Origin of the sequence: Bradyrhizobium arachidis, from assembly GCF_024758505.1 — a bacterium.
In the GTDB taxonomy this organism is placed as follows: domain Bacteria; phylum Pseudomonadota; class Alphaproteobacteria; order Rhizobiales; family Xanthobacteraceae; genus Bradyrhizobium; species Bradyrhizobium manausense_C.
On sequence record NZ_CP077970.1, the window covers coordinates 6,593,917 to 6,650,554 of the forward strand.

Below are 56,638 nucleotides of genomic sequence, written 5' to 3' on the forward strand. Positions count from 1 at the left end.
GATACGGCAGAGCTGCACCAGATCCTCCGGCTTGAGCCAGATCGCGAGCCGGCGCTGGTCAAGCGGCTTTTCACCAAAATTACCGATGCGGAGGCACGTGACCTTCAGCCCGTGCTTGTCGGCATAGAGGGCGCCGACCGCCTCGCCGAACACCTTGCTGACGCCGTAGCGGCTATCGGGGCGCGCGGTGACGTCGGTGCCGATCTTGTGGTGGCGCGGATAGAAACCGACCGCGTGGTTGGACGAGGCGAAGATCACCCGCTTGACGCCCTTCTTGCGCGCCGCCTCGAACAGATTGTAGCCGCCGATGATGTTGGCTTGCAAAATGTCGTCCCAGGTGCCTTCGACCGAATAGCCGCCGAAATGCAAAATGCCGTCGACGCCCTCGCAGATGGCCTCGCACTGCGCGAGATCGGCAAGGTCGGCCGCCCTAAACTTTTCGTTCGCGCCGAGATCGGCGGGCGGCTTGATGTCAGAGAGCAGAAGATCCGGATAGATCGGCGGCAGCAGTTTCCGCAGGCTCGTGCCGATTCCCCCCGAAGCTCCCGTCATCAAAATACGCGGCATGTCTTTCCTCATTGGTAGCGAACGATTTGCGGTCACATGTCTCTAATGATAGCAGATTTGTCCAGAGGGAACGCAACAACGAGAACCGCACATGAACGATGCATCCTCCCACGCTCAAGGCTGGCGGCCGGCGACCTATTACCCCGATCCGGCGATAAGTGCACTCGATCCGCGATTTGAAAAATACTGGCTGAAACTTTCGGCTGTGGAACGGCTCGCCACCGGCCTGCGCTGGGCCGAGGGGCCGGTGTGGTTCGGCGACGGGCGGTATCTCTTGTGCAGCGACATCCCGAACCAGCGCATCATCAAATGGGAGGAGGAGACCGGCGCGGTCAGCGTGTTCCGAAAACCCTCCAATTTCGCCAACGGCAATACGCGAGACCGCCAAGGCCGGTTGATCACCTGCGAGCATGGCGGCCGGCGCGTGGTGCGCACCGAATATGATGGCGCGATCACGGTGCTGATGGATTCCTTCGGCGGCAAGCGGCTGAATTCGCCGAACGACGTGGTGGTGAAATCCGACGGCACGATCTGGTTCACCGATCCGACCTTCGGCCTGCTCGGCAATTACGAGGGCTACAAGGCGGAGCCGGAGATCGAGCCGAACGTTTACCGGCTCGATCCCGCGACCGGCAAGGCGAGCATCGTCGCCGAAGGTGTGCTCGGGCCGAACGGGCTGTGCTTCTCGCCGGACGAGAAAATCCTCTATGTCGTCGAATCCCGCGGCGTGCCGAACCGAAAAATCCTCGCCTATGACGTCTCGGCCGACGGCACGACGATATCAAACAAGCGCGTCTTCATCGATGCCGGTCCCGGCACACCTGACGGCATGCGCTGCGACATCGACGGCAATCTCTGGTGTGGCTGGGGCATGGGCGATCCCGAGCTGGACGGCATCGTGGTGTTCGCGCCCGACGGCGTCATGATCGGCCGCATCGCGCTGCCCGAGCGCTGCGCCAATCTCTGCTTCGGCGGGGTCAAGCGCAACCGCCTGTTCATGGCGGCGAGCCAGTCGATCTACGCGCTGTATGTGAACACGCAGGGCGCCCTTGGGGGATAGTTTCTCCGCTTGTCATTCCGGGGCGCGCCCTCTTCGGCGCGAGCCCGGAATCCATCGTGCGGCGAACTCGTGGACGAATGGATTCCGGGTTCGTCGCTTCGCGACGCCCCGGAATGACGAAGGATCAAACAGAAAACGCCGGAGCAGCTTCCCGCTCCGGCGTCATGTTTGTTCGGACGGTGAGGCTTACGCCGCGTTGAAGCCGGCGACGGCCTTCACCTCGAGATACTCCTCCATGCCGTACTTGCCCCATTCGCGGCCGTTACCGGACTGCTTGTAGCCGCCGAACGGCGCGGAGCGGTCGTTCGGCACGCCCTGGAGGTTGACGTTGCCGGCGCGGATCTGGCGCGCGACCTTCTTGGCGTTCTCCACCGTGTCGGCCGTGACGTAGCCCGCGAGACCGTACGGCGTGTCGTTGGCGATGCGCACGGCGTCGGCTTCGTCCTTGGCACCGATGATAGTCAGCACCGGTCCAAAAATTTCCTCGCGCGCGATCGTCATCTCGTTGGTGACGTCGGCGAAGATGGTCGGACGGACATAGAAGCCCTTGTTGACGCCCTCGGGCAGGCCAGGGCCGCCGGCAACGAGAGTGGCACCTTCGTCGATGCCCTTCTTGATCAGCGCCTGGATCTTGTCCCACTGAATGCGCGACACGACCGGGCCGATGGTGGTGCCTTCGCCGCGCGGATCGCCGGCCTTGGTCTTGTCGGCAACCGCCTTCGCGATCGCGGCCACTTCCTTCATCTTGGAGAGCGGCACGATCATGCGCGAGGGTGCGTTGCAGGACTGGCCCGAGTTGTTGAACATGTGCATCACGCCGCCGGTCACCGCCTTCTGCAGGTCGGCGCCTTCGAGGATGACGTTCGGCGACTTGCCGCCGAGCTCCTGGCTGACACGCTTCACGGTCGGTGCCGCGCGCTTGGCAACATCGACGCCAGCACGGGTCGAGCCGGTGAACGAGATCATGTCGATGTCGGGATGCTCGCTCATGGCGGCACCGACCTCGGGGCCGAGACCGTTGATGAGGTTGAACACGCCCTTCGGTACGCCAGCTTCATGGAGGATCTCTGCGAAGATCAGCGCAGAGGTCGGCGTGAACTCCGACGGCTTGAGGATCATGGTGCAGCCGGCGGCAAGCGCGGGCGCCACCTTGCAGGCGATCTGGTTGAGCGGCCAGTTCCAGGGCGTGATCATGCCGACGACGCCGACCGGCTCGCGCAGCACGGTCGCGGTGCCGATCTGCTCCTCGAAGTGATAGTTCTTGAGAACGTCGAGCGTCGACATAATGTGGCCGAGGCCGGCGCCGGCCTGGAGCTTCTCCGCCATCGGCAGCGGCGCGCCCATCTCGTCGGAGACGGCCGCGCCGATCTCCTTCATGCGGCCCTTGTAGATCTCGACGACCTTGGTGAGCAGCGCGATGCGCTCCTCGCGGCTGGTCTGGGAATAGGTCGCGAACGCGCGCTTGGCGGCGGCGACGGCCTTGTCAACGTCGGCCTTGGAGCCGAGCGCAATCTCGTACATCGCCTCTTCCGTCGCCGGATTGACGACCGATGTGGACTTCTTGACGGCGGGATCGACCCAGGCGCCGTCGATGTAGAATTGCATGCGATTGACCATCGTGAACCTCTTGTTTTGAAGCATTGGAGGGGCGTTTCGGCAGCTATCCTGACACGAAACCCCGGGCTGTAGAACCCGCCCCGATGCTTGACCTGCGTTGCGGCGGACGCGGCGGAATATGATCGCGCGCCGGGGAACTGGCAAGGCACTAACGCCGTCATTCCGGGGCGATGCGAAGCATCGAACCCGGAATCTCGAGATTCCGGGTTCGGTCCTGCGGACCGCCCCGGAATGACGTCACCCAGGTTACCTCAATCACACCGCCATCTTGCGATGCAGGACCGGCGCGCCCGTGGTGAGGCTTTCGGCCGCATCGATGATGGCGTTGGCATCTAAGCCATGGTGGCGGTAAAGGTCGCCAATCGTGCCGGTCTGGCCGAACTGCTCGACGCCGAGCGCCTCGACGCGATGACCGCGGACGCTGCCGAGCCAGCCGAGCGTGGCCGGATGGCCGTCGATCACCGTCACGATTCCGCAGTCACGGGTAAGCGGCGCCAGGAGCTTCTCGATATGGCTGAGATGCTGCACGCCACGACGGTCGCGCCGCAATTTCCGTGCGGCGGTCCATCCCGCATGCAGGCGGTCCGCCGAGGTGACCGCGAGCAGGCCGACGTCACGCCGGCTCTCGCCGATGAAGCCGGTCGCCTCGATCGCTTCGGGCGCCAATGCGCCGGTATAGGCGATCACGACTTCCGCATTGGGACCCGGCTCGCGCAGCCAATAGGCGCCGTCGGTGATTCCCTTTGCGAGCTCCGGTGTCATGATCCGCTGCACCTGGTCGATACTGCGCGTCGACAGCCGCAAATAGACCGAACCGCCCTCGCCCGCCTCGCGCTGCATGTGGTCAAAACCCCATCCCATGATCGTGGCGAGCTCGTCGACGAAGGCCGGTTCGAACGAGGCAAGCCCGTCCTGCGCCATGCCGATCAGCGGCGTCGCGATCGACTGATGTGCGCCACCCTCGGGCGCAAGTGTGATCCCGGAGGGCGTTGCCGCCACCATGAAGCGGGCGTCCTGGTAGCAGGCGTAGTTGAGGGCATCGAGGCCGCGCTCGATGAAGGGATCGTAGAGCGTGCCGACCGGCAAGAGCCGCTCGCCATTGATCTGATGCGACAGGCCGAGCGCCGACAGCATGATGAACAGGTTCATCTCGGCGATGCCGAGCTCGAGATGCTGGCCTCTTGGCGAGGCGTCCCAGTTGAAAGTCGAGGGAATTTTCTCACTGCGGAATAAGTCCGCCTTCTCGGCGCGCGCGAACAGGCCGCGGCGGTTCACCCACGGCCCGAGATTGGTCGAGACCGTGACGTCGGGCGACGTGGTGACGATGCGCTTGGCGAGCTCGCGCTCGCTGCGGGCGATCTCGTTGAGCACGAGGCCAAAGCCCTGCTGGGTCGACATCTGCGGCGACGGCTTGAAGGTGAGCTGCGACGGCACATCGACGACGGGCGCGCAGAGGCGACGACCATCCTGGTTGAAGGGTACGCGGGCGAGGAAGGCTTCGAGCTCGGCCGCATCCTGCTCGAGCCCTTCGAACTTATCCCATTCATACCCAGGACGGATGTTCTGGCTCTCGCGATATTTGTCCATCTGCGCGACCGTCATCAGGCCGGCATGATTGTCCTTGTGGCCCTGGAACGGCAGGCCGACACCCTTGATGGTGTAGGCGATAAAGCAGACCGGACGATCGTGATCGATCGACCCGAACGCCTCCAGCATGCTCGCCATGTCGTGGCCGCCGAGGTTTGACATCAGCGCCAAGAGCTCGTCGTCGCTGCGGCGGTCGATCAGCTTTGTGATCGGCCCCTGATCGCCGATCTCGTCATGCAGGTGTTTTCGGAACGCCGCGCCGCCCTGAAAACACAGCGCGGCGTAGAGCGCGTTCGGGCAATTGTCGATCCAGCGCTTCAGTGCCTCCCCGCCCGGCTCGGCAAAAGCCTCGCGCATCAGACGGCCGTATTTCACGATGACGACGTCCCAGCCAAAATTGCGGAACATGGTCTCAAATTTTTCCCAGAGCCCTTCGCGCACGACGGCGTCGAGCGACTGCCGGTTGTAGTCGACGACCCACCAGGTGTTGCGCAGGCCGTGCTTCCATCCCTCGGCGAGCGCCTCAAAGATGTTGCCCTCGTCCATCTCGGCATCGCCGACGAGCGCGATCATCCGGCCCTCGCGGCGGTCCTTCATCCAGCCATGCGATTTGACGTAATCCTGCACCAGCGAGGAGAACAGCGTCTGCGCAACGCCGAGGCCCACCGAGCCGGTCGAGAAATCGACGTCGTCGACGTCCTTGGTGCGCGAGGGATAGGACTGCGCGCCCTTGAAGCCGCGAAAATTCTCGAGCTTCTCGCGGGTCTGGCGGCCGAACAGATACTGGATGGCGTGGAACACCGGGCTCGCATGCGGCTTCACCGCGACGCGGTCCTCAGGCCGCAGCACATGGAAATACAGCGCCGACATGATGGTCGCCAGCGAAGCGGACGAGGCCTGGTGGCCGCCGACTTTCAGGCCGTCCTTATTCGGGCGGATGTGGTTGGCGTGGTGGATGGTCCAGGACGACAGCCACAAAGCTTTGCGGCTGAGCGCGGACAGCGTTTCGAGGCGGGCGGGATCGACGGGCATGGCAATGCTCCGGAGTAGTATGTCCGGATCATACCCCTGCGCCCGGCCTGAGAATTCTCAAATTTTCGCGCCATACCCGCCAGGATTGGGATATTTTTCCAATGAATTGCCAACTGACACAGGTTTCATTCCAATGCCCGAGCTCGATGCCATCGACCGAAAGATCCTCGCTTCTCTCCAGACCGACAGCCGAATGACCATGCAGGAACTCGCCGACAAGGTCGGGCTCTCGGTCTCGCCCTGCCATCGGCGCGTGAAGCTCCTGGAGGAGCGCGGCGTCATCACGCGCTACATCGCGACCGTCGACCAGAAGGCGCTGGGACTGCATGTCAGCGTCTTCATCTCGATCAAGCTGGCGCGGCAGAAGGAAGAGGACCTCAACCGCTTCGCGAAAGCGATCTCGAAATGGGACGAGGTGCTGGAATGCTATCTGATGACCGGCAACCGCGACTATCTGCTCCGCGTCGTCGCGGCCGACCTGTCGTCCTATGAGGCGTTCCTGAAGAACAAGCTGACGCGGCTCGACGGCATCGCCTCGATCGAGTCGAGCTTTGCGCTGAGCCAGGTGAAGTATTCGATCGCGCTGCCGGTGTGATGTCACCCGTCATTGCGAGGAGCGAAGCGACGAAGCAATCCAGACTATTTCCGCGGATGCATTTCTGGATTGCTTCGCTTCGCTCGCAATGACAGCTACTACTTCCACGGCTGCACGATGATCTTGGTGTGCGCCTCGGGATTGGCGAGATCGGCGAAGGCTTTGGCTACGCCGTCGATGCCGACGGTGGCGGTCACCATGGCGGCGGCATCGACCTCGCCTTCCGCAATCAGGCGCAGCGAGTACGCGAACTCTTCGGGCGTGTAGCCGAGCACGTACTGGACGTTGAGCTCCTTCATGATGCCGAGCATCGGCTCGCTCTTGTCGCTTTCCATGCAGACGCCGACCACGACGATCTTCGCATCGCGCGGAGCGCTCTCGAACACCTGCTGGAGCAGGCCAGGCACGCCGACGCATTCGAAAATCAGCGCCGGCTTCAGCGCCGGCAGCATGGCCTGGAACGGCGGCCGCGCCGCCTTCTCGGCTTCCGACATCTGCGCATGCTCGGCCCAGGTCGCATAAGGCTGCGATACTTTGGGGTCGATGACGATATCGGCGCCGAGCTTTGCGGCCAGCGCGCGCCGCGCCGGTGAATAGTCGGCGGCGACGATCGGGTGCAGCCCCTTGATCCTCAGTGCTGCGATCACGGCAAGGCCTACGGGACCGCAGCCGATGACCAGCGGCACCTCTTTGCCTGACATGTTGGCCTTGGCCACGGCATGAACGCCGACCGCGAGCGGCTCGGTCAGCGCGGCGTGCTCGGGGGCGAGGCCGTTCGGCACTTCCAGCAGCAGCGGCTCGCTCAGCAGCATCTGCTCGGCATAGCCGCCGACAAGGTCGTTTGAATAGCCGATGCCCAAAATGCCCTGTGGCGTCAGCAACGCCGGCAGCGAGCAGACATGGGTGCCTGGCTTCAGCTTGCATTCGGTGCCGGGACCGTAGTCGAGGATCTCGCAGCAGAACTCGTGACCGAACACGACGTCGCGCGAAAGATCCATCGGCGGACGGCCCATCTTTCTCGCCATCTCGACCATGCGAGGAGCGTGCTGGCGCGCATGGAGATCCGAGCCGCAGATGCCGCAGGCGAGCGTCCTGACCAGCACCTGGCCGGCGCCGGGCTCTGGCTCCGCAATGCGGTCGACGACAATCTCACCCTTCCTGAAAATCGCGGCGCGCATCCGGCTCCTCCCCTTTTTGTTGGAGCCGTTGATAGCACAAACCCGGTGAAGCGATATTGCGTCAGGCGTTCGGCGAACGCTCTTCGAGCACCAGGAGCTGGGCGCGGCGGATGCGCTCGCGATGAGCGATGTAAAGGCCGCTCGCGACAATGAAGGCGGCACCGATCACGGTCCAGATATCAGGCACTTCACCAAACAGGAAGAAGCCCAGAATGCTGACCCAGAGGAGCTGCGTGTAGGAGAACGGTGCCAGCACCGAGGCATCGCCGTAGCGATAGGCCAGCACGATGATCCATTGTCCGACGGTCGACGCGACGCCAATGAAGATGCCGAGCCCGATGGCGCTCCACGACGGCGTGACCCAGACGAACGGCACCATGATGGTCAGCAGCGTCACGCCTGTCAGCGCGGAATAAGCCATCGTGGTAAGGACGGCTTCCCGCCCGCTCATCATGCGCGTCAGGATCAGCGCAGCCGCCCAACAGAAAGCCGAGATGATCGGGAAGAACGCCGCGAGGTGAAACGCGCTCGTGCCCGGCCGCAGGATGATCCCCACGCCCATCAAACCGATCGCAGTCGCGATCCAGCGGCGCACGCCAACCTTCTCACTCAGGAACACGATCGACAGCGCAGTGACGAACAGCGGCGAGACGAAGCCGGTGGCGGAAGCTTCCGCAATGGGGAGGTAGCGCAGTCCAGTGATGAAGAACAGCGAGGAGCCGAGCAGCACCGCGCCGCGCATCAGCTGAAGGCCGAGCCGCTCGGTGCGCATCGCGTAGAACGGCGAGACCGGCAACATCACGGGCGTGAACATCAGCGCAAACGTCAGGAAGCGGATCCAGGTGATCTCGATCGACGGCAGCTCGGTCGAGAGATATTTTGCCGTGACGTCCGAGCAGCCGAGGAAGATCGTCGACAGCAGCACCAGCGCAATGCCTTTGAAGGGGTGATCGACGCGCGCAGGTGCGCGGCGAGCAGCCTGCTTCTTCTCGGGCATAGGTACGGAGACGCTGTCGAGCCTGAGGGCTGCGGCGGGAGGCGGGGTCACGGCTGGAACTCGGGTAGAAAAGTCGAATCGGGTGAGCCCATAAAAAACGACAATTGGGCTCGTTTCGCAACGCCCGAAAACAGGAAGCCGATATGCGCTGAGGTCCGCGCGCGTCAACCCTCCATTAATATTAATAAAGGCGGTTTTGCACTACAGCATCGGCAGGCCACGCGGCTTCGGACCGCGCGGAAACGCCGCATCGAGCGCCGCAATCTCGTCTTTCGTGAGTGTGATGTCGCCAGCGGCCGCATTTTCGGCGGCATGTTCCGCGCTTGAGGCCTTCGGGATCGCGAACACCGTAGTGGCACGGGTGAGGAAGTGCAGCGCGACCTGTCGCGGTGTCGCACCGTGTGCCTTGGCGATCTGTGCCAGCGCGGCACCGCCCTTGCTGCTAGCAGCGGGAAAATCGTCGTGACCGAACGGCGAATAGGCGACGACCGCGACGCCGTGCTTCTCGCACCACGGGATCACCGCATGCTCGATCGCGCGCTCCTTCAGATGATAGAGCACCTGATTGCAGGCGATCCTGCCTTTGCCCGCGACGTCGAGCATCTCGTCGAGGTCGTCGGCGTCGAAATTGGAGACGCCCCAGGATTTGATCTTGCCGGCCTTCACCAGTTCCTCAAACGCCGCCACGGTGTCCTCCAGCGCGTAGGATCCGCGCCAGTGCAAGAGATAGCAATCGAGCCGATCGGTCTTCAGCCGCTTCAGCGAACGCTCGCAGGCGGCGATGGTGCCGCGGCGCGAGGCGTTGCTCGGCAACACCTTCGAGACGAGGAACACTTCATCGCGGCGGCCGGCGATGGCGTCGGCAATGACGAGCTCGGCATCGCCATACATCTCGGCGGTGTCGACATGGCTCATGCCGAGATCGAGCCCGCGCTGAAGTGCGGCGATCGCGCGCTTGCGGTCGGCATGGTCGAGATACCAGGTGCCCTGCCCGATGACGGAAACATTTGCGCCGGTGCGGCCGAAGGGATTTGCTTTCATGGTTGATCCAACCCGTGACGGCTAATTCAGTTCACTGATGTCCGCACCGAGCACGCAATCGGAGCGCACGCCCTTGCAACGGAATCTTTCTGGCATGGCGGAGAAGATCGTCGTCTCGATCAGACGCGGCGGCGTTTCCAGGTACATCATGGTTATTATGCTTGTTGGCGACCGACAGCAGCATAGGGGACAATCTTGCGGCCGTCGATTGGGGGCACGCCAAGCGCCCCACCCTCCGCGTCGTCCTGGCGCAAGCAGGGACGACATCGGGGAGGTGTTTGCGTCTTAGCTCGCCGCGCCTGCGAAATTGGCTTCCTTCGCGGCCGCCACATCCGTCTGCGCAATCAGGCGCTTCAGCTCGGGAATGCACGAGCCGCAATTGGTGCCGGCCTTGAGTTTTGCGCCGATCTCGGCCGCAGTCTTCGCGCCCGCCGCAATGGTATCGCAGATCGTGGCACGGCCGACGCCAAAACAGGCGCAGACGACCGGGCCGGTCGAGGCTACACCCTCGGTGGACTTGCCTGACAGCAGCAGGCGGCGCTGCTCGTCGCTGACGACATCGGCGGCGAACATGGACTTGACCACTTCCCAGTCGCCGGCGTCATGCGCGGGTCCGACGAACAGGCAGGTGTCGATGCGATCGCCCACGAAGGACGCCGCGCGGTAGACGCCGCCGCCAAAATCGCGGTACTCCGCAAAGTCCTCACCGGCGATCGGGTCGAGCCAGGCCGGCCAGCGCGAGAGATCCGCGTTGTCGGCGAACAAATAGCCGAAGCCGCCGGAGACCGTGACACGGCTCCACCACAGGTGCGCCGGCAGCGCGAGTTGCTTGCGCGAGAGCACAAAGCCGCGGAACACATATTCGTACGGCGCGATCGACACCGGCGTTGCCTTGGATTCCGGCTGTCCGGAGAACGGATCGTTGAACGACTGCACCAGGGCGCCGACGCGGCCGTGCGAGGTGTTCATCTCGCTCCAGTGGATCGGCACGAACAGCGTGCCGCGCTGCGCGCGGTCGCTGACGACGACCTTGAGGATGCACTGGCCGTAATCGGTGGTGACGCGGGCAAAGCTGTCGTCGGTGACGCCGTATTTGCTGGCGTCATCAGGATGGATCTCGACGAAAGGTTCCGGCAGGTGCGCACCTAACCGCTGGCTGAGGCCGGTGCGCGTCATGGTGTGCCACTGGTCGCGAATGCGGCCGGTGTTCAGCCGTAGCGGCCGCGACGCCGTCGTCTCGCTCTTCAGCGCCGGCACCTCTGGCGCAATGAAGCGCCCCTTGCCGTCGGGCGTGAAGAAGCCGCCCTTCGCAAAGAAGCGGTCGCCAGGGGCCTGCCCCTCGCGCGCCGGCCATTGCAGTGGAACAAGCGCATCATAGGCATCGTCCGAGACGTCCTGCAGGGCGCCGATGTCGAAGTCGCGGTTGCCGTCGTTCTCGAAGGCAGAGAGCGCGGCATGCTCGCGAAAGATCTCGGCGGCCGATTTGTAATTGAAGCCGTCGCCGAAACCGAGCCGCTTGGCGACTTCGCCCATGATCCACCAGTCCGGCCGCGCCTCGCCCGGCGCCGGCAGGAACGAGCGCTGGCGCGAGATGCGGCGCTCGGAATTGGTCACCGTGCCCGACTTCTCGCCCCAGGCGAGTGCCGGCAACAGCACGTGTACGCCGGCATCGACGGTGTCGTTGGAGAGCACGTTCTCGGAGACCACGAACAGCTCGAGCTTCTTCATCGCTTCGCGCACGACATCGGCGTCGGGCAGCGACACCGCCGGGTTGGTGCCCATCACCCACAGCGCCTTGATCTCGCCGCGGTTGATCGCCTCGAACATCTGTACCGCCTTCAGCCCCTCATGCGTGGCGATGCGCGGCGCCTTCCAGAACCGGCGCACCCGATCGACCTCGGGTGGCGAGAACATCATGTGCGCGGCGAGCTGGTTTGCGAGCCCGCCGACTTCACGTCCGCCCATCGCGTTGGGCTGGCCGGTGAGCGAGAACGGCGAAGCCCCGAGCTTGCCCATGCGTCCCGTGGCGAGGTGGCAGTTGAGGATCGCGTTGACCTTGTCGGTGCCCTGCGCGGACTGGTTGACGCCCTGCGAGTACAGCGTGACCGTCCGCGCGGTGTCGCGGAACATCTGGAAGAAGGTCGCGACGTCCTGCTCGGAGAGGCCGGTGGCGAGCGCGGTCGCGGTGACGCTGCCGGCGATGCTGCGCGCACGCGCAAGCGCCGCGTCAAAGCCGGAGGTGTTCTTTTCGATATAGTCCTTGTCCAGCGCGCCGCTGTCGGCGAGGTGAACGAACAAGCCTGAGAAAAGCGCGGTGTCGGTGCCGGGCTTCACGCCCAGGAACAGGTCGATGTCGCTGGCCGTATCGGTACGGCGCGGATCGATGACGATGATGCGCGCACCGCGCTCCTCCTTGTTCCTGCGCATGCGCTGGAACAGGATCGGGTGGCACCAGGCGGCGTTCGAGCCGACCAGCACCAGGAGATCGGCCTGGTCGAGATCTTCGTAGCAGCCCGGCACGGTGTCGGCGCCGAAGGCGCGGCGGTGGCCGGCAACCGAGGACGCCATGCAGAGCCGCGAATTGGTGTCGACATTCGCCGTGCCGATAAAGCCCTTCATCAGCTTGTTGGCGACGTAATAGTCCTCGGTCAGGAGCTGGCCGGAAAGATAGAACGCGACCGCATCGGCACCGTCGCGTGCCACGATGTGTTGCATGCGATGGGCGACATGGTCTAGCGCATCGCTCCAGGCAACGCGCTCCAGAGTGCCCTTGCAGCGGATCATCGGATGCAGCAACCGGCCCTCGAGCCCGACGGTCTCGCCGAGCGCCGAACCCTTGGAGCAGAGCCGGCCGAAATTCGCCGGGTGCTCGGGATCGCCCGCGATCGCCGCGCCGCCGCTGCCGTCGGGCGTCGCCAGCACGCCGCAGCCGACGCCGCAATAAGGGCAGGTCGTCTTGGTGGTGCGAAGCGTCGGATCGATCGCAGTCATTCAGGCAAGTCCCATCAAGCGGCTTTCGGGGGAAGCGCGAGCGAGCGGCCGAACATCATGTCGGTCCGGATCGCTGCGATCTTTTCGCCGGCGCGGATCAGTTCGAGATACCAGAGGGCATCGACGGTATCGCCAATCAGCACAGCGCCGGTGAGCCGGCCGTCGGCGATGACGAGCTTCTTGTAGGTGCCGCGCCTGATATCGGAGAGCACGAGACTCTCGCTCCCATCACCGCCGATGAAATCGCCGGCGGAGAACACGCTGACGCCGGAGACCTTCAAATTGGTCGCGACCACGCTGCCCTGATAGGCGGCGGGGCGGCCGGCCAGATGCCGCGCCAGCACCCGTCCCTGCTCATAGGCCGGTTCGACCAGCCCGTAGCAGATGCCGCGGTGTTCGGCGCATTCGCCGAGCGCGAAAATATCAGGCGAGCTCGTCTGCATCACATCGTTGACGACGATGCCGCGGTTGACGGCAAGGCCCGCCTCCTGCGCCAGCGTCACGTTGGGCCGGATGCCTGCGGCGAAGATCACGGCGTCGGCCTCCAGCCGGCTACCGTCAGCGAGTTCCACGGCCTCGACATGGCCGTCGCCAAGGATACGCGTAGTCGACGCATTGAGGAGAATGTTGATGCCCTTGCGCTCGACCAGTGTCTTGAGCAACTCAGCCGCGGGACCGTCGAGCTGACGCTCCATCAGGCGATCCATCAGATGCACCAGCGTCACCGGCGCGCCGGCCTTGGCGAGGCCGTAGGCAGCCTCAAGGCCCAAGAGGCCGCCGCCGACCACGACCACGCGCTTCTTGGCTGCGGCCAGCGTCAGCAGCAAATCGACGTCGCGGGTGTCGCGAAACGTGTGCACTCCGGCGAGATCGTTGCCCGGAACGTTCAGCCGCAGCGCGTTCGAGCCGGTAGCGAGCACAAGCTTGGAGTATTCCATGCTCTCCTCGCCCGCGATCTTCAGCTCGCGGCGGCCGACATCGATCTCAGTCGCCCGGTAGCCGTAGCGAACCGTGACGCCGCGATCGCGCCACCAGTCCTGCGGCCGGAGCTCGATTTCGTGCGAGCCGGTTTCGCCGGCCAATACGGAGGAGAGCAACACACGGTTGTAGGCGAGCCGTGGCTCGTCGCCGATCACGGCGACCGCGTAGCGGCCGAGCGCCGTCTTGGCGAGCTCATCGACCAGGCGCGCGGCCGCCATACCGTTACCGACGATGACAAGCGGTTCGCTCATGGAAGTCCCCTGTTCTGCATTCCAAGTCCGGTTCCGTGGTGCTTCTCCCCGCGTACGGGGAGAAGCGAGATTCGTACCAATATTCAGACCCGCGCCTCGGCGAGGCTGCCTGCGGCTTCGCCCTGCGCGCTGCGGCGCAGATAGAACCACCAGGTGATGCCGAGGCAGGAGGCGTAGAAGATGAGGTAGATCGCGAGCGCGAGCTGCGGCCCACCGGTCAGCGCGATCGACTTGCCGAAGCCGGTCGGAATCAGATAGCCGCCGACTGCGCCGATCGCACCGATGAAGCCGACTGCCGCACCGCTCTCGATGCTCGCCGTCTTCAGCGCCACCGCACGCGCCGCATCGCCCTTGCCGCGCACCTTGAACAGGTTTTCCTCGCGGAAGATCGAGGGGATCATCCGGTAGGTCGAGCCGTTGCCGATGCCCGTCGTGACGAACAGGATCAGGAACATCGCCAGGAAGCCGATAAAATCCTTCTGGCCGACGAAATAGAGGACGCCGATCGTGGCGGCCGCCATCGCGATGAAGTTCCAGAACGTGATGATCGAGCCGCCGACCTTGTCGGCGAGCCAGCCGCCGAGCGGCCGCGACAGCGAGCCGACCAGGGGACCGAGGAACGCGATCGCAATCGTGATCTGCGGGAACTGAGTCTTGATGAGCAGCGGAAACGCCGCCGAGTAGCCGATGAAGGAGCCGAACGTCCCGATATAGAGGTAGGCCATGATCCAGGTGTGCCTGCGTTTGACGATCGCAAGCTGGTTCTTCACCGACGATTTTGCCGAGGTCAGGTTGTTCATGAAGAACACGGCGCCGAACACCGCGATCGCGATTGGCAGCACCCACATCAGCCCGGCGTTCTGCAGGTAGACGCCCTCGACCGGCGTTGCCTGGAACAGGTTGATGACCGCGAGCGTCATCAGGATCGGCGTCAGCAACTGCACGCTCGACACGCCGATGTTGCCGCCGGCAGCGTTGAGCCCAAGCGCCCATCCCTTCATCCGGTCAGGGAAGAAGAAGGAGATGTTGGTCATGCTGGAGGCGAAATTGCCGCCGCCGAGACCGGCGGTCGAAGCGACCAGCAGCATCAGCCAGAACGGCGTGTCGGGCTGGCTCACGAAATAGGCAAGCGACAGCGTCGGGATGAACAGAATAGCGGCGCTGAAGATGGTCCAGTTCCGCCCGCCGAAAGTCGTGACCGCGAACGTATACGGAAAGCGAATGAACGCGCCGATCAGACCGGGCACGGCGACGAGCTGAAAGAGCTGGTCAGTGGTGTAGTGAAAGCCTGCCTGCGGCAGCTTGGTAGAGACGATGCTCCAGATCAGCCACACCGAAAAACCGATATGCTCGGCCACGATCGACCAGATCAGGTTACGTCGCGCGACCGTCTTGCCGGTCGCATTCCAGAACGCCTCGTCTTCGGGGCGCCAGTCGGAAATCCACTTCGGGTTCGTCGTCATTGATAATCCCTTTTAGGCTCACCGCTGCGTCGTTGCAGGCTCTGCCCCCAGGCATGGAGGCGCGCTCCGAGGCTCGATCCCCGGTGGCGAGTTCACGATGCTGATTGATGATGTTGAGGGACGTCGTCGTTGGCGTCGCAAAAGGACACTTCAAGTTCTGTGCCAATTGCGCGCGATCGGGAAATAAAGGGATTTCAGTGAGTTATTCGCACCGCCTGATTTTTTCGCAGGCGTCATTCGCATTCAAAATTTGCGATTCGCTCAATCCTTGTGCGGCGCACAAGGATTGAGCGGTGTGTCGATTATTTAGGCGCGGCGACAAGCGTTAACGATGCGTTGACGTCGCACGACGCGAGTGACAACGCGCGCGCGTTGTCACCTCTCATTTCTATGTCGCGCGCATGCGCGCGCTTTGATGCGGTCGCGTTTACTCGGCAGCCTGCGGCCGGCCATAGGCCTCGGTGATCATGAAGTTGGAGAGCACGCCATAGGCTGCGGTCCATGCGGAAGCGACCTCCGCCGTCCAGGCTGCGCCGAGACCTTTTTCGAGCGTCCACAGCAACGCCGAGCCGACAACCGGATAATGCTCAGGCTTCGCGCCATAGGCGACGTGACGCTTTGCGAGCGCACTCGCCGCCGGCAGGATCGTTTCGAGGTTGGACAGACCACCGACGACGACGGCGAGCGTCGCCATCAGCTTCTTGCGCTGTTCGGTCAGGTCGGAAGGAAACATCGCCTTCACGGACGGCGCGACCTCGAACAGGCGGTCGTAGAAAATGACCGCGGCCTGATCGGCGATCGGCGCCACCTTTGCAAAACTGTCCTGGACCAATTTGATCTGCGCTGGATTCATCGAGACTTTCCTGTCGTAGGCAAAAAGACGAAACCATTTGGTCGCGGCGCCGGCGCTGCGGTTCACAGCGCCGGACGACGATCGTTTGGACTAAAGCGCGATCTATTTAGGTTTAGACCGTCATCGCGCTTTAGCTTGTTGTTCGCGCATGATCTCCTCGGAAAACCGCTACGCACTTTTCCGGATCATGCGCTAGGCCGCCTCCACGAAGCGATGACGCTCGTAGAGGAATTCGAGCACGCGCTGCCGGCACTTCAGGTACGTGGCGTTGGAGGCGAGCTCGAGCCGCTTGCGCGGACGTGCCAGCGGCACGTCCAGCACCTCGCCGATGCGCGCAGATGGACCGTTGGTCATCATCACGATGCGATCCGACAACAGCACGGCCTCGTCGACGTCATGGGTGATCATCAAAATCGTGTTGCCGAGCTTTTGATGCAGCGCCATCACCGAGTCCTGCAGATGCGCGCGGGTCAGCGCGTCGAGCGCGCCGAAGGGCTCGTCGAGCAGCAGCACTTTCGGCTCCATGGCGAGCGCGCGTGCGATGCCGACACGCTGCTTCATGCCGCCGGAGATCTCGGACGGACGCTTGTCCTTGGCATGCGCCATCTGCACGAGGTTGAGATTGTGCATCACCCAGGCATCGCGCTCGGCCCGCGTCTTGGTTCTGGCAAATACCTTGTCGACGCCGAGCTTGACGTTCTCGTAGACCGTGAGCCAGGGCAGCAGGCTGTGGTTCTGGAACACCACCGCGCGATCGGGCCCCGGCGAGTTGACCTCGCGGTTCTCCAGGAGAACGCCGCCGGTCGAGGCACCGGTCAGCCCTGCGATGATGTTGAGCAGGGTCGACTTGCCACAGCCGGAGTGGCCGATGATCGAGACGTATTCGCCCTTCTCGATGGTAAGGTTGATCTCCTTGAGCACTTCCGTGCTGACATTGCCGCGGGTAAAGATCTTGTCGATGTGATCGAGCTTCAGATAGGCGGTCATGTGCTGTGCTCCCTCAGTTCTGCGCCGTGCCGTGGGTGACGAACTTGCCGAGTGCCGCGATCAGGCGGTCGAGCACGAAGCCGATGATGCCGACATAGAACAGCGCCAGAATGATCTCGCTGATATGCGAGGAGTTCCAGGCGTCCCAGATGAAGAAGCCGATGCCGACGCCGCCGATCAGCATTTCTGCCGCGACGATCGCAAGCCACGACAGCCCGATGCCGATGCGAAGCCCCGTGAAGATGTAGGGCGCCGCCGCCGGGATCATGATCTTGGAGAAGAACTCCAGCGGATTGAGCTGCACGACGGCCGCGACGTTGCGGTAATCCTGCGGGATGTTGCGGATGCCGACCGCGGTGTTGATGATGATCGGCCATACCGAGGTGATGAAGATGACGAAGATCGCCGAGGGCTGACCGTCGCGGAACGCCGCGAGGGACAGCGGCAGCCAGGCGAGTGGCGGAATCGTCCGCAGCACCTGGAACAACGGATCGAGCCCGCGCATCGCCCAGACCGACTGTCCGACCAGCGTGCCGAGCGCAATGCCGACGATGGCGGCGATCGAATAGCCGTAAGCGACGCGCTGAAGGCTCGCCGACAGATGCCAGAACAGGCCCTTGTCGATGCCGCCATGATCAAAGAACGGATCGAAGATCAGCTCCTTGGTGTCCTTGAATACGCGTGACGGCGGCGGCAGCGTCGAGCCGGCGCGGCGGCACACCAGTTCCCAGATCAGCGTCAGCAGCGCGATCACGACGAGCGGCGGGATGACCCGCGCAGCCGTTTCCTTCGCCATCCGGGCGTAGGCTTCGCCGCGCGGCGGACGCTTGGGCGTCATCGCGACGACCGCGGCAGCAGTGCCGGCCGAAGGCGCAATCGCTTCGGCTTCCATCTTCTTCATAGGCATGTTCATCGAAATCATCTCCGGCTTCAAATGTGGATGCGGCCGCCCCTGGGCGGCCGCGGAGCCCATCAGACTTCGACGCGCTTGATCGCGAGCGATTTCAGATAGGCAGCCGGATTCTCCGGATCGAACACCTTGCCGTCGAAGAAGGTCTCCTTGCCGCGTGAGGTGGAGGTCGGGATTTCGGCAGCCGCGACGCCGAGTGCCTTGGCCGCGTCCTTCCAGAGGTCCTCGCGGTTGACCTTGGCAACGAGGCTCTTGGTGTCGAAGGTCGGCTCGAACTTGCCCCAGCGAATGTCCTCGGTGAGGAACCAGAGATCGTGGCTCTGGAACGGATAGGAGGCGAAGTCGCGCCAGTACTTCATGATGTGCGGCGAGTTCTCGACCACCTTGCCGGTGCCGTAGTCGAACTTGCCGGCGGTGCGGTCGTAGACGTCCTCGACCGGGCAGTTGATCCACTGGCGCTTCGCCATGATGGCGGCGAGCTCCTGCTTGTTCTCAGCCTTGTCCGCCCACTGCTGGGCTTCCAGCACCGCCATCAGGATCGCCTTCGTCGCCTTGGGATATTTGTCGACGAAGGCCGCACGCATGCCGAAGGACTTTTCGGGGTGCTTGTTCCAGATCTCGCCGGTGTTGACGGCGGTGTAACCGATGTCCTGGTGGACGAGCTGGAGATTCCAGGGCTCGCCGACGCAGAAGCAGTCCATGGTGCCGACCTTCATATTCGCCACCATCTGCGGCGGCGGCACCACGATGGTCTCGATGTCCTTGTCCGGGTCGATGCCGCCGGCGGCGAGCCAGTAGCGGATCCAGAGGTCATGGGTGCCACCGGGGAAGGTCATGGCCGCCTTCACGGCCTTGCCGGACGCCTTCTTCTTCTCCAGCGCAGCCTTGAAGGGCGAAGAGTCCACGCTGAGCTTGAGGTCTGCATATTCCTTGGCGACCGAGATGCATTGCGCATCGAGATTGAGCCGCGCCAGAATGTACATCGGGGTCGGCTGGTTGTTCTGCGTCACCTTACCGGCAGAGATCAGATACGGCATCGGGGTGAGGATATGCGCGCCGTCGATGCCGTTGCCTTCCGAGCCGAGCACCAGGTTGTCGCGCGTGGTGCCCCAGGAGGCCTGCTTCTGCACGTCGGTGTCGGGCATGCCGTATTTGGCGAACAGGCCCTTGTCCTTGGCAACGAAGAGCGGACCGGCATCGCTGAGCGCGATGAAGCCGAGCTTGGCGCCCTTGACCTCGGGACCTGCGTCCTGGGCGAATGCACCGGCGGGGAAATTGAGCTTGGCGGCGGCGAGAAGGGCGGCAGTGCTGCCGGTGGCCTTCAACAATTGACGGCGGGAGAGGCCGGAATCCGAAGGCCGGCGAATGCGCTTGGTCATGGGTCGTGTCGTCCTTTGCGTCGTTGCGAAGATGGTGCGTCAGTGCACACGAGCTGCCGTCCGTCCTGTGACGCCGCCGTTGGCGCATGCAGACGCACGACGGGGGGACCCCCGTCTGGTGGCGTCAGCAAGTCGGATAAGAAGTCTCGCGGGACGGCTTCAATGGCGTCGACCTGGAACTATTCAAGCTTCGTGCCAAGGCCGGAAACACGAAAAACCACGATGGATTAAAGAGTTAGCAAGCCTGCGCCAGCTTGTCGCAGGCGCGCTCCGCCCGCGAAATTTGCGACACTGCTTAATCCTTGTGCGGCGCACAATCCTTGTGCAGCCGATCAGGCAAGAGGCGGCCCGATGCGCAGGCCCGCGGGCTGGTCGCACATCACGCTATTGATATTACTCGTCTTTTTCAACCAAAGCGCGCCGGCACGCTGCTTGCATCTCTACCGGCGTCAACGAAGACTGCGGCCTTGCCGCATTGTTGCAGCCGCTGGCGGCCGCAACGGGGGAGCTCAACTGCTTCGCGTCCCTCAGTCGTCGTGACGCGATTCCAAGGCTTCCAAACTTCTCCAGGCCCTCGTGCGCGGCAGGCCAGTCCGCACGGCCAACCACGTGCAGCCGCGCTCTCATAGAGGGGAGCGTTTCGATCACTCATTACGAGCAAAAGGAACTGTTGATGTCGTATCTCGCGCCTTCGGAATTCGTCACCAAGATGGTGGATGCGGGCGAATCCAAGATCTTCATGTCCACCCGGGATACGGTCATCCGCGCCTACATGGCCGGCGCCATCCTCGCCCTCGCCGCGTGGTTCGCGGTCACCATCAACGTGAACACCGGCCAGCCGCTGGTCGGCGCGCTGTTGTTTCCGGTCGGCTTCGTCATGCTGTACCTCCTGGGCTTCGACCTCCTGACCGGCGTGTTCGTGCTCTCCCCGCTTGCCCTGATTGATAAGCGCCCCGGCGTCACCTTCGGAGGCGTGCTGCGCAACTGGGGCCTCGTCTTCGCCGGCAACTTCGCCGGCGCGTTCACCGTCGCCTTCATGATGGCCTTCGTCACGACCTTCGGCTTCACGCAGGCGCCCGATAAGGTTGGCGCCGCCATCGGGACCATCGGTGAGGGCCGAACCCTCGGCTACGCCGCGCACGGCGCGGCCGGCATGGCGACGCTGTTCCTCCGTGGCATGCTCTGCAACTGGATGGTCTCGACCGGCGTCGTCGGCGCCATGATCTCGACCTCGGTGCCCGGCAAGGTCATCGCGATGTGGATGCCGATCCTGGTGTTCTTCTACATGGTGTTCGAGCATTCCGTGGTGAACATGTTCCTGTTCCCGTCCGGGCTGCTGCTCGGCGCAAAGTTCTCGATCATGGACTATCTGATCTGGAACGAAATCCCGACCGTGCTCGGCAACCTCGTCGGCGGCCTCGCCTTCACCGGCATGACCCTTTACGCGACGCACGTCCTGACGCTGCCGAAGCGCCAGGCCGGCAAGGCTGCGCCGACCCGCGTCGCGGCCTGATCGAAAAACGCCTCAACAGGGGAGCCTCACACCACTAGGGTGAGGCTCCCTTTCGCTTGGTGATGACGATGACCCGCGGACTTGAGATTTCGGTCGGCCAGTATTCCGACAAGGGTCGCAAGCCCATCAACCAGGATTTTCACGGCGTCCTGATTCCGGACGAGCCGCAGCTCAGCCTGAAGGGCATCGCGGCCGTTCTGGCCGACGGCATCTCGAGCAGCACGGTAAGCCAGATCGCCAGCGAGTCGGCGGTCAAGAGCTTCCTGATGGACTACTACTGCACGTCGGAAGCCTGGACGGTGAAGACCTCCGCCCGGCGCGTGCTGGACGCGACCAATTCCTGGCTGCACGCGCAGACGCGCAAGAGCCAATATGCCTATGACCGCGACAAGGGCTACGTCTGCACCCTCAGCGCCATGGTCATCAAAGGGACCACCGCGCACATCTTCCACGTCGGCGACTGCCGCATCTACCGCGTGGCCGGCAAGGCGCTGGAGCAGTTGACCGACGATCACCGCATCATCGTGTCGTCGGAGCAGACCTATCTCGGCCGCGCGCTCGGCATCAATCCGCAGCTCGAGATCGACTACCAGACTCTCGAAATCGAACGCGGCGACATCTTCCTGCTGGCAACCGACGGCGCCTATGAATTCGTCGATGCGCGTTTCGTCACCAGCGCGCTGAACGAGCATGCCGGCGAGCTCGACGGTGCGGCAAAGGCCATCGTCGAGGAGGCGTACCGGCGCGGCAGCGACGACAACATCACCGTCCAGATCCTGCGCATCGATGCGATGCCGCAGCGCGAGCCGATCGGCATCTTCAACCAGACCTCCGAGCTGCCGCTTCCTCCTTTGCCGGAGCCGCGCGCGATCTTCGACGGCTACCGGATCGTCCGCGAAGTCCACGCCAGCAGCCGCAGCCACATCTATCTTGCGGTCGATGCCGAAACCGAGGAGCCGGTCGCGCTCAAACTACCGTCGATCGATCTGCGCGACAATCGCGCCTATCTGAAACGCTTCCTGATGGAGGAGTGGATCGCGCGCCGCATCGATAGCCCGCATGTGCTGAAGCCGCTGTCACAGTCGCGGCGGCGCGGCTACCTCTATGTCGCGACCGAGTTCGTCGAAGGGCAGACCTTGCGGCAATGGATGACCGACAATCCGCGCCCCGATCTCGAGACCGTGCGCGGACTGATCGAGCAGATCGCCGCGGGCCTGCGCGCCTTCCACCGCATGGAGATGCTGCATCAGGATCTCAGGCCCGACAACATTCTGATCGACAAGACGGGCACCGCAAAGATCATCGATTTTGGATCGGTTCGGGTGGCCGGGGTGGCCGAGGCAGCGCCGCAAGGCGATGCCGACGAAATCCTCGGCACGGTCCAGTACACGGCGCCGGAGTATTTTCTCGGCGAAGGCGGCTCGCCGCGCTCCGACATGTTTTCGCTCGCCGTCATCTGTTACCAGATGCTCACGGGAAAGCTTCCCTACGGCGCCCAGGTCGCAAAAATCCGGCGAAAATCGGACGTGCGGAAGCTGCAATATCGTGCCGCGGACGACGATCGCAACGTTCCTGCATGGGTCGATGGCGCGCTCAGGCGCGCGCTTCATCCGGATCCTTACAAGCGGCACGAGGACATGTCCGAATTCGTCTTCGAGCTTCGAACGCCAAATCCGGCCTATCTCAACACCCGGATCACGCCCCTTCTGGAGCGCAGCCCGCTGTTGTTCTGGAAGCTGACCTCGGCGGCACTCGCCTGCACAGTCGTCGCTCTCCTCGCGCTATTGCACGCGCGCTAGGCCGGCTCCTCGGCCTTCACTCCGAGCGGTTTTGGCGCCAGTCCGCCACCCGGCTTGAGGTGAAATTCATAGGTCATCAGATGCCAGGGCGCGGCGACCTCCTTGCCGTCGGGCGTCGCTGCATCGCTGCGCTTCTCCACCTTCGCCACGAGTTCGTCCTTGACGCCGAACACCACGTCGGAATCGAGATATTTGTCGCCGCTGATGAAGACATGGGTGATCAGCGGCTCATGGCCCTTGGCGTTGACGAGGAAATGCACATGCGCGGGGCGCATCGGATGGCGGTTGGTCTTGACGATCATCTCGCCGACCGGACCGTCGGTCGGGATCGGATAGCTGCACGGCAAAATGGTGCGGAAGGTGAAGCGGCCGTCGGCGTCGGTGATGAAGCGCGCGCGACCGGAGGCACCGACGCTGTCGTAGTTCGGCTTCTGTGAATCGTAGAGGCCGTCGTCATCGGCATGCCAGACGTCGACGGGCACGCCGGCGAGCGGCTTGCCGTTGATGTCCATGACGCAGCTCTGCACGAACATCTTCTCGCCGGTCAGGTTGTGAGGCGAGATGTCTGCCCCGTGGGGCGTCACCGTGTGCTCGCCGACATAGAACGGACCGAGCACAGTGGTTTCAGTCGCCCCCTCGCGATCGCGGTGGTTGACCGCATCGACCAGCATCGAGACGCCGAGCACGTCGGACAGCAGGATGAATTCCTGGCGGGTGTCGGTGCATTTGTGCCCGGTGCGGGTCAGGAAATCGATCGCATAGTCCCATTCCTCGAAGGTGAGGTTGGTCTTGCTGACATAGTCGTGAAGCGACTTCACCAATTCCTGGAGCAGGAATTTTGCGCGCGGATTCGGCGTGTTGTCGAAACTCTTGATGACGGCTTCGGTGAGCTCGGATTCGTTGAACTGGGTCATGGCGATTTGGCTTCCCGTGTTCCGATGTTCTCGTTGTTCCCTGGCGTTTCCGATGCAGGTTCGGCCATCGAACCTACACCAGTCCACCCACCCGCGTTAAGCGCGACCGGGTTGGAATGATCAGTCGATTTCGGCTATCACCATGGCCGCGAACAAGATCCGGAGGAACATTGCTGATGCTCGCCCCTACCCCCGCCTCGCCCGAATCCGTCGGCATGTCCAAGGCCGCGCTCGATCGCATCGATGCGCATCTGAAGAACCGGTATATCGATGCCGGCCGCTTCCCCGGGACGGCGCTGGTGGTCTATCGCCGCGGCAAGGTCGCCCATAGCTCGGTGCAAGGTTTTGCCGATCTCGAGCGCAAGGTCCCGCTCAAGGACGACACCATCTTCCGCATCTATTCCATGACCAAGCCGCTCACCAGCGTCGCCTTCATGATGCTGGTCGAGGAAGGCCTGGTCGCGATCGACGAGCCCGTCGCCAAATACATTCCGGAGTGGAAGAACCTCGGCGTCTTCGTCGCTGGAACCGCGCCCAATTTCCTGACCCGGCCGCCGACGCGGCCGATGCTGATCGTCGACCTGCTCCGGCACACCTCGGGGCTCACCTACGGCTTCCAGCAGCGCTCCAACGTCGATGCCGCCTATCGCGAGAAGAAGCTCGGCGAGGTCATCAAGGCCGGCACGCTGGATTCGCTGATCGCTGACCTCGCCACCATCCCGCTGGAGTTCTCGCCCGGCGAATCCTGGAACTATTCGGTTGCGACCGACGTGCTCGGTTATCTCATCGGCAAGATTTCTGGCGTGCCGTTCGAGCAATTCCTTAAAGCACGCATTCTTGATCCGCTCGGCATGACAGACACGGATTTCCACGTGCCGGCCTCCAAGGCCCACCGCTTCGCGGCCTGCTATTCCGCCGATCCGCAAGGCGCCATGACGTTCCATGCCGGCCAGCGCAAGCAAGGCCTGACGCTGCAGGACGATCCGGCAGCGAGCTCGTTCTTGTCGCCGCCCGAGCTGGTCTCCGGCGGCGGCGGGCTGTGCTCGACGGTCGCCGACTATCTCACCTTTTGCCGCGCGCTACTCAACGGCGGCGAGCTCGGCGGCGTCAGGCTGATCGGGCCGAAGACGCTGGCTCTGATGACGACCAACCACATTCCGGGCGGACAGGCGCTGCCGGAAGTATCTCGCTCGCTGTTCTCCGAGGCGACCTATAACGGCATCGGCTTCGGTCTCGGATTTGCCGTGACCATGCGCCCGGCGGAGACGCTGATCGCAGGCAGCGCCGGCGAATACAGTTGGGGCGGCGCGGCCACGACCTCGTTCTGGATCGACCCGGCCGAAGAGCTGATCACGATCTTCATGACCCAGGTGCTGCCGTCGAGCGCGTACCCGATCCGCCGCGAGCTGCGCAGCATGGTCTACGCGGCGATCAGCGAGAGCAATCTGTGAGCAGATGAATCGGCCCCGCGGCCTCAGGGCCGCGGGACAGCGACAACCTTACTTGAGCATCTCCGGCACGATAAGCCGCGGCAGGAACAGCGACACGCTCGGCCAGACGATGAGGGCCGCCAGCACGACCAGCATCGGCACCAGCATGATCGCCGTATCCTTCAAGGCATAGCGCAGCCGCACGCCCGCGACCGCGCAGGCGATCATCAGGCACAACCCGTACGGGGGCGTCACCAGCCCAAACGCCAGCGACACGATCGAGATGATCGCAAACTGCACCGGATGCAGATCGACGGATTTTGCCAGGGGCTCCAGCACGGTGCCGACGATCACGATCGCGGGAATCGCGTCGAGGAAGCAGCCGACGACGAGAAAGCAGAAGGCGATGAAGAAGCCGGCGGCGATCGGCCCCATGCCCCAGGTCGAAACGTTGGCCAAGAGCTCCTGCGGAATCTTGTAGTAGGCCAGCAACCAGCCGAACGCGCTTGCGGTACCGACGCAGAACAACGCTACGCCGGCAAGACGGCCGGTATCGAGCAGGACCCTGTACAGTTCTCGTGCGCCGGTCTCACGATAGAAGAACGCCGACAGGGCCACGGAATAGAGAACCGCAACGCAGGCGGATTCGGTTGCAGTGAACCATCCGAGCAGGATCCCGCCGACAATGATGAACGGCGTCATCAGCGCCGGCAGCGACCGCCAGATCGCACAACGAAAGTCGCGCCAGCTATCCTTCGGATAGGTCGGATAGCCGCGGCGCACCGCATAGACATGCACGGTCGCCATCTGGGCGCCGGCAATCAGAAGGCCCGGTATGATGCCGGCCAAATACATCGCAGCGATCGAGGTCGAGATCAGCCCACCCCATACGATCATCAGGATCGAGGGCGGGATAATGACGGCCAGCACGGCCGAGACCGCGGTGATAGCGATGGAGAACGAGAGATCGTAGCCTTCCTTGGTCTGGGCATCGATAAAGATTTTTGACTGGCTCGCCGCATCAGCCGTCGAGGAGCCGGAGATGCCTGCAAAGAACACCGAGAGCACGACGTTGATCTGCGCCAGCGATCCCGGCCAGTGTCCGACCATCGAGCGCGACAACGCGACCAGCCGGTCGGTGATGCCGCCGATGCTCATCAGATTGGCGGTCAGCAGGAAGAACGGCACCGCCAGCAGGATGAATGAATTGTAGGCGTTGAAGGTTTCCTGCGCGAGCGCCATCATCGACAGATGAGGCTCGATCAGCAGGATCGGCACGCAGGCAAGGCCGAGCGCGAAGGCGACCGGCACGCGGATGATGAGCAGGCCGATGAAAACGCCGAACAGAACCATCGCGGCCTGTCCGGCGGAAAGTACGTTCCCGCTCATTGCTTTGCCCCAACCAGAATGCGCATTTCGTCAAGTATCTGTTCGCCCGCAAACACGATCCACGTCACGCCGGCCACCGGCCAGGCGACGTGGATCAGCCAGAGCGGCAGATCGGCCAGCTCCGACGTCCTGTTCCACGCGAACCGGGTGAATTCGATGCCGGCCCACACAAACACAAATGCCAGCGCCAGAACGCCGAGCCGCGCGAGGATGCGCACCGCAGCCTCCGACCGCCGCGACAGATCGGGCCAGACATCGACCTCGAAATGCTGAGATTCGCGGATGCCGACCATGGCGCCGATCATGATCGTCCAGACGAACAGGAAGCGCGCCATCTCCTCCGTCCAGATGTAGGAGGGAATGAACGCGGTGTAGCGCGATATGATCTGCAGCGTCACCGGAACGACCAGGATTCCGACGCACGCCGCCAGCAGCACTTCCAGCAATTTCGCATAGGCCGCCGTTGCTCGACGCCACAGCGTCGGGTTCGGCGCAACAGGTATTTCGGTCATTGGAGCTCCGCGGGCAGCAACCATCACCAAGGGGGCAAGCCGCCGGGCTTGCCCCGATATTCCGTCGGCAGACACGAAGTCTGCAGACTTGAAGCGTGCAGACTTGAACCGTGCAGACTTGGAGACGTCAGGCGACGTTGATCTTCTCGAAGATGCCCTCGGCGCCGATTTCCTTGGCGTAGGTAGCCATCACGGGGTCGGCGAGCTTCTTCATGGCATCGCGCTCCTCGAACGGAACGCGCTTGAGCTTGCCGGCCTTCTCCAGCGTGTCGAGTTTGATGACCTCTTCGCTCGATTCCAGTTGACGGCCGTAGTCGCCGGCTTCCTTGCCGGCCTTCATGATCGCGTCCTGCAACTCCTTCGGCAGTGTCTTCAGCGTCTTCACCGAGAAGCAGATCGGCCGGATCGACACGGCGTGCTGGGTCAGGTTGAGATGCGGGGCCACTTCGTAGAACTTCATCGCCTCGACGCCGGCGGCCTCGTTCTCGCCGGCCGATATCACGCCGTTCTGAATCGCATTGTAGATCTCGTTATAGGCGATGACAGTCGGGCTCATGCCGACCGCGGCAAAGGTCTTCGACCAGATCGGCGCGCCCTGCACGCGCACCTTGAGGCCCTTGAGATCGGCGAGATTCTTGAGCGGCTTGTTTGCAAAAATGTTGCGGATGCCGCCGCCGGCATAACCGATCAGAACGACCTCGGCCTTGGCCGCGACCTCGTCGGCGATCGGCGCCAGGATATTGGCTTCGACGACCTTGTTCATGTGGTCGATGCCCTTGAACACGAAGGGCGCGTCGATGAACGGAGCCGCCTTGGCGAAGGTCGACATGTGCGCCGGCGAGACGATGCCGTAGTCGACCGCCTTGCCCTGCGACATGTACTCGAAGTACTGCTTCTCGAGGCCGAGCGAGGAGTTCCGGTGCAGCGTGAAGTTGATCGGCTTGCCGTAGTACTTCTTCACCAGCTCTTCGAACCGGATCAGCGCCCGGTTGAAGGCGTGATCGTCGTTGAACTGCACGGCACCGTTCAGCGAGATCGGCGCCTGCGCCCTGAGGACGTGCGGCATGCTAACCGCAGCCGCCGCAGTGGTCACACCTAGCCCAGCGAGAAATGACCTTCGCTTCATCGTCTCCCTCCCTTTGATGCTCCGCCCCTGTAACCGGGCCGTAAGCGCAGGCGGTACGGGGCCTGCGCGAAGGGAAGCGTATGAAAAACGTCGGCGGGACGGAAGCTCTTTCGGATGCGCCCGGTACCACCCTTCGTCGCAGGGCCATGGGCGCGCGATCTGCTGCACTGCAACTCGCGCTCCGCTACCAGGACACGGCGGGCCTTTGCGCCGCGCGCAGAGGCCCGCGCGCCTTTCACTGCACGCTCAGTGCATATGGTCGAGCAGATAGATGCCGCCGCCGATGACGATCACAGCCGGCACGGCCCAAAGGATGAAGACTGGCACGGTGGCCTCCTTCAGTTGGACGTACAGACCTTGATGGTCTTGACGCCGCTCTCGGCTTCGGTGCGCGACTTGTAGACGGTGCCGGACGGACTGACGACGGTCATCGACGTGTCGGTCGGCCGCTTGTCGACGACGGTGCATTTCTTCGTCTTGACGTCCTGCACCACGTAGAACTCGTCGGCCGCGAACGCCGGCGCCGCGAATGCAGCGATCAACACCGCTGCGGTTGCTACTCTCAACTTCATGGTTTCCTCCTCCAATTGCCGGAGCATCGCTTCGGCATTTTCTCAACGGGAAAAAACGGCAGATTGTTCCTGCGCATTGGAACGTCGCGGGCCGCGCCTTGTTGTTGCGCCGCCTAGCAAGGAGACGTCAGATGAAAAAGCTGTTCCTGATTTCTGCGGCGGCCGTCCTGATCTCGACGGGCGCGATCGCGCAGAGCACCGTCACCACCACCACTGGGACCGGTCACGCCGCCGTGCAGATCGAGCCGCAATACCGGACTAAGATCAAATCCTACATCACCGAGCATCGGGTCCAGCCGGTCACGACGAAGGAAAAGATCATCGTCGGCGCGACCGTGCCTGCTGACGTCGAGCTCGTAGCGGTGCCGTCGGATTGGGGCCCGTCGCTCACCAAATATCGCTACGTCTATTCCGGCGAGCGCGTGATGCTGGTGGATCCGGCGTCGCGGACCGTCGTCCAGGAAGTCGACTGATAAATCGACTGACCGAGCGGCATGTGGAGGTTCGCCATCGCGGCGGCCTCTGCATTGCTCGGGACATGACGGCAAGAATGCAGCGCAAAAAAACTGCCGCGGCCCTTCCTGCGGGGCGTTTGAAATACGTGGCGCGATGCAAATGCTGATCCTATGCTCACGCTGATCCCGCGCCGTCGCGCTGGAAACGGGACATCCGCGTTTGCCAAAGTTCACCCTGCCCGTCCGGCTCGCCCTTCTGATCGCGGGAACGACGCTGCCGCTGATCGCGTTCGCCGTCGGCATCGCCTTCTACAACTACCAGCAGGACCGCAACGACGCGACGCGGCGCGTGCTCGAGACCGTGCGCAGCATGCGCCTCGTGCTCGACGCCGAGGTGCAGCGCATGACCGGCGGCCTGCAGGTGCTGGCGCTGACCGACGCGCTGTCGACCGGCGACTTCAACGGTTTCCGGCGCATGAGTGCCGGCTTTCTCGAACAGTATGGCAAGGACGGCGTGGTGCTGGTTTCGGACCGCAAGGGCCGCCTCGTGTTCTCGTCGATGACGGAGGACACAGCGAGCCTGCCGACGCGCAACAATGTCGAGATAGTCGAAAAGGTCTTTGCGAGCAAGACGCCGCAATATTCCGACCTCTTCCTCGGCGCGTTCAAGCAGCGCCAGGTAGTCACGGTTGAGGTTCCGGTGCTTCGCGACGGCAAGGTGATCTACGACCTCTGCTTCAGCCCGCCGGTCGACATGTTCCAGAATCTGATCGAGAAGCAGCGGCCCGACGAGCAATGGACGGTGTCGCTGCTCGACGCCAAGGGCATCGTGATCGCACGCGCGCCCAACCCGGCCGAGAATGTCGGCAAGCGCGCCACGCCCTCGCTGTACAACGAGATGTTCCGCAAGGGTGAGGCGTCGCTGCCGACGGTGTCGCTCGACGGCGTCGCGCTGAACGCTGCCTATACCCGCTCGAAGCTGACCGGCTGGACGGTCGCGGCCGGCGTCGCCGAAAGCTCGCTGGTCGCACCGCTCTGGCGCAATATCGCGGTCACCAGCCTGATCGGCGGCGTGCTGCTGCTGACCGGACTTGCCTTCGCGGTGCGCATGGCCGCCACCATCGCCCGCGGCGAGATGCTGCACGACCTCCTGATCGAAGAGCTCAACCATCGCGTCAAGAACACGCTGGCGCTGATGCAGGCGATCGCGGTGCAGACCTTCCGCAGTGCCAGCAAGACCGAGCGGACGAAATTCGAAGGGCGGCTCGGCGCGCTCGCCGAGGCGCACAATCTGTTGAGCCAGGAGAAGTGGCAGGGCTCGGACCTGAAGGAGGTCATCGAGCGCGCCACCCAGCCGTTCCTCTTGAGCAGCCCCGGCCGCATCCGGATGGCCGGACCATCCGTGCCGCTATCGCCGCGACTCGCGGTCGTGCTGTCGATGATCGTGCACGAGATGGCAACCAACGCGGCTAAATACGGTGCGCTGTCCAACGAGACCGGCACGGTGACGCTCGACTGGGAGCTCACCGCCGACACGCCAAAACCGCGGCTGCGCCTGATCTGGACCGAGAGCGGCGGCCCGCCGGTGACGGCGCCGGTGCAGCGCGGCTTCGGCTCGCGCCTGATCGAGCGCAGCGCCCGCGATCAGCTCGGCGGCGAGGCCACGGTGGACTTCTTGCCGCGCGGCGTCGTCTACACCATCGTTTGCACGCTGGACGAGGCGCGGTAGCGCCGGGACTCTGGTGGCCGTCCAACCAAAGCATCGAAACAACCCCATGCAAAGTAGCCGGAGCGGCCCTGCGCACAACTTCGTATTTTACGAAATTCGCTTGACACGGGGGTATGTTGCCATCATCGCGACGCCTGGGACGTCTCGATCTCTCAGCCGAGATAGAGCTGATGCATCGCCGGGTCAGTCAACGGGCTGACCGTCTACCACTCGACACAGATCTTGCCGAAATAGGCGCCGCTCGCCTGACGCCGGAAGGCGCCGGCTAACTGTTCCAGGCCGAAGTGACGGCCCTCATTGCTTCCTCGCCTTGCGGGCTGCGGCGACCATGCCGTCAAGCCAGTCCTGGTGCCCATTGATCATCGGATTTGGCTTTGCAGCGGCAAGATCCCTTGCCGGTTTCCCGACCTGCGTCTCTTGTGTCAGGATGCGCACGCGCCCGCCCGACAGGTCTTCGATCAGCCAGGCATGATGCACATCGAGACGGGTTTCGGCGTCGCCCTCGGCCCAGCCGTGCCATGCCACACGCGCAGGCTGGCCCAGCACCGGCGCGACGTATTCGACGACCTGAGCCTCCACCGGAAACCCGAAGGTCTTGAAGCGGAAGCGAGTACCGAGGCTCAGCCGTGGCCCCTTGCCGTTATCGAACTCGACATCGGCGGAGTTGGCGTAATAGGTCGGCCACAGCGTTGCCGTGTTGAGGAGTGGCCACAGCTCCGCCGTCGTCAGTCCGGTAACGATGACCTCGTTTGAGCAGTAGTTGTCGGTAAAACCAGGCACATAGCCCTCGGGCCAAACGATATCGCTCATCTTGGTCTTCCTTGTTGACTGGGGCGGTCGGAACGGATTGCTTACCTCGATGCTTGGCAGATGGCGGGCTTTCGGACATGAGTCCAATAGCCATTTTATATTTCAATCATCAGGATTCCTGATATCAAAAACGCTCGACTGACATATCGCACGAGCGGCCGGTTATGAATCGAGACCTTCCGCCATTCGGCCTACCGTTCGTTTTGCGCACTTGCTCTCTCGACACGCCATCTCCGATAGCCGTCATAACCATGCCTGATATCAAGACCCTCGATCTCAACCTGCTGAAGGCATTCAATGCGCTGATGGAGGAGCGCAACGTGACGCGCGCCGCGGCGCAGCTCGGGCTGACGCAACCGGCCATGAGCGGAATCCTGAGGCGTTTGCGCGCAAGCTTCGACGATCCGCTGTTTGCACGCACGCAACGCGGGATCGTGCCGACGGCTCGTGCGCTGGAGCTCGCAAGTCCGGTCAGGCAGGTGCTCGGCGAGATCGAAGCGCTGCTCCAGCCGCGCGCATTCGAGCCCCACACTGCGAGTTTCACGTTGTCGCTGACGGCGACCGACTATGCGTTGCGCGCGGTCGTCGTTCCCTTCCTCAGCGCGCTCAGGCAGCGTGCCCCGAACATCCGCGTCGCGGTGCGTCCGATCGACGAGGATCGGATGCGGGGCCAGTTCGAACGCGGCGATCTCGATTTTGCACTGCTCACTCCCGAGACCACGCCGCCGGACCTGCATGTCCGGCGCCTGTTCGACGAACATTATGTTTGCGCGATGCGCAGCGGCCATCCCGATGCCAAGGGCAAGACGTTGTCCCTCGACCGGTTCTGCGCCCTCGATCACGCGCTCGTCTCCTATGCCGGCGACAGCTTCAGCGGACCGACCGACACTGCGTTGGCAAGGCTCGGGCGTCGCCGGCGTGTCAGCCTGTCGGTCGCGAGCTTTCTCGTCCTGCCCGAGGTCTTGCGCGCGACCGATCTCGTCGCCGTCGTGCCACGACGCCTGCTCTCGGGCCTCGGCGAGCTGGTGTTGCTCAAGCCGCCGCTCGACATTCCCGGTTTCTCCAAGATCGCCGCCTGGCACGATCGCACCCACCGCGATCCCGGCCATCGCTGGATCCGCGAGCTGCTGTTCGAGACATCGGGCGTGAAGACCCGACGGGAGAAACGCGCATGATCATCACTGCAATCCGCACGCACATCCTCGAGGCAAAGCTGTCGCAGCCCTTTGCCTATTCGCGCGCCTGGTACGACACCAGGACCGCGATGCTGGTCGAGATCGAAACCGGCGACGGGCTAACCGGCTGGGGCGAATGCTATGGACCGGCGCGGATGACCGCGGCTGTCGTGAACGCGGTGGCGCCGTGGCTGATCGGCGAGGACCCGCTGCGCACCGAATATCTGTGGCGGACCATCTATGCGCGGTTGCGCGATCACGGACAGAAGGGCGTCGTGATCGAGGGCCTGAGCGGCATCGACATCGCGCTCTGGGACATCAAGGGCAAGCATTTTGGCGTGCCTGTCCATCGCCTCATGGGCGGCGCGCTCCGCAACGAGGTCAAGGCCTACGCGACCGGGCTCTACCGGCGCAAGTCGGGCGAACCGCAACGATATCTGCCCGAGGAGGCCGCTGCTTACGTCGCGGAAGGGTTTGGTGCCGTCAAGCTGAAGGTCGGATTTGGCATTGCAGAGGACGCCGCGGTGACCCGCGCGGTGCGCGAGGCGATCGGGCCTGACATCGCACTGATGGTCGACGCCAATCACGCCTATGACGCCACGGCCGCGATCCGGCTCGGACGGCTGATCGAGCCGCTCGATATCGGGTGGTTCGAGGAGCCGGTCCCGCCGGAGGACGTCGCGGGCTATCGGGAGGTCAAATCAGCTCTTTCGATTCCAATCGCCGGCGGTGAATGCGAGTTCACGCGCTACGGTTTTCGCGAGCTGCTCACCTCGCGTGCCCTCGACATCGCGCAACCCGACACCTGCGCGGCCGGCGGCCTCACCGAATGCAAGAAGATCGCCGACATGAGCGAGGCATTCGGTATCCGCTACAATCCGCATGTCTGGGGCACTGGCGTTGCGATCGCCGCCTCGCTGCAGCTCCTCGCGGTGCTGCCCTCGCACACGCCACCGTCGCTCGCGCCGCTGGAGCCCCTGCTCGAATTCGACCGCACCGAACATCCGATCCGCCAGGCGATCCTGACGCAGCCGATCGAGCATGCGAGGGGCATCGTCCGCATTCCCGACGGCCCCGGGCTCGGGATCGAGATCGACCGCAAGGCGCTTACGCGCTTTGCGGTGAGCCCGTCGTCGTAGGCAAGATCAGGAGAGCCCGGGCGCGCCTTTGGGGCCGGGTTTGATGGCCGTCTGCACGGCAAAGGCGCCCGGTCCGTAAGTCGCGATGAGCGCGAGAGCCCCGAGCAGGCCGAGATTCTTCAGGAAGTTGATGGTCTGCATGACCACCTGCGCCGCCGGCGCCGCCCAGAAATTGTGAAACATCAGCGTCGCGGCGATCGTGAACGGGATCAGGGCCATGGCCGCCGGACGCGCGAACAGGCCGAGCAACAGGGCCATGCCTCCTCCGAGCTCGACTGCGATGGCACCTGCGGCGAGGACGGCGCCAAATCCGTCGGCACCGCCGGGAAGCCGGCCAGCGGTCACGGCAAATGCCAGCACCTTTCCGATGCCGCTGTAGAGAAACAGGGGCGCAATCGCAACGCGCGCGAACAGAAGCACCCAGGCATCTGGCAAAATCGCAGTCTCAACGGAGCGGGCGGAAGTCGGCATTTAGGATCTCCTCTGGTGAAGCCGTGTCAAAGAAAGTCGGGTGCATCATCCCTCCGCCGGCGCAACATCGGCGCTCGGCAGACGGTGGGCTGCGGCAAGGCCCAGCGATCCAATCGCCAATGCGCCGACGATGGACGCGCCGCCGATCGCCCAGAACACGGCGTCGGGACCACCGGTGACCTGCTGCAAGAGACCGATGACGTAGGGGCCCAAAATCGCTCCGACCCGGCCAATGCCCAATTCCATCCCCACGCCGCTGGCGCGCAGACAAGTCTCGTATGAGCCGGCGGTGAAATTGTTGAGGACGTGCTGGGCGCCGATGATGCAGAAGCCGGCAATGGCAACGATCGCGAGATTGACGCCATGGCCGCTGACGAAGACAAGCGCCAGTACGGCAATCCCGCCGCTCAGCCACCATGTCGCGAGGTAGCGCGGCGTCAGCGCAAAGTTGCGGTCGGCCAGCATCGCAAGCGTCAGACCGCCGATGAAGGACGTCGCCTGCATCAGGGCCCCGAAGCCGAACGAGGCCGCAAAGGTCTCGCCGCGCTTCAGCATGACGGTCGGAATCCAGCCCGTAAGGCCAAAGATCGCGAACAGGCTGAGGAATGCCGTGATCCAGATGGTCAGGGAGACACGGCGATAGCATGGTCCGAGCAAGGCACCGATGATGTTCTGCGGGGGCTTGCTCTCGACTGAGGCAAACGTCGCATCCCGATAGACGGCCGCGCGCTCCGGCCGCAGCCGCGCGAGCAATGCGCGCAGTTCCGGGACGCGCGACCGGGCCGCCAGGAACCGCGGGCTTTCCGGCAGAATGGCGTGGGCCACGAAGGTCAGAGGAATCGACAGCGCGCCGACGTAATAGAGGATCTGCCAGCCATAGTGCGGCGTCAGGAACACGCCGACGAGGCCGGCACAGACGCCGCCGAGCGACCAGCCCAGCGTCACGCCCCACAGCGAGAACGTGTTGCTGACGCGCTTCGGCGCGAGCTCGTTGATGAAGGTCGTGCCCAGCGGCAGCAGCACGCCGAGGCCGAGCCCGGTGACGAAGCGCAAGGCACAGTAGCTCCAGAAATCGTTTGCGAGCACAGCCGTCAACAAGGTGAAGACGTTGACGATCCAAAGACCGGCGAGCAGCGTGCCGCGCCGGCCGAAGCGATCCGCCACGCTGCCGTGACCGATCGCGCCGAACAGGAAGCCGACCAGACCCGAGCTCACCAGGAGGCCCGCCTGACTTGGCGCGAGCCCCCAAGGCTGGAGCACGTAGTGGATGACATAGGCCGGATTGAAGGTGTCATAGCCGTCGAACAGCGTGATGAGTGTGATCAGAATGCCAAGCAGCTTGTGGAACGGGCCGATCGGAGCGCCGGACAATTCCTCATGCACGTCGATTTCGGACGAGAAGCTCACGGGTTTCCTCCATTGAAATTGATGAATTCTTCTGCTCTGCGGCAGATTGAATTGATGCGTCGCCGAGCCCGAACAGGGTGCGCGCGTTGTTGCGGCCGATCTTGAGACGGTCGCCTTCGGAGATCGCGGCCGTGTCGAACCAGTCGGCAGCGTGGTCGATGTTCTCGAATGGCCAGTCTGCAGAGAAGAGGATGCGGTCGGCGCCGATCTCGAGCATCGCGTCGATCAGCGCCTGGGTGCGGAAATTGCCCGACGTGGTGATGTAGAAGTTCTCCCGGAAATAGTCGGAGATCTTGCGCTGCGCCGGATAGACGTTCTGGGTCCGCATCCACTTGTTGTGATTGTCGACCCGCCACATCGAGTAAGGCAGCCCCTCGCCCATGTGACCGAGGATGATCTGCAGCCGCGGATAGGAGTCGAACAGGCCGGAGCCCATCAGGCGCAAGGCATGCACCGCAGTCTCCTGTCCGAACGCCCAGGTCGGCCCCAACAGCCAGCGATGCCCCTCGTAGATGGCTGCGTCCTTCGCAAGCGGATTGCGCGGGTGCAGATAAAAGGGAACGCCGAGACGCTCGACCTCCGACCAGAACGGCCAAAACTCCTTGCGGTCGTAGTAGATGGCGTGATCGGCGCCGGCGAGCTCGCTGAAGCCGTTGACGAGCGCACCACGGAATCCGAGCGCGCCGACGCAACGATCGAGCTCGCGCGCGGCCGCGTCGGGATCCTGCATCGGCAGCGCGGCGAGCCCCTGGAAACGGTCGGGCCGCTTTGCGACCTGCTCGGCGAGAAAGTCGTTGGCGCGCCGTGACAGCTCCAGCGCACGGCCTCGATCAGGAATGGCTTGCACCGCCGGCGCGTTCAGCGACAGCAGCATCATCTCGATGCCATGGTCATCCATCTCGGCGAGCCGCCGGTCCTGGATGTCGAGCAGCCGTGCCTTGAGTTCGATCCAGTCCTCGGCCGGCGCGAAGCCCGCGCTGTCCTGGAGCGTGCCTTCCATCGCGAAATGCTCTTCGAGCGCAATCTTGCCCTGCATGGCGTCGTCCCTTCGGCTTTGCTTTCGGCGTTGACAAAGCAAAGCACTTGAGGGAAATACTTGTCAATGAGAAAGTTTCATTTGCAAATGATTGATACGCAAATATTGCGCATGCGAAAGTTGGCGCTTATTCCGGGCGGAGCTCTCCCGCCAGGATTTAAGCCCATGTACCGATTTTCGAATTCGCTTCCCTACCTGCTCGCCCGGCTCGGCGTGCGGATGGGCGACCTGTTCGCGCGCGTGATCCGTCACGAGAAGTTGTCGCTTCCGATGTATCGCGTACTCGCCGCGCTGTCGGAGCAAGGTCACCCGTTGCGGCTCGGGGAAATCGCCGAGCTGACGTCTGCCGACATCTCAACCCTGTCGCGCATGGTCGCAGAGATGAGCCGCGCCGGTCTCCTGACGCGCGACCGGCCCGAGAACGATCAGCGCAGCCTTCAGGTCGCCCTGACGCCCAGGGGCGCCGAGCTGGCGTCACGGCTGATGCCGCTCGCTGCCTATTATGAAGAGGTCGCGACCGGCAGCATGTCCGCCAGGGAAGCGGCGGAGCTCAAGCGCGTGCTGGTCGAGCTCTACCACAACATCGATCGGCTCGAGCAGGAAGTCGAGGCCGGCTTGATCAAGGTGCCGCCGCCGGCGCGGCCAAAAGAAACCCGCGACGAACGGCCGGAGGCGAAAACCAAGACAAGCCAGCCGCGCGGCAAGACATCACGAAAATAGGGAAACAACCAAGGAGAGGCCATGCGACAGGATCCCATCATCATTGCAGGCGGCGGCATCGGCGGACTTGCAGCCGCAATCGCGCTGGCACGGAAGGGTTTTCTGGTCACGGTCCTCGAGCGCGCGTCGCGCTACCAGGAGATCGGCGCCGGCATTCAGCTCGGCCCCAACGCGTTCCACGCCTTCGATCGCCTGGGGCTCGGCGATGCCGCGCGGTCGATCGCCGTCTTCATCGACCAGCTCCGGCTGATGGATGCGATCTCGGCGGAAGAGATCACCAATATCGATCTGACCAGCTATTTCCGCCGCCGCTTCGGCAATCCCTATGCCGTGGTCCATCGCGGCGATCTTCACGGCATCTTCGTCCGCGCCTGCGAGGCGCATCCCAATGTCACCCTGAGGACCGACTGCGACGTCGTCGGCTACGAGCAGAACAGCGCGAGGGCCACGGCCCTGCTCAAGTCCGGCGAGCGTATCACTGGATGCCTGCTGATCGGTGCGGACGGGCTGAGGTCCCGCATTCGCCAGCAAATGGTTGCCGACGGCGCGCCGCGGATTGCCGGCCACACCACCTATCGTTCAGTCATCCCGACCGAGCAGATGCCGGAGGATCTGCGCTGGAATGCGGCGACGCTGTGGGCGGGTGCCAAGTGCCATCTCGTGCATTACCCGCTTTCGGGCTGGAAGGTGTTCAACCTCGCGATCACTTGCCACAACGACCCGGTGGAGGCTTTCGCCGCCAGGCCCGTGACCCATGAGGAGGTCCTCGAGGGTTTTCGCGACGTGCATCCCCGCGCCAAGGCGATCATTCATCACGGAACAGACTGGAAGGCCTGGGTGACCTCTGATCGCGATCCGACCGATCGCTGGACCGACGGCCGTGTCGTCCTCCTCGGCGACGCCGCGCATCCGATGCTGCAATATTTTGCGCAAGGCGCCTGCATGGCGCTCGAGGACGCGGTTTGTCTCGCCGAAGAGCTCGACCAGACGCGAGGTGATGTCGCCCACGCGCTGGAGCGATACAGAAATGCCCGACTGCTGCGCACGGCGCGAGTCCAGCTCCAGGCCCGGGAGCTCGGCAGCCACGTCTATCACCCGGCCGGCGTCCACGCGCTCTTGCGCAATCAGCTCATTCGCGAAATCAGCCTGGAGCGCTTCTGCGAGAACCTCGCCTGGCTCTATCAGGATCCGTTCTCGGAACGGCCGTCAGACGCCGGACGGAAGGTCGCGCAGTCCTGAACCCGCACGATCGGCGGGCGTGGCGCTAGCCGATCGACTGAAGCGCCGGGAAGGTCTCGAGCAGCCAGATGCTGGCATTGGAGACCGCGCCGGTGAGAAAGCCGATGCCGGTGATCACCATCAGCACGCCCATGGCGCGCTCGACATTGACGAGATGGCCCTTCATGCGCGCGAACAGGGCCGAGAATTGTTCCACCATGAAAGCCGCGATCAGGAACGGGATACCGAGGCCCGCGGAATAGACCGCGAGCAGACCCGCGCCCTTGGTCACGGTCGCTTCCGCCGCAGCGATCGAGAGGATGGCCGCCAGGATCGGCCCGATGCAGGGCGTCCAGCCGAACGCGAAGGCGAGCCCCATGATGTAGGCGCCCCACAGGCCCACGGGTTTCGGGATCGGCAGCCGCCCCTCGCGCATCAACAGGCCGATCCGCGTCAGCCCCAGGAAGTGCAGGCCCATGACGATGATGACGATGCCGGCCAGGATCGAGAGTTCGGCCGACCAGGCGCGGATCAACCCGCCGATCAGCGAAGCGCTGGCGCCGAGCGCGATGAAGATGGTCGAGAAGCCCAGCACGAACAGCAGCGCCGACATCATGATCGCGCGGCGCGAGGTCCCCGGCGGCTCGTCGCTCTCGACGTGCTCGATCGTGGCGCCGGTCAGGTAGATCAAATAGGGCGGAACCAGGGGCAGGACGCAGGGCGACAGGAAGCTGACGAGGCCGGCAATCAGCGCCGCCGGGATCGAAACATTTTGCATGATGCAGTCGGAGCCATATCGAGGCCCGCGAGCCGGCGCGCAAGGATGCACGCGGGGCACGGGCCGAACCGGCTCTGGTGTAACCGATGCTGGGGAATGCGCAACATTTGGCGGGCCATGCCAGGCCCCGCCCGATGCCGCCTGCGATCACAGATACGACACCGGGCCGCGCACAATGCTCGCGAACGCGAGATTGGGCGGCGTGGTTATTTAACCACGCGGAGCAGCGGACGCCGGGGCTGGTCCTGCGTCGGCTTGGCACGAGAAGCGGGATCGCTGGAAACGCCCCGCAGCATTTCGTCGCACAATGCCCGAAGCTCGGCATTGGCAATACCTTTGAGTTTCATTCGCAGGTCGAGGATGACGATCGACAGCAGCTCGGCCGTCTCGCGGCCGTTGCTTTCGTTAAGCACCTTCCGGCACTCCTCGAGCGTCTCTAGCACCGACTGTAATTGTTCGTCTGAATGCAACACCGGCGTTCTTTCCGTTAATTCAACCTGTGAGAAACATTGGCGACCATCCGCTCGGCCGATGATCGCGGGTGAGAATAGCACGGCGAGTCAGGGCCTCCGAACACGTTTTCAGCGCGTTCCGGCTCGGAAATCGGGTTCCATTGCAAACAAAGACGTGAGGCAAAGCCGCGAGTGCGGAGGTCGTGTTCGGAAAATCTGGCGTGATCGAGTGTCCCGTCGACCGGGCAATGTTGTCTGCTCCGGGCGGACGCGATCTCTCGGCAACCGTCTCAAGGCTCGCAACGGAACGCACGCGATACCCCTCATTCCAGGCAAAACGCTGCCCGATTTCCAGCCCCTGGCGCACTCCAATACCTCCAAAAGCACGGTAAGGATGGCGTTCAAAACTCGCCGTTCCCCAACCCGCAGTGGTTGTGGTTTGCCCAAGATTCTGCCAGTTTATCTAGCCGAAAGGACTTGTATGCACCTCTTGGCGGAAAGGGGCGTTCCTCTGGAGGAACGCCAAAAAGCGATCCTCAGCGGCCTCTCGGATTGGGATGCGGCCAGGATATTCCTCGAGGTCGTGCGTCGCGGCAGCTTCCGTTCGGCCGCCGAGCGCCTTTCACTCTCCATCAATGCCGTCCGCCGGAAGATCGACGACTTCGAACGCCAGATCGGTGCCACCCTGTTCACCCGGGACGTGCACGGCACCCATCTTACCGACGAGGGCGCGCTGGTGGTGTCCGCGGTCGAGCGTATGGAGGCCGCCACTTTCGACGTGATGCGTGCGAGTGATTCGGTCGCCAATGCGCTCTCCGGCGAAGTCCGCGTCGCCATCACCGAGGGGCTCGGAACGTTCTGGCTCGCACCGCGGCTGGTCGAATTCCAGCAGGCCTATCCGCACATCCTGGTCGACCTGCATTGCGCGATGCGTTCGGCCGACGTCAGCAGGCACGAGGCCGATGTCGCGATCCATCTGTCGCGGCCGTCCGCGCTCGACATCAAGCTGGTGCGGCTCGGCCGCATGCATCTGATGTTCTGGGCCGCGGAAAAATATATCGAGAAGTATGGCGCGCCGCGCACTGCGATGGAATTGATCAAGCACCGCCTGGTGCTGCAGTTCGCCGACCAGATCGCCGCCAAAGAGACATTTGAGAGCTTCTTCCCGGGCGTTGCGGAGCGTGACCTTCTGGTCATGAAGACCAACGTCTCAAGCGCCAACTATTGGGCTGTCGCGAACGGCGCCGGAATCGGCGTGTTCCCGAGTTACGCGATCGCGCTTGGCGGGAAGTTGGTACCGCTGGAAGTCGAGCTGAACAGACCGCTGGATATCTGGCTGTCCTACCACCCCGGTAGCGGCCGGATTCCGCGCGTGCGGCACATGATTGATTGGCTGATCGAAGCCTTCAATCCAGCGCGCTTCCCGTGGTTCAAGGACGAATTCGTGCATCCACGCGAATTCAAGGAAGTGTATATGGGCGAACCCCTGACCCAGCTCTTCGGGGGATTTTCAACCGAAGAACGGTGAACACTATGAAAGCAGCGGCAAAGAGAATGAAGCAGCGCAGTGCCGGCAAGCCGGACATTGAGCTTGGCAAACGGATCAGGCTGCGTCGCGTCGAGATGAAGATCTCGCAGGCTGAGCTTGGCGAGAAACTCGGCGTCAGCTTCCAGCAGGTCCAGAAGTACGAGAAGGGCGTCAATCGCGTCGGCGCGGCTCGCCTGCAGCAGATCGCTTCGGCCCTCGATGTGCCTGTCACCTTCTTCTACGACGGCGACAACAAGGCGCGCGAGGTCGAGAGCCTGCTGTTCCTCGACTCCGCCTTCAGCCTTCGTCTGCTGCGCGCCTACAGCAAGATCAAGGACCAGACGGTCCAGCGCCAGCTCGTGTCGCTGATGGAATCGATCGCAGCGAACGAGAGCTGAGCCGATCGACCGCTGGGCCGTTGACGGCCAATGTTCAATCGGCCGCGTCGCGGGGGCGCGGCCGGATTGGACGTGAGCTTGCCGCGCGGACGACGTGCGGCTTTTGCTTTTTCGGGGGCTGCGTGCCCCCTTCGCACCCGGATTTCTTTGCTGACAGGGCGCGGTTTTCGCGAACCCTTCCAACCCCTTGTGCGACTCAATCGAGAGCATTCTCGCCGGTTTGCGCCGGCGCGCCCGTGTGCTCGGCTTAATCGGACCGCAACCCCGGTCGCTTAGCTTCGCCTCGGCTTTTGGCGAATCGCCTGGCGACGCAATTGCGGCCACCATCCGTTTCGTACGAGCGCCCGTCCGGGCCTCGTCCTCAAGGGGAAGACCAGAACCATGTTGATGCGCCACGCTGTCATCGTTGCCGTCGGCCTGTTCGCAAGCGGCCCGGCCCTTGCCGATACCGAAAGCCAGACCACGGGACAGGCCGGCATCAAGCCGGCCACGGCGGCCCAGGGCGCAACGCCGGCGCACGCGGCCCCGCCCAAAGCTGCATCGACGCCTGTATCGACCCCTGCATCGACCCCGGAATCCCGCTCGGCCGCGGCACTCGCGTTGTCGCACGAGCCGACCTTCGACGAAGGCTCGGCGCAGCGCATCCGGGACGCAGCGCTCAGCTATGCCGACCTCGCGGTGCGCGGCGGCTGGCCCACCATCCCGACCGACGCGAAATTCGCGCTCGGCACGCAAGGAGCCCATGACGAATTGCTGCGCCAGCGACTGATCATGTCCGGCGACCTCGCCCACGACAAGGCAAGCGGCGCCTTCGACCAGAACCTCGGCGACGCGGTGAAGCGCTTCCAGGCCCGGCATGGCCTCGCGGCAACGGGCACGATGACGCCGCGGACGATCGCGGCGATGAACGTCTCCGTGCACAAGCGCATCCGCCAGCTCGAAGCGTCGCTGGAGCGGCTCCAGCACATGAACTTCGCGTTCGGCCAGCGCTATGTCGTGGTCAACATCCCCGCGACATTTGCCGAGGCGATCGAGAACGACGTCGTCGTGCGGCGCTATCGCGTCATCGTCGGCAAGACTGAAAAACCGTCGCCGACGCTGACTGCCGACATCACCAGCGTCGTCCTCAATCCGACTTGGACGGTGCCGGCTTCGATCGCCAAGGCCGAGATATCAGCGCATATGCGCAAGGACCCGAGCTACCTGTCGCGCATGCACATGGAGGTGCTCGACGCCCATGACAGGCCGATCGACCCGCATTCGGTCGACTGGTCCGGCACGCACACGCCGAACTTCACGGTACGCCAGCAGAACGGCACCTGGAACGCGCTCGGCGCGGTCAAGATCGACATGCCGAACTCCTATTCGGTCTACATGCACGACACCAACATGCGCAACCTGTTCAGCAACGACTACCGCTTCGACTCCCATGGCTGCTCGCGCGTCGACAACGTGCGCGATCTCGCGGCCTGGCTGCTGAAGGACCAGCCGCAATGGAGCCGCGCCGCGATCGATGCCGCGATCACCGGGGGGCAGCATCAGGAGGTCCGCGTCTCCAGGAAGATTCCGGTCGCCTGGATCTACCTCACGGCGTGGATGACCAAGGATCAGACGGTGCAGTTCCGCAACGACGTCTATAACCAGGACGAGCAGTTGCTGGAGGCGACGGCGGAAGAGGCCGCCTTCTTCAGCAATGCCGCCAATCATCCGCTGTCCGCGCACATGGTGCAGTAGCGCCATGCAATCGCGGCACTGAGCTCCCCGCCCCGCCGCGGTTGACCTCGGCTCCGAAGCCGCCGCACAGTGCGCGGCTGCGAGACGAGGTACGCGCGATGTCAGACCTTTCCAATGAGATTTCATTCGCCGACGACAAGATCCTGAAGGCCGTCTCCGACGGCGTCGGCGTGATCACCTTCAACAATCCCGGCAAGCGTAACGCGATGTCGCTGGAGATGTGGGAGGGTTTTGGCCAGGCGCTGACGAGCTTGCTCGACGACGATGCGGTGCGCGTCGTGGTGCTGCGCGGCGCCGGCGGCAAGGCGTTCGTCTCTGGTGCCGATATCAGCCAGTTCGAGAAGACCCGCCACAATGCGGCGGCGTCGGAAGAGTATGCGAAACGGAACGAAGCCCAGCGCGCGCTGCTCGCCGACTATCCGAAACCGACGATCGCCTGCATCCAGGGCTTTTGCCTCGGCGGCGGCATGCAGGTGGCGATGCTGACCGACATCCGCATCGCGTCAGCAAGCAGCCAGTTCGGTATTCCCGCGGCAAAGCTCGGCATCGCCTATGGTTATGACGGGCTGCGCCATCTGGTGTCGCTGGTCGGGCCGTCCTGGGCGCGGCTGTTGATGTACACGGGCATGCGTATCGACGCCGCGGAAGCGCTGCGCATCGGGCTCGTCGAGCGCGTCATTCCGGACGACGAGCTCTGGGGCGCGGTGATGGAGATCGCGCACACGGTTTCAGAGAACGCGCCACTCGCGATCAAGGCGGCGAAGATCACCATTGCGCAGATTTTGAAGGATGCCGGCGACCGCGACATGGAGGCGATCAAGGCGATCGGCACAGCCTGCATGGACTCGGCCGATTTTCGCGAGGGCCGGCAGGCGTTCATGGAAAAGCGCAAGCCGCAGTTTTCGGGGAAGTAGAGCCTCAAGCAGCCCCGGCGGTCCGCATTTGCTTGGCACTTGCGTGCCGAGGACCCTGCAAGATCTCCCTCAAGGCCTGAACGTTGGCGGAGCCCGCACCTTTCCGCCAGATGAGCGCAGTCCACGCCCGGTTCTCTGTTCTTCCCAACGGATGGACGCTCAAGAGCTTTCTGTCGGGAAAAGTGGTGAGAACGCTCTTTGGAATCAGGGCCACGCCCATGCCCGCAACGACGCAGCCCAACATGGCGTGATATGATGCGAGCTCGATCATGCGTTCCGGCATTTCATTTCGCTTCGCGTACCAGTCTTCGAGCCGCTTGCGATGCGGGCACCCGTGTTCGAAGACGATGATAGTACGCGGCAGCTTGATACCACTCTTGCCGATCGGCGGATGATTGACGGCCGCAATGATCGCCAACTCTTCCACGAAGGCCGGCGCCTTCTCGAACGGCGCGTCGACGATCGGTTCGGCAACGAGCGCCGCATCGATATCGCCGGCGAGAATGGCGCTCGCCAGAACCTGCGGATTGCCGGTGCGAAGCTCCAGAACCACCTCAGGATGACGCCGGTGGTATTGGCTGAGCAATCCCGGCAGCCTGACAGCCGCCGTGCTCTCCATCGCGCCGAGGCGGAACGTACCGCGGGGCTCTGCATCTTGCAGGGCGTCGCGTGCCTCATCCGCAAGCGCGAGCAAGCGATTGGCGTAGCCGAACAGCACTTGCCCCTGGGGAGCCAGATGAAGACGTTTCCCCTCTCGAATGAACAGGGCTACCCCGAGATCCTCCTCCAACTGCCGGATGCGAGTTGTGACATTGGACTGAACGCGGTGCAGCCGCTCGGCAGCCCGCGTCACACCGCCTTCGCGCACCACAGCAACGAATATCCGCAGGTCCGACAGATCCATATATCTCTCAACGTGATCAAGTATATCACAATTATTCATTATATGTGATGACACACCTTCGGTAAAGATCATGGCAGTCTCACACAGGAGCCCATCCGATGATCGTCACCGTATTTCGCACGCGACTAAATCCCGGCGTGCAGGATGAATATGGGCCGATGGCCAAACGCATGAGCGAACTGGCGCGAACAATACCCGGTTACATCTCGCACAAGGGCTTTGTCGCCGACGATGGAGAGCGCGTGACGATCGTCGAGTTCGAAACCGAGGAAGCGCTCCACCAATGGCGGATTGATCCCGAGCACGGCAAGGCAAAGAGGCGTGGGGTCGAGGCCTTCTTCAGCGAGTTCAAATTCCAGATTTGCAGTGTCATCCGGGAGCGAATGTGGACGGCAAAGGCACCCCGCGGCGTTTGAGCCCGCGATCAACCGTTGGATAAAAGCACCGGATCAGAGCGCCGCGAGCACCGCCTTGGTGATCCCCGCAGTGCCGTCGCTGCCGCCGAATTCCATCGGTTTCATGCCGCTGGCATAGGCCTTGTCGACGGCGCGGTCGATGCTGTCAGCCGCTTCGGCTGCGCCTTCGAGGCCATGCTTGTCGGCGAGCCAGTCCAGCATCATCGCGGCCGACAAGATCATGCCGGTGGGGTTGGCCTTGCCCTGCCCCATGATATCTGGCGCGGTGCCGTGGCAGGGCTGGAACACGGCGTATTTGTCGCCAATGTCGGCCGACGGCGCCATGCCGAGGCCGCCGATCAGGCTCGCGGTGATGTCGGAGACGATGTCGCCGAACATGTTCTCCATCACCATCACGTCAAAGTCCCAGGGCCGCTTCACCAGCATGGCCGAGCAGGCATCGACATAGAGCCGGTCGGTCTTTACGTCCGGATGGCGTTTTGCGATCTCGTCAAAGATGCCGCGGAAGAAGGCAAAGGCCTTGAACACATTTGCCTTGTCGACGCAGGCAAGCGCTCCGCGCTTGCCGCGCGCCTTGCGCCGCTCGGCGAGGCGGAACGAGAATTCGAACAGGCGCTCTGAGGTTCTTCGCGTGATCACCATCGTCTCCCGCGCGTCCTCATGCGTGACGACGCCCTTGCCCATCGAGGCGAACAGGCCTTCGGTGGATTCCCTGATCACGACCATGTCGATGCCGCGCTGGTCGGCGCCGACGATCGGGCTCGGCACGCCGGGAATGAGGCGCGCCGGGCGCACACCGGCATAGAGGTCGAAGATGAAGCGTAGCTCGATCTGCGGCGCGATCTCGGTATTGTCGGGGTAGCGCACCGATGGCAGGCCGCAGGCCCCGAGCAAAATCGCGTCCGCCTCCTCGCACAGCTTGATCGTGCTATCAGGCATCGACTTGCCGGTCGCGAGATAATTGTTGGCGCCGGCCGGCGCCTCGGTGAAGCGGAAGCTCAATCCCGACTTCGCCTCGATCTTGCGCAGCACCTCGAGTGCCGGCGCCATGACTTCGGGGCCGATGCCGTCACCGGCGAGCACGGCAATGTGGAAGGCGTTGTTTGCGGACATGGGGATTCCCTTGGGAGATAGAGTCATTCCGGGGCGGCACGAAGTGCCGAACCCGGAATCTCGAGATTCCGGGTTCGATGCTCGCATCGCCCCGGAATGACAGAATGTACTACGGCGTCAGCACCGAGCGCCCGACCACGGCGCCCTTCTGCAACTCCAGCAGCGCATCGTTGGCCTTGTTGAGCGGCAGCGGCGTGACGGGGATCGGCGGGATCTTCTTGGCGCGGACGAGATCGAGCAACTCCTGCGTTTCGCGCAGGTTTCCGACATAGCTGCCCTGGATGGTCACGGCCTTGATTGGGATCAGCGGCAGCGCCCAGGTCGCGCCGCCACCGAACAGGCCGACGATCACGAGCTTGCCGCCCTTGGTCAGGCAGTCGAAGCCGAGCTGCGTGGTCGCGGGATTGCCGACGAGGTCGATCACGGCGCGAATGGGCCCGCCGGCCTTTTTCGCCAACTGCTCCGGCGCATCCGGCGCCTTGCCGTCGACGGTGGCGAGTGCACCCGCCTGCTCGGCGGCCTCGCGCTTGCGAGAATCGATGTCGACGACGATGGCGCCCTTGCCGCCCATCGCCTTCAACAGCGAGAGCGCCATCAGACCGAGGCCGCCGGCGCCAAAAATCACGATCGGCGTATTGAAGTGCTGCTCGACCTTCTTCAGCGCACTGTAGGTGGTCACGCCCGAGCAGGCATAGGGCGCGGTCGTCGCGGGATCGAGGCCTTTGAGGTTGAGCAGGTAGCGCGGATGCGGCACCAGCATGTGGTCGGCATAGCCACCGTCGCAGTAGACGCCGAGCGAACGCGGCGTCAGGCACATGTTCTCGTCGCCGCCGCGGCAGGTCTCGCATTTTCCGCAGCCGATCCAGGGATAGACCAGGCCGACATCGCCGAGCCTCAGTTCACCCTGGTCGGACGGCTTGACGTCGGGACCGAACGCCAGGACCTCGCCGACCGTCTCGTGACCCATGGTCAGCGGCAGTGCGATGCCGCGATCCTTCAATGACAGCGGTTTGCGGCCGTGGCCGAGATCGTAGCCGCCTTCCCAGATGTGGAGGTCGCTGTGGCAGACACCGGCGGCCTTGACCTTGATCAGCACCTGCGTGCCCGACGGCTGCGGCGTCGCCTCGTCGAACTCCTTCAGCGGTGCCTTGAAATCGGCGACCTTGAAACTCTTCATGAGCGTTCTCCCGCATGCTTCTTGTTGTCGCCGGCAGCATGCCATGCCGGCCGCAACGAGACAAACTCGGGCTTGTCTTAGGTTAGACCAGCGGATGATGGCAAGCGACGAGCTGGCGCGGGGCGATTTCGCGCAGTTCCGGCATCTCGGCGCTGCAACGCTGATCGGCGCGCGGGCAGCGGGTGCGGAAGCGGCAGCCCGAGGGCGGCGCAATCGGCGATGGTGGCTCGCCTGTCGCCACACTTTCCGCGGGCCGCACGTCGGGATTGGGGACCGGGATCGCCTCCAACAGCAGCGCCGTGTAGGGATGCGCGGGCTTTGCGAACAATTGCTCCGACGGCCCGACCTCGCACAGCCGGCCGAGATACATCACCGCGACCCGGTCGCTGACGGCTTTGACCACCGCGAGGTCATGCGCGATGAACAGCAGCGTCAGGCCGAACCGCGCCTTCATCTCCTCCAGCAGATTGAGGATTTGCGCGCGAATGGAGACGTCCAGCGCCGAGACCGGCTCGTCGCAGACGATGAATTCGGGATTGAGCACCAGCGCACGCGCGATGCAGATGCGCTGGCACTGGCCGCCGGAAAATTCGTGCGGAAGGCGTCCGACCACGAGATCCGGATCGAGGCCGACCGCGCTCAGCACCTCCCAGACGATCTGTTTGCGCTTTTCCGCATCCTTGACCCCAGCGATGATCAGGGGCTCGGCGACGATGTCGCCGATGCGCCGGCGCGGATTGAGCGAGGCGATCGGGTCCTGGAAGATGAGCTGCACGCGCTGCCGCATCTTGCGCAGGGTCTCGCCCTGCATCGCCGTGAGATCGTGGCCGTCGAACAGCACGCTGCCGGATTTGGGGCGCCGCAATTGCAGGACGGCGCGGCCGAGCGTCGACTTGCCGCACCCGGATTCACCGACCAGGCCCAGCGTCTCGCCACGTGCGACCTCAAGGCTGACGCCAGACACGGCGTGGACGGTCCTGTTGCCGAGACCGTATTCGACGACGAGATCGTCCACCTTCAACAGCGGTTCGTCGGAGGGGTTGCGGGCAGCGAGCTGCATCATGCGCCGACATCCTCGGCCATCTGGATCGGATGGAAGCAGGCGTAGAAATGTCCTGCGGTCTCGGCGGCGGAGAGATCAGGCTTGGCCTGATGGCAGCGACCGGCGGCGTAGCGGCAGCGCGGCGCGAACGAGCAGCCCGGCAGCGGCCGCGTCGGATCCGGCGGACGGCCGGAGATCGCCGGCAGCGGCGTATGCGGCGCGGTCTCGAGTTTTGGGATCGCCGCCAGCAGCGCCTCGGTGTAGGGCATGTGCATCCGCTTGAACAAGGCCTGCGTCGGCGCGCGCTCCACCACCCTTCCCGCATACATCACCGCGACCTCGTCGGTGCGCCCCGCCACAACGCCGAGATCGTGGGTGATCAGGATCATCGCCATGTGGCGGCGGCGCTGCTCGCGCGCCAGGAGATCGAGGATCTGCGCCTGGATCGTCACGTCGAGCGCCGTGGTCGGCTCGTCCGCGATCAGAAGTTTTGGCTCGCAGGACAGCGCGATCGCAATCGCGATGCGCTGGCGCATGCCGCCGGAACATTGATGCGGATACTGCGCGAGCCGCTGCTCCGGCGCAGGGATGCCGACTGCCGTCAGCAGCTCGATGCTGCGCTTCTTCGCGGCCGGCGCGTCGAGCTCGAGATGCTCCTGGATCGTTTCCATCAATTGTGTGCCGATCGTCAGCACCGGATTGAGCGAGGTCATCGGGTCCTGGAACACGACCGCGAGATCACGCCCGCGCAATTTGCGCAAGCTTTCAGGGTCGAGCCGCGCCAGATCCTGGCCGTCGAACATCACACGCCCGGTGAGCTTGGCCTTCTTCGGCAGCAACTGCAGGATCGCGCGCGACAGCATGGTCTTGCCGCAGCCGGATTCGCCGACCACGCCGAGCGTGCGCCCGGCCTCCAGCGTGAGGTCGACATGATCGACGGCGCGCAGATTGCCGCGTGGCGTCGGCAGCTCGACCGCAACGTCCTGGATGGACAGCAAGGCCCCGCTCACAGCGCCCCCTGACGCGGGTCGGTGAGCGCCCGCAAGGTGTCGCCGACCAGATTGAAGGACAGCACCGTGACGAACATCGCGACGGCCGGCAGGAAGGCGAGCCGCGGCGCCATCTCGAGGCTCTCGCGCCCCTCCCCGATCATGCTGCCCCAGCTCGCCATGGGCGGCGGCACGCCTAATCCGAGGAACGACAGCGAGCCCTCGGCCACGATGGTGACGGCGACACCGAGCAGGAAGAAGGCGAACAGCGGCAGGAACACATTCGGCAACAGCTCGCGCAGCAGGATGCGCGCATGCGTGGCACCGAGCGCCTCGGCCGCGATTACGAATTCCCGCCGCGCCAGCGTCAGCGTCGCCGCGCGCGACACCCGCATGAAGGCAGGGATGCCGAGGAAGCCGAGAATGAACGTGAGATTCGGAATCGACTGGCCGAGATAGGCGACCACCGCGAGCGCAAAAATCAGCGGCGGAAAGGCGAGCAGCACGTCCATGCTGCCGACCACAAGCGTCTCGAACCGGCCGCGGAAATAGCCGGCGAGCAGGCCGAGCGCGCCGCCGACGGTCAGGCCGATCAGCGGCGCACACAGGCCGACCGTGAGCGACACCCGCGCGCCCCAGATCAGGCGGGACAGCTCGTCGCGGCCGAGCCCGTCGGTGCCGAGCCAATGCTCGGTCGAGATCCAGGCGCGACGCTCCAGCATGTCCATGTCGACAGGGTTTTGCAGCGGCAAGACCGGCGCGAGGATCGCCACCGCGAAGATGATCACGATCCAGGAGATGGCGAACCAGAACAGAAGTCCGAGCCTGCGCTTGCGCCGCACCGGCTGTTCGACCTCTTCAGGCAGCGAGAGTTCAAGCGTGGCCATGGCGAATCCTGGGATCGAGGACCGCATAGAGCATGTCGACGATGAAGTTCATGATCACGAAGCCGGCGGCGACCAGCAGCACCACGCCCTGGAGGATGATGAGGTCGCGGGTGAGGATCGCACCGACCAGCAGACGGCCGATGCCCGGCAGCGCAAAAATCGATTCCACGATCAGCGCGCCGCCGATCAGACGGCCGATATTGATGCCCGTGATGGTGACGAGTGTCAGCGACGACGGCTTGAGCGCATGCACGAACAAAATACGCGCCGGCTTCAGACCCTTGGCCTTCGCCAGCGAAATATAGTCCTCCTGCAAGGTCGCGATCATGTCGGAGCGCAGCACCCGCATGATGCCGGGCCATTCCGCGAGCGCCAGCGTAAGCGCGGGCAGGACGAAGAATCGCAGGTTTGCGATGGGGTCTTCCGTCAACGGCACATAGCCCGTGGCCGGCAGCCAGTGCAGCTCGACCGCGAACAAATAGATCAGGAGGATCGCGGAGAGGAAGGACGGCACCGACAGCATGGCAAAGGCGCTGCCGGTCATGAAGCGATCGAACGCGCTGCCGGCGCGGGCGGCGCAGGCGATCGCGAGCGGCACGCCGATCACGAGCCCGATGATCTCGGCGAGCAGCATCAGCTCGATCGAAACCGGAATCCGCTCGGCGACCGCCTGCAGCACCGTCTGCCCGGTGCGGAACGAGCGGCCGAGATCGCCCTGCACGACCTGGCCGACCCAGCTGAGGTATCGCCACCACAACGGCTGATCGAGGCCCATGTCATGGCGCAGTGCGGCGACCTTTTCCGGCGTCGCCTGATCACCCAGGATGACATAGGCGAGATCGCCCGGCAGCAGCGAAGCGATCAGGAACGTGAGCAGCGAGACGGCGAGCAACACCGGCACGAGATAGATGAGCCGCCGAACGATGAAGTTGAGCATCGCAGGCTCAGTCCAGCCAGACGTTGGAGACGTCCAGCACGCTGTTGTACATCTTCGGCAGGCCCTTCACCCGGCTCGACGAGAGGGCGTAGTAGGTGTTCTGGAAGGTCCAGAACCAGATCGCCTCCTTGTTGATCAGGCGGCTGACCGCGCAATAGTCCTCACTGCGCTTGTCGATGTCGGCGGTCGACCGCGCGTGATCGAGCAGGCGGTCGAGCTCCGGATCGGAAAAGTTGGCGAGCGCGACCGGGCTGCCGGTCTTGAAATTGGCGTACATCTGCGGATCGGGATCGGCGAGGTCGACGATGCGCCACGGCGTCAACTGGAACTGACGCATGAAGGCGCGCGGCACGATGGTGGCCTGATCGATCTGCTCGATCTCCATGTTGGCGCCGACCCGCTTCCAGAACTGCTGGAGTACCTGGCCGATCATACGTCCGCGCGGCGTCGCGGAGACGATCATCTTGAAGTCGACCGGCTTGCCGTAGTCCTTGAGCAGCGCCTTGGCCTTCTCGGCATCTTCGGGCAGCGCACCATCGTCCTTGCACTTGACCCAGGAGCCGCTGCCGTAGGGGTTGCTGGCAGGCTTCGCCAGACCGTTGGTGGTCGCCTGCGACATCTTCTTGCGATCGAGCGCCATCACCAGCGCCTGGCGCACGCGCACGTCGTCGAACGGCGGTGCCTTGGTGTTGAAAGCGTAGACCTGGGCGCCCGATCCCGTATAGGCGTGCACGGTCAGCTTGGAATCCTTCTGCGCCTTCTGGATGTTGTCGGCGTCATATTCGTCGTCCCAGATGATGTCGGCTTCGCCCGATTGCAGCGAGGCGAAGCGCGACTGGGCATCCGGCAGCGGCTTCAGGGTGATGCGGTCGAGATAGGGTTTGCCCTTGTCCCAATAGTCCGGATTCTTTTCCAGGATCATGCGGTCGCCCGCGGTCCAGGATTTCAGGATGTACGGACCGGTGCCGACCGGGTTGCGGTTGTAGTCGTCGCCCTTGGTCTTCCACGCGGTCGGCGACTGCATCGCGTTGTTGGAGCTCTGGATGGTCACCGTCGCCGGGAAATTCACGGACGGGTCGCTGAAATTATAGACCACCGTGAGATCGTCGGTCGCCTGCACGCTGATGATGGTGGAGATGTAGAAGGCGCAGCGGCACTTGTTGGCGGGATCCTTCTGGCGGTCGAAATTCTCCTTCACGGCCTGCGCATTGAACGGCGTGCCGTCGTGGAATCTGACGCCGGGCCGCAGCTTGAAGGTCCAGGTCTTGAAGTCGTCGGAATGCGCCCATGACAGCGCAAGTTTCGGCTTCAACTCGCCCTTCTCGTCGAGCGCGACAAGCGTGTCGAAGATCGCGGCGGCCGCCGTGAAACCCGAGGAGTCGTAGACGCCGACCTTGAGCGGATCGAAGCCGGGAATATCCAGTTCCTGGCCGACGGTAATGCTGCCGCCCGATTTCTGGGCTTGCGCGGGCTGGGCCAGCGTCCCAAGCGCAAATGCCGTCACAAGGAAAATCGGCGCAAGCCCGCGCGCTGCGGCAGCCGCGTTCGTCATGGTGTCCTCCCAAAGTCTCTCGTCCGATGTTTCGGATCGCTTGTGACTTGGTCGAGATTGGCGAGATTCACCGGCGACGGCAAGAGGAACGCGCGCGCGAGTTGAATCGCCGCACGTCTCGTCCGCTGTGCGGAATAAAGCTAGCTCGAGGCAGCGGCCTTGTTCGATGTTCCTTCGGCCTCACCAAGACCCGCCTCACGCAAAAACTCCTGCGTGTGCTCGCCGAGCACGGACATGTGCTTGCCAGCGCTCACATCGGCGCCCGACATCCGGAACGGCAGATTCAGCACCTGGAACGTGCCACCCTCGTCCGTCACGTCGGTGAGCGCCCGACGATGCGTCAATTGCGGATCGGCCAACGCTTCGGCGACGGTGCGGTAAGCCGACGCCGGCACGCCCTCTGCATCGAGCGCCGCGAGACATTCCTTGGTCGTCAGCGGACGCGACCAGGCTTCGACCCCGTCCATCATGTCGCCCCAGTTCGCGCGCCGCACGCCATAGGTGACGAAGCGCGGATCGGAGATCCATTCGGGGCGCTTGATCGCCTTCATCAGGTTCTGAAAGCTCTTCTCGCTGGAGATGGTGATCATGACATAGCCGTCCGCCGTCTCGGTCGGGCCGAACATCGGCCGCGGCGGCGGCTCAACCTCGAACTGGGCCGTCTGCAACTCGACCACCGTCAGCGTCAGCATCGATTCCAGCATGGAGACGTCGATGTGCTGGCCGAGGCCGGTGACCGAGCGCTGATAGAGCGCCGATGCAATCGCGCCAAAGCCATAAGTGCCGGTGACGACGTCAGCGTGGTAGATGCCGCAATAGTCCGGACGGTTGCGGCCGGGCTGATGGGCGAGATGCGCCATGTCATAGCCGGAGGCCGCGTGGATCACCGGCGCGTAGGCCGGCAGCTCTGCCGATGGACCCGTCTGACCGTAACCGGAGATCGAGCAATAGATCAGCCGGGGATTGAGCGGACGCAAGCTGTCGTAGTCGAGCCGCAGCCGGTGCATCACGCCGGGGCGAAAGTTCTCGACCAGGATATCCGATGTCGCAACCAACCGGCGGATCGCCTCATTGCCTTCTTCCGATTTCAGGTCGAGCACCATGCTCTTCTTGCCGACATTGAGCTGGCCGAACACGGTGCTGCAGCCGTGGCGGAGCGGCGGCCTGGTCCGCATGGTCTCGCCGCCGTCGGTCTCGATCTTGATCACCTCCGCGCCCATGTCGGCGAGCATCCGCGAACAATGGGGGCCGGCGATGGTGGTCGAAAAATCCAGCACGCGCAGGCCGGCAAAGGCCTTTGTCGTCGCGCCCTCATGCTTATCTGCTAGCTCCATCCCTGACCTTGTCCTCGGCGTCCGTTTTGGAACCACGCCTGTTGTGGCCTCTTGATGCGCCGACCCTAGAGGGCGGCGGCCTGGCAGGAAAGTCTTTACCTGGACGGGAGCGTCCGCAGGGATGGCTTGGAATTGCATGCCTTGGAATTGGATGCCTTGAAATCGGTGTCTTGGAATCGGTGTCTTGGAATTCGCAGGCAACTGGACCCGATCTTGCATAGCAGCAATCGGGCTCGGCAGAGGGCGGCCGTTCTTGAGGGTCTTATTTGTCACGACGGAAATGGACGACTTTGTCCGCGTGGGCGGACTAGGCGCCGTTTCTGCTGCGCTTCCCCGCGCGCTCCGTCCCTTCGCCGATATCCGGATCATGTTGCCCGGCTATCGCGACATCATCGAACAACTCACGCATCTTCAAATCGTTGGCCGCTGTCCGGCATTCGCGGAGATGCCGGCCTGCACACTGGGCCGGGCCGCCACCCGCGACGGCCTGCCGGTCTATGTGCTGCTGTGCTCGCAGCTCTACGACCGTCCCGGCAATCCCTATGGCGACGAGTCCGGACGCGACTGGCCCGACAACGACATCCGCTTCGCGCGCTTTGCGTCAGCGGCTGCCGAGCTTGCCATGGGCAGCCTGGACAAAAATTGGGCAGCAGACCTGATCCATGCCAATGACTGGCAGGCTTCGCTCGTGCCGGCCTACCTCGCCTGGCGCGGCGCAAAGTTGCCGTCGATCCTGACCATCCACAATCTCGCCTATCAGGGCCTCTTCCCGAAGGAGTCGCTACGGCGGATCGGCGCACCGGAGAGCTCATTCCACATAGACGGGACCGAGTTCTACGACCAGCTCTCCTTCCTCAAGGCCGGGCTGGTCTATGCCTCGCATCTCACCACCGTCAGCGGCACCTATGCCCGCGAGATCACCACGGAGGAATTCGGCTGCGGCCTCGAAGGCCTGTTGCGCGTGCGCTCCGACGCATCCGAGCTCACCGGCATCTTGAACGGCATCGACGAGAGCTGGGATCCGCGTTCCTGCGCACAGCTCGCGCAACAGTTTGGCGCCGGCGATTGGGTCGGCAAGCGCGCGAACGCCGATTATGTGCGCAAGCAGTTCGGGCTCGCAGTGTCACGCGGGCCGATATTCGGCATCGTCGCCCGCCTCGTGCATCAAAAGGGCATCGATCTTGTCCTGTCGGCGGCCGACGAGATTCTGGACGCTGGCGGACAGATCGTGGTCACCGGCTCCGGCGAGCCGGCGCTGGAGCAGGCGCTGATCGACGCGCATCGCAGGCGGCCGGATGCCATCGGCGTTGCGATCGGCTTCAACGAGGCCCAGGCGCGGCGCATCTTCGCGGGCAGCGATTTTACGCTGATGCCGTCGCGCTTCGAGCCGTGCGGGTTGAGCCAGATGTATGCGCAGCGGTTCGGCTCGCTGCCGATCGGCCATCAGACCGGCGGATTGGCCGAAACCATCACCGACGGCGAGACCGGCTTCCTGTTCACCCAGCCGTCGCGGGACTCGCTGCTCGGCGGCATCCGCCGCGCATTCTCGACCTTCATCGCACAGGACCGCCTCGACTCG

The 56,638-nt window shown here is 63.8% G+C and carries 51 protein-coding genes (2 of these 51 running past the window's edge); 17 read left to right on the forward strand and 34 right to left on the reverse strand.

All coding sequences use genetic code 11. The annotated features are described in order from the left end of the window. Positions 1–567, reverse strand: partial view of an NAD-dependent epimerase/dehydratase family protein gene (locus tag KUF59_RS30460; protein WP_212455881.1) — the 5' portion only. Its footprint begins 258 nt before the window's first position; only the first 567 of its 825 coding nucleotides appear in the window; its start codon is at positions 565–567; its stop codon lies beyond the left edge, outside the window. A 91-nt stretch (positions 568–658) separates the two neighbouring features. Between KUF59_RS30460 and KUF59_RS30465 the strand changes: the two genes are divergently transcribed. Further along, complete coding sequence (locus KUF59_RS30465; RefSeq protein WP_212455882.1) at positions 659–1,627, forward strand: SMP-30/gluconolactonase/LRE family protein; 969 nt, start codon at positions 659–661, stop codon at positions 1,625–1,627. Between the two features lie 186 nt (positions 1,628–1,813). Here KUF59_RS30465 and KUF59_RS30470 read toward each other — a convergent pair whose 3' ends face one another. Together KUF59_RS30470 and KUF59_RS30475 are read right to left on the reverse strand one after the other, a co-directional pair. Next, entirely contained in the window at positions 1,814–3,244 is a 1,431-nt protein-coding gene (locus KUF59_RS30470; RefSeq protein ID WP_212455883.1) for an aldehyde dehydrogenase family protein, read from the reverse strand. A gap of 255 nt (positions 3,245–3,499) precedes the next feature. Further along, the gene (locus KUF59_RS30475) at positions 3,500–5,863 is read right to left on the reverse strand and encodes a transketolase (RefSeq protein WP_212455884.1); all 2,364 of its coding nucleotides are present in this window, start codon (positions 5,861–5,863) and stop codon (positions 3,500–3,502) included. Between the two features lie 133 nt (positions 5,864–5,996). Here KUF59_RS30475 and KUF59_RS30480 point away from each other — a divergent pair, with 133 nt between their 5' ends. Next, the gene (locus KUF59_RS30480; protein WP_212455885.1) at positions 5,997–6,458 is read left to right on the forward strand and encodes an Lrp/AsnC family transcriptional regulator; all 462 of its coding nucleotides are present in this window, start codon (positions 5,997–5,999) and stop codon (positions 6,456–6,458) included. A 98-nt stretch (positions 6,459–6,556) separates the two neighbouring features. Here the strand turns inward: KUF59_RS30480 and KUF59_RS30485 are convergent, their stop codons facing one another. The 11 genes from KUF59_RS30485 to KUF59_RS30535 form a co-directional block, all read right to left on the reverse strand. After that, entirely contained in the window at positions 6,557–7,636 is a 1,080-nt protein-coding gene (locus KUF59_RS30485; RefSeq protein ID WP_212455886.1) for a zinc-binding dehydrogenase, read from the reverse strand. Positions 7,637–7,697: 61 nt separating this feature from the next. Then, positions 7,698–8,633, reverse strand: a complete 936-nt coding sequence (locus KUF59_RS30490) for a DMT family transporter (RefSeq protein WP_212456020.1) — start codon at positions 8,631–8,633, stop codon at positions 7,698–7,700. 201 nt (positions 8,634–8,834) lie between these two features. Then, entirely contained in the window at positions 8,835–9,674 is an 840-nt protein-coding gene (locus tag KUF59_RS30495) for an aldo/keto reductase (RefSeq protein WP_258767296.1), read from the reverse strand. Positions 9,675–9,695: 21 nt separating this feature from the next. Then, positions 9,696–9,824 carry a hypothetical protein gene (locus tag KUF59_RS30500; RefSeq protein WP_408918040.1) on the reverse strand — a complete coding sequence of 43 codons (129 nt, stop codon included), beginning with the start codon at positions 9,822–9,824 and terminating at the stop codon, positions 9,696–9,698. A 135-nt stretch (positions 9,825–9,959) separates the two neighbouring features. Next, entirely contained in the window at positions 9,960–12,665 is a 2,706-nt protein-coding gene (locus KUF59_RS30505) for a nitrate reductase (protein WP_212455888.1), read from the reverse strand. 14 nt (positions 12,666–12,679) lie between these two features. Further along, a complete protein-coding gene (locus KUF59_RS30510; protein WP_212455889.1) occupies positions 12,680–13,897 on the reverse strand; it encodes an NAD(P)/FAD-dependent oxidoreductase in 1,218 nt (405 codons plus the stop codon). Between the two features lie 83 nt (positions 13,898–13,980). After that, the gene (locus tag KUF59_RS30515; RefSeq protein ID WP_212455890.1) at positions 13,981–15,360 is read right to left on the reverse strand and encodes an MFS transporter; all 1,380 of its coding nucleotides are present in this window, start codon (positions 15,358–15,360) and stop codon (positions 13,981–13,983) included. Between the two features lie 427 nt (positions 15,361–15,787). Then, complete coding sequence (locus KUF59_RS30520) at positions 15,788–16,213, reverse strand: globin family protein (RefSeq protein ID WP_212455891.1); 426 nt, start codon at positions 16,211–16,213, stop codon at positions 15,788–15,790. A gap of 192 nt (positions 16,214–16,405) precedes the next feature. Then, positions 16,406–17,200 (reverse strand): ABC transporter ATP-binding protein, encoded by a 795-nt coding sequence (locus tag KUF59_RS30525; RefSeq protein WP_212455892.1) that lies wholly within the window; start codon positions 17,198–17,200, stop codon positions 16,406–16,408. A 13-nt stretch (positions 17,201–17,213) separates the two neighbouring features. Further along, positions 17,214–18,113, reverse strand: coding sequence for a nitrate ABC transporter permease (ntrB, locus tag KUF59_RS30530; RefSeq protein ID WP_212455893.1), 900 nt, complete (start codon positions 18,111–18,113; stop codon positions 17,214–17,216). Between the two features lie 59 nt (positions 18,114–18,172). Next, positions 18,173–19,489, reverse strand: a complete 1,317-nt coding sequence (locus tag KUF59_RS30535) for a CmpA/NrtA family ABC transporter substrate-binding protein (RefSeq protein WP_212455894.1) — start codon at positions 19,487–19,489, stop codon at positions 18,173–18,175. Between the two features lie 673 nt (positions 19,490–20,162). Between KUF59_RS30535 and KUF59_RS30540 the strand changes: the two genes are divergently transcribed. Beyond that, positions 20,163–21,002 carry a formate/nitrite transporter family protein gene (locus tag KUF59_RS30540; RefSeq protein ID WP_212455895.1) on the forward strand — a complete coding sequence of 280 codons (840 nt, stop codon included), beginning with the start codon at positions 20,163–20,165 and terminating at the stop codon, positions 21,000–21,002. 62 nt (positions 21,003–21,064) lie between these two features. Next, complete coding sequence (locus KUF59_RS30545) at positions 21,065–22,801, forward strand: bifunctional protein-serine/threonine kinase/phosphatase (RefSeq protein WP_212456021.1); 1,737 nt, start codon at positions 21,065–21,067, stop codon at positions 22,799–22,801. On the opposite strand, the gene KUF59_RS30550 is transcribed toward KUF59_RS30545, so the two are convergent. Next, complete coding sequence (locus KUF59_RS30550) at positions 22,798–23,715, reverse strand: intradiol ring-cleavage dioxygenase (RefSeq protein WP_212455896.1); 918 nt, start codon at positions 23,713–23,715, stop codon at positions 22,798–22,800. The two genes, KUF59_RS30545 and KUF59_RS30550, sit on opposite strands and share 4 nt — an antisense overlap. Positions 23,716–23,891: 176 nt before the next feature. Between KUF59_RS30550 and KUF59_RS30555 the strand changes: the two genes are divergently transcribed. Next, a complete protein-coding gene (locus KUF59_RS30555) occupies positions 23,892–25,166 on the forward strand; it encodes a serine hydrolase domain-containing protein (RefSeq protein WP_212455897.1) in 1,275 nt (424 codons plus the stop codon). Positions 25,167–25,214: 48 nt separating this feature from the next. Here the strand turns inward: KUF59_RS30555 and KUF59_RS30560 are convergent, their stop codons facing one another. From KUF59_RS30560 to KUF59_RS30575, 4 genes are all read right to left on the reverse strand, one after another. Continuing rightward, the gene (locus KUF59_RS30560; RefSeq protein WP_212455898.1) at positions 25,215–26,534 is read right to left on the reverse strand and encodes a TRAP transporter large permease; all 1,320 of its coding nucleotides are present in this window, start codon (positions 26,532–26,534) and stop codon (positions 25,215–25,217) included. After that, positions 26,531–27,046, reverse strand: coding sequence for a TRAP transporter small permease (locus KUF59_RS30565; RefSeq protein WP_212455899.1), 516 nt, complete (start codon positions 27,044–27,046; stop codon positions 26,531–26,533). Before KUF59_RS30565 ends, KUF59_RS30560 begins: the two co-directional genes overlap by 4 nt. A gap of 127 nt (positions 27,047–27,173) precedes the next feature. Beyond that, positions 27,174–28,172, reverse strand: a complete 999-nt coding sequence (locus tag KUF59_RS30570) for a TRAP transporter substrate-binding protein (RefSeq protein ID WP_212455900.1) — start codon at positions 28,170–28,172, stop codon at positions 27,174–27,176. A 338-nt stretch (positions 28,173–28,510) separates the two neighbouring features. After that, positions 28,511–28,744 (reverse strand): hypothetical protein, encoded by a 234-nt coding sequence (locus tag KUF59_RS30575; RefSeq protein WP_212455901.1) that lies wholly within the window; start codon positions 28,742–28,744, stop codon positions 28,511–28,513. Between the two features lie 131 nt (positions 28,745–28,875). Between KUF59_RS30575 and KUF59_RS30580 the strand changes: the two genes are divergently transcribed. After that, on the forward strand, positions 28,876–29,217 hold the full coding sequence (locus KUF59_RS30580) for a DUF1236 domain-containing protein (RefSeq protein WP_212455902.1): 342 nt from the start codon (positions 28,876–28,878) through the stop codon (positions 29,215–29,217). 202 nt (positions 29,218–29,419) lie between these two features. Continuing rightward, positions 29,420–30,928: a sensor histidine kinase gene (locus KUF59_RS30585; protein ID WP_212455903.1), complete on the forward strand. Its 1,509-nt coding sequence runs from the start codon at positions 29,420–29,422 to the stop codon at positions 30,926–30,928. A gap of 294 nt (positions 30,929–31,222) precedes the next feature. Here the strand turns inward: KUF59_RS30585 and KUF59_RS30590 are convergent, their stop codons facing one another. Beyond that, positions 31,223–31,738, reverse strand: a complete 516-nt coding sequence (locus tag KUF59_RS30590; RefSeq protein WP_212455904.1) for an SRPBCC family protein — start codon at positions 31,736–31,738, stop codon at positions 31,223–31,225. A 251-nt stretch (positions 31,739–31,989) separates the two neighbouring features. On the opposite strand from KUF59_RS30590, the gene KUF59_RS30595 reads away from it, so the two are divergent. Beyond that, positions 31,990–32,913: a LysR family transcriptional regulator gene (locus KUF59_RS30595; protein WP_212455905.1), complete on the forward strand. Its 924-nt coding sequence runs from the start codon at positions 31,990–31,992 to the stop codon at positions 32,911–32,913. Continuing rightward, positions 32,910–34,052, forward strand: coding sequence for a mandelate racemase/muconate lactonizing enzyme family protein (locus tag KUF59_RS30600; protein WP_212455906.1), 1,143 nt, complete (start codon positions 32,910–32,912; stop codon positions 34,050–34,052). Before KUF59_RS30595 ends, KUF59_RS30600 begins: the two co-directional genes overlap by 4 nt. Before the next feature lie 6 nt (positions 34,053–34,058). On the opposite strand, the gene KUF59_RS30605 is transcribed toward KUF59_RS30600, so the two are convergent. Genes KUF59_RS30605 through KUF59_RS30615 form a run of 3 tightly spaced genes read right to left on the reverse strand, consistent with a single transcriptional unit; the run spans position 34,059 to position 36,966 of the window. Further along, the gene (locus tag KUF59_RS30605) at positions 34,059–34,523 is read right to left on the reverse strand and encodes a DoxX family protein (protein WP_212455907.1); all 465 of its coding nucleotides are present in this window, start codon (positions 34,521–34,523) and stop codon (positions 34,059–34,061) included. 45 nt (positions 34,524–34,568) lie between these two features. Beyond that, the gene (locus KUF59_RS30610) at positions 34,569–35,930 is read right to left on the reverse strand and encodes an MFS transporter (RefSeq protein ID WP_212455908.1); all 1,362 of its coding nucleotides are present in this window, start codon (positions 35,928–35,930) and stop codon (positions 34,569–34,571) included. Then, positions 35,899–36,966 (reverse strand): amidohydrolase family protein, encoded by a 1,068-nt coding sequence (locus KUF59_RS30615; protein ID WP_212455909.1) that lies wholly within the window; start codon positions 36,964–36,966, stop codon positions 35,899–35,901. The genes KUF59_RS30610 and KUF59_RS30615 overlap by 32 nt, the downstream gene beginning before the upstream one ends. Before the next feature lie 165 nt (positions 36,967–37,131). On the opposite strand from KUF59_RS30615, the gene KUF59_RS30620 reads away from it, so the two are divergent. Together KUF59_RS30620 and KUF59_RS30625 are read left to right on the forward strand one after the other, a co-directional pair. After that, a complete protein-coding gene (locus KUF59_RS30620) occupies positions 37,132–37,686 on the forward strand; it encodes a MarR family winged helix-turn-helix transcriptional regulator (RefSeq protein WP_212455910.1) in 555 nt (184 codons plus the stop codon). A 21-nt stretch (positions 37,687–37,707) separates the two neighbouring features. Beyond that, positions 37,708–38,925 (forward strand): 3-hydroxybenzoate 6-monooxygenase, encoded by a 1,218-nt coding sequence (locus KUF59_RS30625; RefSeq protein ID WP_212455911.1) that lies wholly within the window; start codon positions 37,708–37,710, stop codon positions 38,923–38,925. A 25-nt stretch (positions 38,926–38,950) separates the two neighbouring features. Here the strand turns inward: KUF59_RS30625 and KUF59_RS30630 are convergent, their stop codons facing one another. Further along, positions 38,951–39,682 carry a cytochrome c biogenesis CcdA family protein gene (locus tag KUF59_RS30630; RefSeq protein ID WP_212455912.1) on the reverse strand — a complete coding sequence of 244 codons (732 nt, stop codon included), beginning with the start codon at positions 39,680–39,682 and terminating at the stop codon, positions 38,951–38,953. 206 nt (positions 39,683–39,888) lie between these two features. Beyond that, positions 39,889–40,155 carry a hypothetical protein gene (locus tag KUF59_RS30635; protein ID WP_212455913.1) on the reverse strand — a complete coding sequence of 89 codons (267 nt, stop codon included), beginning with the start codon at positions 40,153–40,155 and terminating at the stop codon, positions 39,889–39,891. A gap of 460 nt (positions 40,156–40,615) precedes the next feature. On the opposite strand from KUF59_RS30635, the gene KUF59_RS30640 reads away from it, so the two are divergent. The 4 genes from KUF59_RS30640 (at position 40,616) to KUF59_RS30655 (ending at position 44,708) form a co-directional block, all read left to right on the forward strand. Next, positions 40,616–41,662, forward strand: a complete 1,047-nt coding sequence (locus tag KUF59_RS30640; RefSeq protein WP_212456022.1) for a LysR family transcriptional regulator — start codon at positions 40,616–40,618, stop codon at positions 41,660–41,662. Between the two features lie 26 nt (positions 41,663–41,688). Continuing rightward, entirely contained in the window at positions 41,689–42,060 is a 372-nt protein-coding gene (locus KUF59_RS30645) for a helix-turn-helix domain-containing protein (protein WP_020608151.1), read from the forward strand. Between the two features lie 381 nt (positions 42,061–42,441). Then, positions 42,442–43,794, forward strand: a complete 1,353-nt coding sequence (locus KUF59_RS30650; protein WP_212455914.1) for a L,D-transpeptidase family protein — start codon at positions 42,442–42,444, stop codon at positions 43,792–43,794. A gap of 98 nt (positions 43,795–43,892) precedes the next feature. Continuing rightward, a complete protein-coding gene (locus KUF59_RS30655) occupies positions 43,893–44,708 on the forward strand; it encodes an enoyl-CoA hydratase (RefSeq protein WP_258767297.1) in 816 nt (271 codons plus the stop codon). Between the two features lie 4 nt (positions 44,709–44,712). Here the strand turns inward: KUF59_RS30655 and KUF59_RS30660 are convergent, their stop codons facing one another. Further along, positions 44,713–45,612 (reverse strand): LysR family transcriptional regulator, encoded by a 900-nt coding sequence (locus tag KUF59_RS30660; RefSeq protein ID WP_258767298.1) that lies wholly within the window; start codon positions 45,610–45,612, stop codon positions 44,713–44,715. A 98-nt stretch (positions 45,613–45,710) separates the two neighbouring features. Here KUF59_RS30660 and KUF59_RS30665 point away from each other — a divergent pair, with 98 nt between their 5' ends. Next, on the forward strand, positions 45,711–46,028 hold the full coding sequence (locus KUF59_RS30665; protein WP_212455917.1) for an antibiotic biosynthesis monooxygenase family protein: 318 nt from the start codon (positions 45,711–45,713) through the stop codon (positions 46,026–46,028). Positions 46,029–46,061: 33 nt separating this feature from the next. On the opposite strand, the gene KUF59_RS30670 is transcribed toward KUF59_RS30665, so the two are convergent. The 8 genes from KUF59_RS30670 to KUF59_RS30705 all read right to left on the reverse strand — a co-directional run bounded on the left by KUF59_RS30670 (position 46,062) and on the right by KUF59_RS30705 (position 55,059). Continuing rightward, positions 46,062–47,141 carry an isocitrate/isopropylmalate dehydrogenase family protein gene (locus tag KUF59_RS30670; RefSeq protein ID WP_258767299.1) on the reverse strand — a complete coding sequence of 360 codons (1,080 nt, stop codon included), beginning with the start codon at positions 47,139–47,141 and terminating at the stop codon, positions 46,062–46,064. Positions 47,142–47,250: 109 nt separating this feature from the next. Continuing rightward, positions 47,251–48,318, reverse strand: a complete 1,068-nt coding sequence (locus KUF59_RS30675) for an alcohol dehydrogenase (RefSeq protein ID WP_258767301.1) — start codon at positions 48,316–48,318, stop codon at positions 47,251–47,253. 82 nt (positions 48,319–48,400) lie between these two features. Continuing rightward, complete coding sequence (locus tag KUF59_RS30680) at positions 48,401–49,381, reverse strand: ABC transporter ATP-binding protein (RefSeq protein ID WP_258767302.1); 981 nt, start codon at positions 49,379–49,381, stop codon at positions 48,401–48,403. Then, a complete protein-coding gene (locus tag KUF59_RS30685) occupies positions 49,378–50,370 on the reverse strand; it encodes an ABC transporter ATP-binding protein (RefSeq protein ID WP_258767303.1) in 993 nt (330 codons plus the stop codon). Before KUF59_RS30685 ends, KUF59_RS30680 begins: the two co-directional genes overlap by 4 nt. Next, positions 50,367–51,236 (reverse strand): ABC transporter permease, encoded by an 870-nt coding sequence (locus KUF59_RS30690; RefSeq protein ID WP_212455922.1) that lies wholly within the window; start codon positions 51,234–51,236, stop codon positions 50,367–50,369. Before KUF59_RS30690 ends, KUF59_RS30685 begins: the two co-directional genes overlap by 4 nt. Next, positions 51,223–52,173, reverse strand: a complete 951-nt coding sequence (locus tag KUF59_RS30695) for an ABC transporter permease (RefSeq protein WP_212455923.1) — start codon at positions 52,171–52,173, stop codon at positions 51,223–51,225. Before KUF59_RS30695 ends, KUF59_RS30690 begins: the two co-directional genes overlap by 14 nt. A 7-nt stretch (positions 52,174–52,180) precedes the next feature. After that, positions 52,181–53,725: an ABC transporter substrate-binding protein gene (locus tag KUF59_RS30700; protein WP_212455924.1), complete on the reverse strand. Its 1,545-nt coding sequence runs from the start codon at positions 53,723–53,725 to the stop codon at positions 52,181–52,183. Positions 53,726–53,865: 140 nt separating this feature from the next. Beyond that, positions 53,866–55,059 (reverse strand): CaiB/BaiF CoA transferase family protein, encoded by a 1,194-nt coding sequence (locus KUF59_RS30705; RefSeq protein WP_212455925.1) that lies wholly within the window; start codon positions 55,057–55,059, stop codon positions 53,866–53,868. Between the two features lie 280 nt (positions 55,060–55,339). Here KUF59_RS30705 and glgA point away from each other — a divergent pair, with 280 nt between their 5' ends. After that, on the forward strand, positions 55,340–56,638 hold the 5' portion of the coding sequence (gene glgA / locus KUF59_RS30710) for a glycogen synthase GlgA (RefSeq protein ID WP_249139993.1). 90 nt of this gene lie beyond the right edge of the window; only the first 1,299 of its 1,389 coding nucleotides appear in the window; the start codon lies at positions 55,340–55,342; its stop codon lies beyond the right edge, outside the window.

What these genes read in the sequence shown, in the direction of transcription:
- KUF59_RS30465 (WP_212455882.1), top strand. Translation starts at nt 659, where the DNA reads ATGAACGATGCATCCTCCCACGCTCAAGGCTGGCGGCCGGCGACCTAT.
- KUF59_RS30470 (WP_212455883.1), bottom strand. Translation starts at nt 3,244, where the DNA reads ATGGTCAATCGCATGCAATTCTACATCGACGGCGCCTGGGTCGATCCC.
- KUF59_RS30475 (WP_212455884.1), bottom strand. Translation starts at nt 5,863, where the DNA reads ATGCCCGTCGATCCCGCCCGCCTCGAAACGCTGTCCGCGCTCAGCCGC.
- KUF59_RS30480 (WP_212455885.1), top strand. Translation starts at nt 5,997, where the DNA reads ATGCCCGAGCTCGATGCCATCGACCGAAAGATCCTCGCTTCTCTCCAG.
- KUF59_RS30485 (WP_212455886.1), bottom strand. Translation starts at nt 7,636, where the DNA reads ATGCGCGCCGCGATTTTCAGGAAGGGTGAGATTGTCGTCGACCGCATT.
- KUF59_RS30490 (WP_212456020.1), bottom strand. Translation starts at nt 8,633, where the DNA reads ATGCCCGAGAAGAAGCAGGCTGCTCGCCGCGCACCTGCGCGCGTCGAT.
- KUF59_RS30495 (WP_258767296.1), bottom strand. Translation starts at nt 9,674, where the DNA reads ATGAAAGCAAATCCCTTCGGCCGCACCGGCGCAAATGTTTCCGTCATC.
- KUF59_RS30500 (WP_408918040.1), bottom strand. Translation starts at nt 9,824, where the DNA reads ATGATGTACCTGGAAACGCCGCCGCGTCTGATCGAGACGACGATCTTC.
- KUF59_RS30505 (WP_212455888.1), bottom strand. Translation starts at nt 12,665, where the DNA reads ATGACTGCGATCGATCCGACGCTTCGCACCACCAAGACGACCTGCCCT.
- KUF59_RS30510 (WP_212455889.1), bottom strand. Translation starts at nt 13,897, where the DNA reads ATGAGCGAACCGCTTGTCATCGTCGGTAACGGTATGGCGGCCGCGCGC.
- KUF59_RS30515 (WP_212455890.1), bottom strand. Translation starts at nt 15,360, where the DNA reads ATGACGACGAACCCGAAGTGGATTTCCGACTGGCGCCCCGAAGACGAG.
- KUF59_RS30520 (WP_212455891.1), bottom strand. Translation starts at nt 16,213, where the DNA reads ATGAATCCAGCGCAGATCAAATTGGTCCAGGACAGTTTTGCAAAGGTG.
- KUF59_RS30525 (WP_212455892.1), bottom strand. Translation starts at nt 17,200, where the DNA reads ATGACCGCCTATCTGAAGCTCGATCACATCGACAAGATCTTTACCCGC.
- ntrB (WP_212455893.1), bottom strand. Translation starts at nt 18,113, where the DNA reads ATGAACATGCCTATGAAGAAGATGGAAGCCGAAGCGATTGCGCCTTCG.
- KUF59_RS30535 (WP_212455894.1), bottom strand. Translation starts at nt 19,489, where the DNA reads ATGACCAAGCGCATTCGCCGGCCTTCGGATTCCGGCCTCTCCCGCCGT.
- KUF59_RS30540 (WP_212455895.1), top strand. Translation starts at nt 20,163, where the DNA reads ATGTCGTATCTCGCGCCTTCGGAATTCGTCACCAAGATGGTGGATGCG.
- KUF59_RS30545 (WP_212456021.1), top strand. Translation starts at nt 21,065, where the DNA reads ATGACGATGACCCGCGGACTTGAGATTTCGGTCGGCCAGTATTCCGAC.
- KUF59_RS30550 (WP_212455896.1), bottom strand. Translation starts at nt 23,715, where the DNA reads ATGACCCAGTTCAACGAATCCGAGCTCACCGAAGCCGTCATCAAGAGT.
- KUF59_RS30555 (WP_212455897.1), top strand. Translation starts at nt 23,892, where the DNA reads ATGCTCGCCCCTACCCCCGCCTCGCCCGAATCCGTCGGCATGTCCAAG.
- KUF59_RS30560 (WP_212455898.1), bottom strand. Translation starts at nt 26,534, where the DNA reads ATGAGCGGGAACGTACTTTCCGCCGGACAGGCCGCGATGGTTCTGTTC.
- KUF59_RS30565 (WP_212455899.1), bottom strand. Translation starts at nt 27,046, where the DNA reads ATGACCGAAATACCTGTTGCGCCGAACCCGACGCTGTGGCGTCGAGCA.
- KUF59_RS30570 (WP_212455900.1), bottom strand. Translation starts at nt 28,172, where the DNA reads ATGAAGCGAAGGTCATTTCTCGCTGGGCTAGGTGTGACCACTGCGGCG.
- KUF59_RS30575 (WP_212455901.1), bottom strand. Translation starts at nt 28,744, where the DNA reads ATGAAGTTGAGAGTAGCAACCGCAGCGGTGTTGATCGCTGCATTCGCG.
- KUF59_RS30580 (WP_212455902.1), top strand. Translation starts at nt 28,876, where the DNA reads ATGAAAAAGCTGTTCCTGATTTCTGCGGCGGCCGTCCTGATCTCGACG.
- KUF59_RS30590 (WP_212455904.1), bottom strand. Translation starts at nt 31,738, where the DNA reads ATGAGCGATATCGTTTGGCCCGAGGGCTATGTGCCTGGTTTTACCGAC.
- KUF59_RS30595 (WP_212455905.1), top strand. Translation starts at nt 31,990, where the DNA reads ATGCCTGATATCAAGACCCTCGATCTCAACCTGCTGAAGGCATTCAAT.
- KUF59_RS30600 (WP_212455906.1), top strand. Translation starts at nt 32,910, where the DNA reads ATGATCATCACTGCAATCCGCACGCACATCCTCGAGGCAAAGCTGTCG.
- KUF59_RS30605 (WP_212455907.1), bottom strand. Translation starts at nt 34,523, where the DNA reads ATGCCGACTTCCGCCCGCTCCGTTGAGACTGCGATTTTGCCAGATGCC.
- KUF59_RS30615 (WP_212455909.1), bottom strand. Translation starts at nt 36,966, where the DNA reads ATGCAGGGCAAGATTGCGCTCGAAGAGCATTTCGCGATGGAAGGCACG.
- KUF59_RS30620 (WP_212455910.1), top strand. Translation starts at nt 37,132, where the DNA reads ATGTACCGATTTTCGAATTCGCTTCCCTACCTGCTCGCCCGGCTCGGC.
- KUF59_RS30625 (WP_212455911.1), top strand. Translation starts at nt 37,708, where the DNA reads ATGCGACAGGATCCCATCATCATTGCAGGCGGCGGCATCGGCGGACTT.
- KUF59_RS30630 (WP_212455912.1), bottom strand. Translation starts at nt 39,682, where the DNA reads ATGCAAAATGTTTCGATCCCGGCGGCGCTGATTGCCGGCCTCGTCAGC.
- KUF59_RS30640 (WP_212456022.1), top strand. Translation starts at nt 40,616, where the DNA reads ATGCACCTCTTGGCGGAAAGGGGCGTTCCTCTGGAGGAACGCCAAAAA.
- KUF59_RS30645 (WP_020608151.1), top strand. Translation starts at nt 41,689, where the DNA reads ATGAAGCAGCGCAGTGCCGGCAAGCCGGACATTGAGCTTGGCAAACGG.
- KUF59_RS30650 (WP_212455914.1), top strand. Translation starts at nt 42,442, where the DNA reads ATGTTGATGCGCCACGCTGTCATCGTTGCCGTCGGCCTGTTCGCAAGC.
- KUF59_RS30655 (WP_258767297.1), top strand. Translation starts at nt 43,893, where the DNA reads ATGTCAGACCTTTCCAATGAGATTTCATTCGCCGACGACAAGATCCTG.
- KUF59_RS30660 (WP_258767298.1), bottom strand. Translation starts at nt 45,612, where the DNA reads ATGGATCTGTCGGACCTGCGGATATTCGTTGCTGTGGTGCGCGAAGGC.
- KUF59_RS30665 (WP_212455917.1), top strand. Translation starts at nt 45,711, where the DNA reads ATGATCGTCACCGTATTTCGCACGCGACTAAATCCCGGCGTGCAGGAT.
- KUF59_RS30670 (WP_258767299.1), bottom strand. Translation starts at nt 47,141, where the DNA reads ATGTCCGCAAACAACGCCTTCCACATTGCCGTGCTCGCCGGTGACGGC.
- KUF59_RS30675 (WP_258767301.1), bottom strand. Translation starts at nt 48,318, where the DNA reads ATGAAGAGTTTCAAGGTCGCCGATTTCAAGGCACCGCTGAAGGAGTTC.
- KUF59_RS30680 (WP_258767302.1), bottom strand. Translation starts at nt 49,381, where the DNA reads ATGATGCAGCTCGCTGCCCGCAACCCCTCCGACGAACCGCTGTTGAAG.
- KUF59_RS30690 (WP_212455922.1), bottom strand. Translation starts at nt 51,236, where the DNA reads ATGGCCACGCTTGAACTCTCGCTGCCTGAAGAGGTCGAACAGCCGGTG.
- KUF59_RS30695 (WP_212455923.1), bottom strand. Translation starts at nt 52,173, where the DNA reads ATGCTCAACTTCATCGTTCGGCGGCTCATCTATCTCGTGCCGGTGTTG.
- KUF59_RS30700 (WP_212455924.1), bottom strand. Translation starts at nt 53,725, where the DNA reads ATGACGAACGCGGCTGCCGCAGCGCGCGGGCTTGCGCCGATTTTCCTT.
- KUF59_RS30705 (WP_212455925.1), bottom strand. Translation starts at nt 55,059, where the DNA reads ATGGAGCTAGCAGATAAGCATGAGGGCGCGACGACAAAGGCCTTTGCC.